Source organism: Catenulispora subtropica, assembly GCF_039531675.1.
In the GTDB taxonomy this organism is placed as follows: Bacteria; Actinomycetota; Actinomycetes; order Streptomycetales; family Catenulisporaceae; genus Catenulispora; species Catenulispora subtropica.
On record NZ_BAAAQM010000019.1, the window covers coordinates 1 to 57,209 of the forward strand.

General features: G+C 72.5%; 54 protein-coding genes. 28 read left to right on the plus strand and 26 right to left on the minus strand.

Translation table 11 applies throughout. The annotated features are described in order from the left end of the window. Positions 1 to 348, minus strand: a 348-nt coding sequence (locus ABD466_RS17815) for a biotin/lipoyl-containing protein (RefSeq protein ID WP_344658197.1), incomplete at its 3' end; no start/stop codon positions are given. Positions 349 to 440: 92 nt separating this feature from the next. Then, positions 441 to 1,823: a dihydrolipoyl dehydrogenase gene (gene lpdA / locus ABD466_RS17820; protein ID WP_344658198.1), complete on the minus strand. Its 1,383-nt coding sequence runs from the start codon at positions 1,821 to 1,823 to the stop codon at positions 441 to 443. Between the two features lie 398 nt (positions 1,824 to 2,221). Here lpdA and ABD466_RS17825 point away from each other — a divergent pair, with 398 nt between their 5' ends. After that, positions 2,222 to 2,425, plus strand: a complete 204-nt coding sequence (locus tag ABD466_RS17825; RefSeq protein ID WP_344658199.1) for a hypothetical protein — start codon at positions 2,222 to 2,224, stop codon at positions 2,423 to 2,425. 56 nt (positions 2,426 to 2,481) lie between these two features. Here the strand turns inward: ABD466_RS17825 and ABD466_RS17830 are convergent, their stop codons facing one another. Both ABD466_RS17830 and ABD466_RS17835 read right to left on the minus strand, forming a co-directional pair. Then, positions 2,482 to 3,213 (minus strand): VIT1/CCC1 transporter family protein, encoded by a 732-nt coding sequence (locus ABD466_RS17830; protein ID WP_344658200.1) that lies wholly within the window; start codon positions 3,211 to 3,213, stop codon positions 2,482 to 2,484. A gap of 81 nt (positions 3,214 to 3,294) precedes the next feature. Continuing rightward, positions 3,295 to 4,818: a leucyl aminopeptidase gene (locus tag ABD466_RS17835; protein ID WP_344658201.1), complete on the minus strand. Its 1,524-nt coding sequence runs from the start codon at positions 4,816 to 4,818 to the stop codon at positions 3,295 to 3,297. Between the two features lie 278 nt (positions 4,819 to 5,096). On the opposite strand from ABD466_RS17835, the gene gcvT reads away from it, so the two are divergent. Both gcvT and ABD466_RS17845 read left to right on the plus strand, forming a co-directional pair. After that, complete coding sequence (gcvT, locus tag ABD466_RS17840) at positions 5,097 to 6,206, plus strand: glycine cleavage system aminomethyltransferase GcvT (RefSeq protein WP_344658202.1); 1,110 nt, start codon at positions 5,097 to 5,099, stop codon at positions 6,204 to 6,206. 29 nt (positions 6,207 to 6,235) lie between these two features. After that, a complete protein-coding gene (locus ABD466_RS17845; protein ID WP_344658203.1) occupies positions 6,236 to 7,165 on the plus strand; it encodes an aldose 1-epimerase family protein in 930 nt (309 codons plus the stop codon). Positions 7,166 to 7,220: 55 nt separating this feature from the next. Here ABD466_RS17845 and ABD466_RS17850 read toward each other — a convergent pair whose 3' ends face one another. The 4 genes from ABD466_RS17850 to ABD466_RS17865 all read right to left on the minus strand — a co-directional run bounded on the left by ABD466_RS17850 (position 7,221) and on the right by ABD466_RS17865 (position 11,279). Beyond that, complete coding sequence (locus tag ABD466_RS17850; RefSeq protein ID WP_344658204.1) at positions 7,221 to 8,012, minus strand: adenosylcobinamide-GDP ribazoletransferase; 792 nt, start codon at positions 8,010 to 8,012, stop codon at positions 7,221 to 7,223. Then, positions 8,009 to 9,172: a nicotinate-nucleotide--dimethylbenzimidazole phosphoribosyltransferase gene (locus ABD466_RS17855; RefSeq protein ID WP_344658205.1), complete on the minus strand. Its 1,164-nt coding sequence runs from the start codon at positions 9,170 to 9,172 to the stop codon at positions 8,009 to 8,011. Before ABD466_RS17855 ends, ABD466_RS17850 begins: the two co-directional genes overlap by 4 nt. Before the next feature lie 12 nt (positions 9,173 to 9,184). After that, a complete protein-coding gene (locus ABD466_RS17860) occupies positions 9,185 to 10,591 on the minus strand; it encodes a serine/threonine-protein kinase (protein WP_344658206.1) in 1,407 nt (468 codons plus the stop codon). Positions 10,592 to 10,703: 112 nt separating this feature from the next. Next, the gene (locus tag ABD466_RS17865) at positions 10,704 to 11,279 is read right to left on the minus strand and encodes a bifunctional adenosylcobinamide kinase/adenosylcobinamide-phosphate guanylyltransferase (protein WP_344658207.1); all 576 of its coding nucleotides are present in this window, start codon (positions 11,277 to 11,279) and stop codon (positions 10,704 to 10,706) included. Between the two features lie 4 nt (positions 11,280 to 11,283). Here ABD466_RS17865 and ABD466_RS17870 point away from each other — a divergent pair, with 4 nt between their 5' ends. After that, positions 11,284 to 11,493: a hypothetical protein gene (locus tag ABD466_RS17870; protein WP_344658208.1), complete on the plus strand. Its 210-nt coding sequence runs from the start codon at positions 11,284 to 11,286 to the stop codon at positions 11,491 to 11,493. An 18-nt stretch (positions 11,494 to 11,511) separates the two neighbouring features. On the opposite strand, the gene ABD466_RS17875 is transcribed toward ABD466_RS17870, so the two are convergent. Beyond that, positions 11,512 to 12,000: an 8-oxo-dGTP diphosphatase gene (locus ABD466_RS17875; RefSeq protein WP_344658209.1), complete on the minus strand. Its 489-nt coding sequence runs from the start codon at positions 11,998 to 12,000 to the stop codon at positions 11,512 to 11,514. Positions 12,001 to 12,018: 18 nt separating this feature from the next. Between ABD466_RS17875 and ABD466_RS17880 the strand changes: the two genes are divergently transcribed. Continuing rightward, complete coding sequence (locus ABD466_RS17880) at positions 12,019 to 12,186, plus strand: hypothetical protein (protein WP_344658210.1); 168 nt, start codon at positions 12,019 to 12,021, stop codon at positions 12,184 to 12,186. Between the two features lie 46 nt (positions 12,187 to 12,232). After that, the gene (locus ABD466_RS17885; RefSeq protein WP_344658211.1) at positions 12,233 to 12,397 is read left to right on the plus strand and encodes a hypothetical protein; all 165 of its coding nucleotides are present in this window, start codon (positions 12,233 to 12,235) and stop codon (positions 12,395 to 12,397) included. On the opposite strand, the gene ABD466_RS17890 is transcribed toward ABD466_RS17885, so the two are convergent. Next, positions 12,394 to 12,996: a rhomboid-like protein gene (locus ABD466_RS17890; RefSeq protein WP_344658212.1), complete on the minus strand. Its 603-nt coding sequence runs from the start codon at positions 12,994 to 12,996 to the stop codon at positions 12,394 to 12,396. The two genes, ABD466_RS17885 and ABD466_RS17890, sit on opposite strands and share 4 nt — an antisense overlap. Positions 12,997 to 13,105: 109 nt before the next feature. On the opposite strand from ABD466_RS17890, the gene ABD466_RS17895 reads away from it, so the two are divergent. After that, positions 13,106 to 13,831 carry a hypothetical protein gene (locus ABD466_RS17895; RefSeq protein ID WP_344658213.1) on the plus strand — a complete coding sequence of 242 codons (726 nt, stop codon included), beginning with the start codon at positions 13,106 to 13,108 and terminating at the stop codon, positions 13,829 to 13,831. A gap of 27 nt (positions 13,832 to 13,858) precedes the next feature. Here the strand turns inward: ABD466_RS17895 and ABD466_RS17900 are convergent, their stop codons facing one another. Further along, positions 13,859 to 15,310, minus strand: a complete 1,452-nt coding sequence (locus tag ABD466_RS17900) for a threonine/serine exporter family protein (RefSeq protein WP_344658214.1) — start codon at positions 15,308 to 15,310, stop codon at positions 13,859 to 13,861. 81 nt (positions 15,311 to 15,391) lie between these two features. Next, positions 15,392 to 16,105, minus strand: a complete 714-nt coding sequence (locus ABD466_RS17905; RefSeq protein WP_344658215.1) for a M50 family metallopeptidase — start codon at positions 16,103 to 16,105, stop codon at positions 15,392 to 15,394. Positions 16,106 to 16,185: 80 nt separating this feature from the next. Here ABD466_RS17905 and ABD466_RS17910 point away from each other — a divergent pair, with 80 nt between their 5' ends. Continuing rightward, entirely contained in the window at positions 16,186 to 16,896 is a 711-nt protein-coding gene (locus tag ABD466_RS17910) for a rhomboid-like protein (protein ID WP_344658216.1), read from the plus strand. Here the strand turns inward: ABD466_RS17910 and ABD466_RS17915 are convergent. The 7 genes from ABD466_RS17915 to ABD466_RS17945 all read right to left on the minus strand — a co-directional run bounded on the left by ABD466_RS17915 (position 16,870) and on the right by ABD466_RS17945 (position 24,867). Next, complete coding sequence (locus ABD466_RS17915; protein WP_344658217.1) at positions 16,870 to 18,969, minus strand: serine/threonine-protein kinase; 2,100 nt, start codon at positions 18,967 to 18,969, stop codon at positions 16,870 to 16,872. The two genes, ABD466_RS17910 and ABD466_RS17915, sit on opposite strands and share 27 nt — an antisense overlap. Before the next feature lie 83 nt (positions 18,970 to 19,052). Then, positions 19,053 to 19,565 (minus strand): pyridoxamine 5'-phosphate oxidase family protein, encoded by a 513-nt coding sequence (locus tag ABD466_RS17920; protein ID WP_344658218.1) that lies wholly within the window; start codon positions 19,563 to 19,565, stop codon positions 19,053 to 19,055. A gap of 47 nt (positions 19,566 to 19,612) precedes the next feature. Then, a complete protein-coding gene (locus ABD466_RS17925; protein ID WP_344658219.1) occupies positions 19,613 to 20,272 on the minus strand; it encodes a 4'-phosphopantetheinyl transferase family protein in 660 nt (219 codons plus the stop codon). Positions 20,273 to 20,335: 63 nt separating this feature from the next. Then, positions 20,336 to 21,658, minus strand: coding sequence for a chymotrypsin family serine protease (locus ABD466_RS17930; protein ID WP_344658220.1), 1,323 nt, complete (start codon positions 21,656 to 21,658; stop codon positions 20,336 to 20,338). 153 nt (positions 21,659 to 21,811) lie between these two features. Then, positions 21,812 to 22,813, minus strand: coding sequence for an aldo/keto reductase family protein (locus ABD466_RS17935; protein ID WP_344658221.1), 1,002 nt, complete (start codon positions 22,811 to 22,813; stop codon positions 21,812 to 21,814). 30 nt (positions 22,814 to 22,843) lie between these two features. Continuing rightward, the gene (locus ABD466_RS17940; RefSeq protein ID WP_344658222.1) at positions 22,844 to 23,467 is read right to left on the minus strand and encodes a response regulator; all 624 of its coding nucleotides are present in this window, start codon (positions 23,465 to 23,467) and stop codon (positions 22,844 to 22,846) included. Beyond that, on the minus strand, positions 23,464 to 24,867 hold the full coding sequence (locus ABD466_RS17945; protein ID WP_344658223.1) for a sensor histidine kinase: 1,404 nt from the start codon (positions 24,865 to 24,867) through the stop codon (positions 23,464 to 23,466). The genes ABD466_RS17940 and ABD466_RS17945 overlap by 4 nt, the downstream gene beginning before the upstream one ends. 150 nt (positions 24,868 to 25,017) lie before the next feature. Here ABD466_RS17945 and ABD466_RS17950 point away from each other — a divergent pair, with 150 nt between their 5' ends. Next, a complete protein-coding gene (locus ABD466_RS17950; RefSeq protein WP_344658224.1) occupies positions 25,018 to 26,064 on the plus strand; it encodes an FtsX-like permease family protein in 1,047 nt (348 codons plus the stop codon). Next, the gene (locus tag ABD466_RS17955) at positions 26,061 to 26,735 is read left to right on the plus strand and encodes an ABC transporter ATP-binding protein (RefSeq protein WP_344658225.1); all 675 of its coding nucleotides are present in this window, start codon (positions 26,061 to 26,063) and stop codon (positions 26,733 to 26,735) included. The genes ABD466_RS17950 and ABD466_RS17955 overlap by 4 nt, the downstream gene beginning before the upstream one ends. A gap of 40 nt (positions 26,736 to 26,775) precedes the next feature. Here the strand turns inward: ABD466_RS17955 and ABD466_RS17960 are convergent, their stop codons facing one another. Further along, positions 26,776 to 27,327, minus strand: a complete 552-nt coding sequence (locus ABD466_RS17960; RefSeq protein ID WP_344658226.1) for a DUF3043 domain-containing protein — start codon at positions 27,325 to 27,327, stop codon at positions 26,776 to 26,778. 183 nt (positions 27,328 to 27,510) lie between these two features. On the opposite strand from ABD466_RS17960, the gene ABD466_RS17965 reads away from it, so the two are divergent. The 5 genes from ABD466_RS17965 (at position 27,511) to ABD466_RS17985 (ending at position 32,760) form a co-directional block, all read left to right on the plus strand. Next, positions 27,511 to 28,326 (plus strand): PspA/IM30 family protein, encoded by an 816-nt coding sequence (locus ABD466_RS17965; protein ID WP_344658227.1) that lies wholly within the window; start codon positions 27,511 to 27,513, stop codon positions 28,324 to 28,326. Next, positions 28,323 to 28,601, plus strand: a complete 279-nt coding sequence (gene pspAA / locus ABD466_RS17970) for a PspA-associated protein PspAA (RefSeq protein WP_344658228.1) — start codon at positions 28,323 to 28,325, stop codon at positions 28,599 to 28,601. Before ABD466_RS17965 ends, pspAA begins: the two co-directional genes overlap by 4 nt. 201 nt (positions 28,602 to 28,802) lie before the next feature. Continuing rightward, entirely contained in the window at positions 28,803 to 29,735 is a 933-nt protein-coding gene (htpX, locus tag ABD466_RS17975) for a zinc metalloprotease HtpX (protein WP_344658229.1), read from the plus strand. A 229-nt stretch (positions 29,736 to 29,964) separates the two neighbouring features. Then, positions 29,965 to 30,534, plus strand: coding sequence for a PspA-associated protein PspAB (gene pspAB, locus ABD466_RS17980; RefSeq protein WP_344658230.1), 570 nt, complete (start codon positions 29,965 to 29,967; stop codon positions 30,532 to 30,534). A gap of 165 nt (positions 30,535 to 30,699) precedes the next feature. Beyond that, entirely contained in the window at positions 30,700 to 32,760 is a 2,061-nt protein-coding gene (locus tag ABD466_RS17985; protein WP_344658231.1) for an endonuclease/exonuclease/phosphatase family protein, read from the plus strand. Positions 32,761 to 33,010: 250 nt separating this feature from the next. Here the strand turns inward: ABD466_RS17985 and mihF are convergent, their stop codons facing one another. From mihF to ABD466_RS18010, 5 genes are all read right to left on the minus strand, one after another. Beyond that, positions 33,011 to 33,325 (minus strand): integration host factor, actinobacterial type, encoded by a 315-nt coding sequence (gene mihF / locus ABD466_RS17990; protein ID WP_012786078.1) that lies wholly within the window; start codon positions 33,323 to 33,325, stop codon positions 33,011 to 33,013. 88 nt (positions 33,326 to 33,413) lie between these two features. After that, the gene (locus tag ABD466_RS17995; protein WP_344658232.1) at positions 33,414 to 35,630 is read right to left on the minus strand and encodes a beta-propeller domain-containing protein; all 2,217 of its coding nucleotides are present in this window, start codon (positions 35,628 to 35,630) and stop codon (positions 33,414 to 33,416) included. Positions 35,631 to 35,666: 36 nt separating this feature from the next. Next, positions 35,667 to 36,626 carry an AEC family transporter gene (locus ABD466_RS18000; protein WP_344658233.1) on the minus strand — a complete coding sequence of 320 codons (960 nt, stop codon included), beginning with the start codon at positions 36,624 to 36,626 and terminating at the stop codon, positions 35,667 to 35,669. 81 nt (positions 36,627 to 36,707) lie between these two features. After that, positions 36,708 to 38,162 (minus strand): YlbE family protein, encoded by a 1,455-nt coding sequence (locus ABD466_RS18005; protein WP_344658234.1) that lies wholly within the window; start codon positions 38,160 to 38,162, stop codon positions 36,708 to 36,710. After that, positions 38,149 to 39,936, minus strand: a complete 1,788-nt coding sequence (locus ABD466_RS18010; protein ID WP_344658235.1) for an AllF/FdrA family protein — start codon at positions 39,934 to 39,936, stop codon at positions 38,149 to 38,151. The genes ABD466_RS18005 and ABD466_RS18010 overlap by 14 nt, the downstream gene beginning before the upstream one ends. A 70-nt stretch (positions 39,937 to 40,006) precedes the next feature. Between ABD466_RS18010 and ABD466_RS18015 the strand changes: the two genes are divergently transcribed. The 13 genes from ABD466_RS18015 (at position 40,007) to ABD466_RS18075 (ending at position 56,545) form a co-directional block, all read left to right on the plus strand. Further along, a complete protein-coding gene (locus ABD466_RS18015; protein WP_344658236.1) occupies positions 40,007 to 41,857 on the plus strand; it encodes a PucR family transcriptional regulator in 1,851 nt (616 codons plus the stop codon). Positions 41,858 to 41,905: 48 nt separating this feature from the next. Further along, entirely contained in the window at positions 41,906 to 43,312 is a 1,407-nt protein-coding gene (locus tag ABD466_RS18020) for a uracil-xanthine permease family protein (protein WP_344658237.1), read from the plus strand. A 109-nt stretch (positions 43,313 to 43,421) separates the two neighbouring features. Then, the gene (locus tag ABD466_RS18025; RefSeq protein ID WP_344658238.1) at positions 43,422 to 44,276 is read left to right on the plus strand and encodes an FAD binding domain-containing protein; all 855 of its coding nucleotides are present in this window, start codon (positions 43,422 to 43,424) and stop codon (positions 44,274 to 44,276) included. Next, entirely contained in the window at positions 44,273 to 44,773 is a 501-nt protein-coding gene (locus ABD466_RS18030) for a (2Fe-2S)-binding protein (RefSeq protein WP_344658239.1), read from the plus strand. Before ABD466_RS18025 ends, ABD466_RS18030 begins: the two co-directional genes overlap by 4 nt. Further along, positions 44,766 to 47,144 (plus strand): aerobic carbon-monoxide dehydrogenase large subunit, encoded by a 2,379-nt coding sequence (gene cutA / locus ABD466_RS18035; RefSeq protein WP_344658240.1) that lies wholly within the window; start codon positions 44,766 to 44,768, stop codon positions 47,142 to 47,144. Before ABD466_RS18030 ends, cutA begins: the two co-directional genes overlap by 8 nt. Further along, positions 47,141 to 47,812 (plus strand): SRPBCC family protein, encoded by a 672-nt coding sequence (locus tag ABD466_RS18040; RefSeq protein WP_344658241.1) that lies wholly within the window; start codon positions 47,141 to 47,143, stop codon positions 47,810 to 47,812. The genes cutA and ABD466_RS18040 overlap by 4 nt, the downstream gene beginning before the upstream one ends. Then, the gene (locus ABD466_RS18045) at positions 47,813 to 48,709 is read left to right on the plus strand and encodes a carbon-nitrogen hydrolase family protein (RefSeq protein WP_344658242.1); all 897 of its coding nucleotides are present in this window, start codon (positions 47,813 to 47,815) and stop codon (positions 48,707 to 48,709) included. Next, a complete protein-coding gene (locus ABD466_RS18050; protein ID WP_344658243.1) occupies positions 48,706 to 50,769 on the plus strand; it encodes a hydantoinase/oxoprolinase family protein in 2,064 nt (687 codons plus the stop codon). Before ABD466_RS18045 ends, ABD466_RS18050 begins: the two co-directional genes overlap by 4 nt. Further along, positions 50,763 to 52,595: a hydantoinase B/oxoprolinase family protein gene (locus ABD466_RS18055; RefSeq protein ID WP_344658244.1), complete on the plus strand. Its 1,833-nt coding sequence runs from the start codon at positions 50,763 to 50,765 to the stop codon at positions 52,593 to 52,595. The genes ABD466_RS18050 and ABD466_RS18055 overlap by 7 nt, the downstream gene beginning before the upstream one ends. 7 nt (positions 52,596 to 52,602) lie before the next feature. Continuing rightward, on the plus strand, positions 52,603 to 53,565 hold the full coding sequence (locus ABD466_RS18060) for a carbamate kinase (protein ID WP_344658245.1): 963 nt from the start codon (positions 52,603 to 52,605) through the stop codon (positions 53,563 to 53,565). Then, positions 53,558 to 54,667 (plus strand): barbiturase, encoded by a 1,110-nt coding sequence (gene bar, locus ABD466_RS18065; RefSeq protein ID WP_344658246.1) that lies wholly within the window; start codon positions 53,558 to 53,560, stop codon positions 54,665 to 54,667. Before ABD466_RS18060 ends, bar begins: the two co-directional genes overlap by 8 nt. Further along, positions 54,660 to 55,964 carry an XdhC family protein gene (locus ABD466_RS18070; RefSeq protein ID WP_344658247.1) on the plus strand — a complete coding sequence of 435 codons (1,305 nt, stop codon included), beginning with the start codon at positions 54,660 to 54,662 and terminating at the stop codon, positions 55,962 to 55,964. Before bar ends, ABD466_RS18070 begins: the two co-directional genes overlap by 8 nt. Then, on the plus strand, positions 55,961 to 56,545 hold the full coding sequence (locus tag ABD466_RS18075) for a nucleotidyltransferase family protein (protein ID WP_344658248.1): 585 nt from the start codon (positions 55,961 to 55,963) through the stop codon (positions 56,543 to 56,545). The genes ABD466_RS18070 and ABD466_RS18075 overlap by 4 nt, the downstream gene beginning before the upstream one ends. Here the strand turns inward: ABD466_RS18075 and ABD466_RS18080 are convergent. Further along, the gene (locus ABD466_RS18080; protein ID WP_344658249.1) at positions 56,535 to 57,071 is read right to left on the minus strand and encodes a DUF1707 SHOCT-like domain-containing protein; all 537 of its coding nucleotides are present in this window, start codon (positions 57,069 to 57,071) and stop codon (positions 56,535 to 56,537) included. The two genes, ABD466_RS18075 and ABD466_RS18080, sit on opposite strands and share 11 nt — an antisense overlap. Positions 57,072 to 57,209 lie beyond the last annotated feature (138 nt).

Here is a 57,209-nt window from a genome sequence, read left to right on the forward strand (position 1 = left end):
CGGGGCGGGAGCCGGAGCCGGAGCCGGAGCCGGAGCCGGAGCCGGGGCCGGAGCCGCCGACTGCGCCGGAGCGGCGGCCGGGGCCGTCGGCGCGCCCGCGCCCGCGTCCGCGGTGTCGCCGATGACCGCCAGCTCCGCGCCGACCTCCACCGTCTCGTCCTCGCCGACCTTGATCGACACCAGGAAGCCCGCCGCCGGCGACGGGATCTCGGTGTCGACCTTGTCGGTGGAGACTTCGAGCAGCGGCTCGTCGACCTCGACCCGGTCGCCTTCCTTCTTCAGCCAGCGGGTGATGGTGGCCTCCGTGACCGACTCACCCATCGCGGGCAGAACTACTGAGACCGACATGAGCGCTCTCTATCTCCTTCGCAGAACATTCCGTGCAGAATTCTCAGGGGTTTCCGCAGGCGGTGTCCTGCGGTGTCCATACAGCGGGCTTATCAGTCGTGGACGTGGAGCGGCTTGCCGGCCAGGGCCATCATGGCCTCGCCCAGGGCCTCGGTCTGCGACGGGTGCGCGTGCACGAGCTGGGCGACCTCCTGCGGGAGCGCCTCCCAGTTGAAGATCAGCTGCGCCTCGCCGACGAGTTCACCCATCCGGTCGCCGACCATGTGGACGCCCACCACCGGGCCGTCGACCTGCTGGACCACCTTCACCTGGCCCGAGGTCTTCAGGATCTTGCTCTTGCCGTTGCCGGCCAGGTCGTAGTTGAAGGTCTTCACGCCGGCGTCGCCGTACCTGGCCTTGGCCTGGGCCTCGCTCAGACCCATCGAGGCGACCTCGGGGTGCGAGTAGGTCACCCGCGGCACGCCGTCGTAGTCGATCGGCGCCGGGTTCAGGCCGGCGATGTGCTCGGCGACCAGGATGCCCTCGGCGAAGCCGACGTGCGCCAGCTGCAGGGTCGGGATCAGGTCGCCGACCGCGTAGACGCCGGGGACCGAGGTGCGGCAGTACTGGTCGACCTTGACGTAGCCGCGGTCCATGGCGATGCCGGCCTCTTCGTAGCCCAGGCCGGCCGAGACCGGGCCGCGGCCGACGGCGACCAGCATCAGGTCCGCCTCGACGGTCTTGCCGTTGGCGATGGACGCGCGCACGCCGTTCTCGGTGTACTCCACACCGGAGAAGAAGTTGCCGAGCTCGTACTTGATGCCGCGGCGGCGGAAGGCGCGCTCCAGCAGCTTGGAGGAGTTCTCGTCCTCGGCCGGCACCAGGTGCGGCAGGCCCTCGATGATGGTGACGTCGGTGCCGAAGGACTTCCAGACCGAGGCGAACTCGCAGCCGATGACGCCGCCGCCGAGGATGATCGCCGAGGCCGGGACGTAGTCCAGCTTGAGCGCGTGGTCGCTGGAGATGATCCGGTCGCCGTCGATCTCCAGGCCGGGCAGCGACTTGGGCACCGAGCCGGTCGCCAGGACCACGTTGGCGCCGGTGATGTTCTCCCCGTTCACCTGGACCGTGTTCGAGGAGACCAGGCGGCCCTCGCCGGCGATGAACTCGATCTTGCGGGCCTTCACAATGCCCTGCAGGCCCTTGTAGAGCTGGCCGACGACGCCGTCCTTGTAGGCGTTGACGGCGGCCATGTCGATGCCGTTGAACGTGGCCGCGACGCCGAACTGCGCGGCCTCGCGGGTGTTGTCGGCGACCTCGCCGGCGTGCAGCAGGGCCTTGGTGGGGATGCAGCCGCGGTGCAGACAGGTCCCGCCCACCTCGGCCTTCTCGACCAGCGCCACGCGCATGCCGAGGTCCGCCGCCCGGAAGGCGCAGGCGTAGCCGCCCGAGCCGCCGCCGAGGATGACCAAGTCGAACTGGTTGTCGCCTGCCACGTGCGTTCCTCTTCTCGCTGCCTGTCGCGCTGTATCCAATTGAGGCGCAAAAGCCCGGTCCAGACCTGCCCACACTGACACACTGCTGTAGAAGGGTCAGTGAACGGACAGGCGCGTAGTCGCGGGTAGCGCATCCGCGACCGGAACGCCAGTCTAGTCCGGCGCCGGACCCTGTTCGTGCCGAGCCCTCCGGCCTGGCACGAGGGAGCAACGATCTTCCAGGAGGCGATATGCCCTTGTTCCGCCGCCGCCGGTCCGCCACACCGGTTCCGGCGCCGGGACTGTCTCCGACGCCCAGCAGGAGATCCACTGAGGAACTCGCCGCGGCTGAGGCGCACTTGAGCGAGTTCGCGCGCACGCGGCTTGGCGTCGAGGCCTTTATAGAGCCCCGCACCGCTGTGACCGACACCACAGTGGTCTTCGTGGCCGCGTCCGGAGAGTGGACTCGGCGTCGCGTCCGAAGCCCTCAACAGGCGCACGCGCTGGCTCGCGCGCTCGGGGTGCCTGCTTACGACGCGGGAGTGGTCGGCTACCCGACGCGGATGCGCGAGTGGACGCGCAAGCGGGTCGAGGAGGACAAGCGGCGGTTGGACGGGGTCTGAGGGGGGCGGCGGGGTGGCGGCGGTGACATCCGCCTCCTGAGCCCTCGTGTAACGACTCAGTCCACGGCGCCGATGAAGGTCCCCACCACATACGTGATCCCCATCGCCAGCGCCCCGCCGACGACGTTCCGCAGGATCGCCCGCCCCGGTGCCGCCCGGCCCAGGCGTGCGCTCACATACCCGGTCACCACCAGGGCGATCAGCACGCTGACGACCGTCACCGGCACCCGCCAGCCCTGCGGCGGCAGCACGATCGCCAGCAGCGGCAGCAGCGCGCCGACGCTGAACGCGATGAAGCTGGCGATCGCCGCGCTCCACGGGTTCGTGAGCTCGTTCGGGTTGATGCCCAGTTCGGTGCGCGCGTGGGCCGCCAGGGCGTCGTGGGCCGTCATCTCCTCGGCGACCTGCCGGGCGGTCTCTTCCGACATCCCGCGGCCCTTGTAGAGGCCGACCAGCTCCTCGAACTCCGCGTCCGGGGACTCGGCCAGTTCCCTGCGCTCCAGCGCCAGCGCCGCCTGCTCGGTGTCGCGCTGCGTGGACACCGACACGTACTCGCCGGACGCCATCGACAGCGATCCGGCCAGCAGCCCGGCGATGCCCGAGGCGAGCAGCGTCGACTTGGTGTCGGTGGCCCCGGCCACGCCGACCACCAGGCCGGCGGTCGACACGATCCCGTCGTTCGCGCCCAGCACGCCCGCGCGCAGCCAGTTCAGGCGCGCGCCCAGCCCCTCGTGCGGGTCGTGTACCGGGTGCGGCCGTTCGTCGGACGGCTCGGAGTCGGCGGTCATGCCGGAACGCTACCCGGCGACGCCGAAGCGGTCACCTCCCCGCGAGGGAGATGACCGCTTCGGATCAGTGCCGCTGGGCGCCTACTTCGCGGCGCCCATGTCCTCGGCCAGCTTCACCAGCGTCCGCACCGCGGCGCCGGTGCCGCCCTTCGGCGTGTCGCCGTACGCGCCCTTCTCGTTGTACGACGCACCCGCGATGTCCAGGTGCGCCCACGGGATGCCGGCGCCGACGAACTCGCGCAGGAACAGGCCGGCGACCAGCATGCCGCCCATCCGCGAGCCCATGTTCGACAGGTCGGCGGCCGGGGTGTCGATGGTCTCGCGCAGGTACTCCGGCAGCGGCATCGGCCACATCTCCTCGCCGGCCGCCTTCGCGGTCTCGACGACCCGGGTGCGCAGCGCGTCGTCGTTGCCCATGACCGCGGACAGCCGGTCCAGCGCCAGCACCTGCGCGCCGGTCAGGGTCGCCACGTCCAGCAGCACGTCCGGCTCGTCCTCGCTGGCCCGCGCCAGCGCGTCGGCCATCACCACGCGGCCCTCGGCGTCGGTGTTCATGATCTCGACGGTCTTGCCGCCGTAAATGGTCACCACGTCGGAGACCTTCACCGCGCCGCCGCCGGGCATGTTCTCGGCCAGCGACATGTAGGCGGTGACGTTCACCGGCACCTCCTGCCGGGCCACGGCCAGGGTGGCGGCGAACACCGCGGCCGCGCCGCTCATGTCCGACTTCATGGTGTCCATCGCGTTCGACGGCTTCAGCGAGATGCCGCCGGTGTCGAAGGTGATGCCCTTGCCGACCAGCGCCAGGTGCTGCTTCGCTTTCGGGTGCCGGTAGGCCAGGCGCACCAGGCGCGGCGGCTTGGCCGAGCCCTGCCCGATGCCCATGATGCCGCCGTATCCGCCCTTGGCCAGCGCCTTCTCGTCCAGCACCTCGACGGTGAGCGCGGGCAGCGCCGCGTCCTTCACCTCGGTCTGCACCCGGTCGGCGAAGGTCTTCGGGTACAGGTGCGACGGCGGGGTGTTGATCAGGTCGCGCGCCAGGTTCACGGCGCCGGCCACGGAGCCGGCCCGCTCCACGGCCTTCTTCACGGCGGCCTGCTTGGCGGCCGGCCCGGCGGCCAGCACGGCCTCGGCCAGCGCACCCTTGGCGTCCTTCTTCGGCGCCTTGAGGCCCTGGTACGCGTACGCGCCCAGGAGCACGCCCTCGGCGACCGCGCCGGCCTGCTCGGCGTCGGCGGCCGGCAGCGCGAACACGGCCTTGGCCTTGCCGGACAGCGAGCGGGCGGCGACGGCGGCGGACTTGCGCAGCGCGTCCAGGTCCACGCCGCCGTCCTTGCCGGGGGCCTTGCCGAGACCGACCGCGATGATCAGCGACGCCTTCACGTCGCCCTGCGCCGGCAGCTTGGTCAGCTCGCCCTCCGACCCGGCGGCGCCGAGCAGGTCGAGCGCCTTACGCAGGGAGCCGCCGTACGCGGCGTCCACGGCCTCGGCGCCGGGGGCCAGGGCGACGCCCTTGACCCCCTTCGCGGTCTCGGTCGCGTACACGCCGACTACGACGGCGTCCGCCTTGCCGGTCGCGGCGGCGGTCAGGGAGATCGAGGTCATCGTTGATCCAGTTCTCGCTAGCAGCTTGGGAGCGCAGGGAAAGGGGGTCGCCCTCGCCTTGCGCAGTCGGACGGCCGTTACCCGAACATCGTTACCTTAGGCGACTGTATTCCCCGCGGGCAGCCCCGTGACCACCGGCCGCCGCCCGCGACGGGCGGCCCGAGCCGGACCGGCGTCGCGCTGGAGCGGTTCTTGACCGACTCTTGGTGTGTTCTTGGCGAGGCACGACCCCCCACCTCGCGACGGTGTTCACCGAACCTCCGGTATCGTCTCGGCATGTGACCACGGACTTGTTGACCTCGCCCCTGCACGCCCGCCACGTCGCGCTGGGCGCGAAGATGGCCGACTTCGGCGGCTGGGACATGCCGATCGAATACAGCAAGACCGGCGGCGTGCTGAAGGAGCACGCCGCGGTCCGCGAGTCGGTCGGCGTCTTCGACGTCAGCCACCTGGGCAAGGCCTCGGTCACCGGTCCCGGGGCGGCGGCCTTCGTCAACTCGGTGCTGGCCAACGACCTCACCCGGATCGAGCCCGGCCAGGCCCAGTACACACTGTGCTGCGACGAGGCCACCGGCGGCGTGGTCGACGACCTCATCGCCTACCTCAACGGCCCGGACGACGTCTTCCTGATCCCGAACGCCGCCAACACCGCCGAGGTCGTGCGGCGGCTGCAGGCCGCGGCGCCCGAGGGCGTGACCGTCGAGAACCGGCACGCCGAGTTCGGCGTCCTGGCCGTCCAGGGCCCGCGCTCCGCCGAGGTCCTCGCCAAGCTGGGTCTCCCCACCGAGCACGACTACATGTCCTTCGCCGTGGCCACGTTCGAGGACTCCCCGGTCATCGTCTGCCGCACCGGCTACACCGGCGAGCACGGCTACGAGCTGGTGCCGCGGTGGGACAAGACCGAGGCGCTGTGGGACGCGCTGCTCGCCGCCGGCGAGGAGTTCGCCATCCGGCCCTGCGGCCTCGGCGCGCGCGACACCCTGCGCACCGAGATGGGCTACCCGCTGCACGGGCAGGACCTGTCGCTGGACATCACCCCGAACATGGCCCGCGCCGGCTGGGCCGTGGGCTGGAAGAAGCCCGCGTTCTGGGGCCGCGAGGCGCTGCTGGCCGAGCGCGAGGCCGGGGCGCGGCGGCTGCTGCGCGGCATCAAGGCGGTGGACCGGGCCATCCCCCGCGCGCACATGGTGGTGAACGACGCCGACGGGAAGCAGATCGGCGAGGTCACCTCCGGCACCTTCTCGCCGTCGCTGCGCGAGGGCATCGGCCTGGCGCTGCTCGACCGCGACTACACCGAGGGCGACACGGTGTATCTGGACGTGCGCGGCAAGGCGGCGGCCTTCACGGTCGTGAAGCCTCCGTTCGTGGACGTGCGCACGCGTAGCTGATTCCGCCGCCGCCATGGGAGCATGGCGGCATGATCGATGGCAGCGAGCGGCCGACCGGACGGCAGTACCCGATCCAGGCGGGACGGTACGCGGCGGTGGTGACCGAGGTCGGCGCCGGTCTCAGGTCCCTGCGACTGAAGGACCGCGAGCTGGTGATGGAGTTCCCCGAGCACGAGGTCCCGCCCGGCGCCAGCGGCCAGCTGCTGATCCCGTGGCCGAACCGCATCCGCGACGGCAGGTACACGTTCGAAGGCGTCGAGCGCCGGCTGGAGATCACCGAGCCGGCGCGCGACAACGCCATCCACGGTCTCACCCGCCGCCTGCCCTGGACCGTCGCCGCGCACACGGACTCCTCGGTGCGCCTGACCCTGAGCCTCGACCCCCAGCCGGGCTACCCGTTCCAGCTGGACCTCACGGCGCAGTACGACCTCGACGAGAACGACGGCCTGACGATCACCGTCACCGCCCGCAACGCGGGGGAGTCGAACGCGCCCTACGGCATCGGCTCACACGCCTACCTGAAGGTGGACGGCGGCCTCGACGGCCCGCAGGGCCTGCTCCGCGTCCCGGCCGGCGAGTGGGTGACGGTGGACGAGCGCCTGCTCCCGCTGTGCGACGTACCGGTGGCCGGAACCCCCTACGACTTCCGCGACGTGCGATCGCTGCGCGGGGTGACGCTCGACATCGCGTTCACCGAGATCTGGCGCGACGCCGACGGCCGTGCTCGGGTGACGCTGGGCCGCGGCGCGGAGGGCGCGACGCTGTGGTTCGGCGAAGGCTTGGAGTGGGTTCAGCTGTTCTCGGGCGATCCGCTGGAGCCGCCGTACCACCGGGCCGCGCTGGCGGTGGAGCCGATGAGCTGCCCCGCGAACGCTTTCGTGGAGGGCAAGGGTCTGATTGTGCTGGCGCCAGGGGAGACCGTGGCGCATACGTGGGGGATCGTGGCCGGCGGGGCTTAGGAGCTTTTGAAGGAGAACGCTCCTGGCCGACGTGAGCCGAGAGCCGGACGCCCGCTCACCGCGCCAGCACCAGAAGCGCGGCAGTGGCTCCGGTCTCGGCGAGCGCGCCCAGCACATCGCCGGTGATGCCGCCGAAGCGGCGGTTCGTGTGCCACAGCAGGGCCATGGCGGCGGCGACGCCGGCCGCAAGAGCGGCCGGCCACAGCAGCCAACGTGTCCCATCAGTGACGCAGAGTCCTGCAACGCCGGCCGCAGCCAGACCCGCAGCGGTCGCGGCGGCGACTGCCGATCGCGAGACGCTGCCGGCCACCCACGCACCGAGACCCTCGGGCCGCGCCGACGGAACGCCTGGACGGCACGCCCACGTCACCGCCAGGCGTCCGCTCACGCACGCGACCGCCAACGCGCACACGCCGTACCAGGCACCGTGGCGCCCCCAGGCGTTCGCGAGCAGCGACACCTGGCCGAGCAGTGTCAGAACAAGGGCGATGACCCCGAAGGGGCCGATGTCCGACGCCTTCATGATGCGCAGAGCGTCGGCGGCGGGCTTCCCGGAGCCGAGGCCGTCGGCGGTGTCGGCGAGCCCGTCGAGGTGCAGACCCCGCGTCACCGCCGCCACTGTCGCCACGCCCCCGGTCGCCGCGACCGCCGGGCCGCCGGTCCACCAGCCCAGCGCCGCCGCGACCGCGCCCGCGAGGGCCCCCAGCACCGCGCCGACCGCCGGTGCGCACGCCATCGCCCGGCCGGCGACCGTGCGGTCCACGCGGCTCGGCGGGCCGACCGGGAGGGCCGTCAGCGTTGAGAAGGCCAGGCGGAGCCCGGCCGGGGTCGCGGAGCGATGCCTCACACCCGCGACCGGAGCACCGGCTCCGGGATCCCCGCCTCTTCGAAGGTCTGGAGTTCGGCGGCGAGTGCGGCGGCGGCTTTCAGCACCGGCAGCGCCAGCAACCCGAGCGCGCCTTCCGCCTGGCGGACCGCGTAACCGTCGACCAGCGGGTCCAGCGACAGGCGGTCGAGCGCCGACTTGTGCGCCGGCTCCGGGGACAGCGCGCCGGCCAGCAGCCACTGCGGGGAGCGGTAGGCGATGCGCTGGACCAGCATCGCGGCGGCGGTGGTGGTGACGCCGTCCAGCAGCACCGGGACGCGGCGGACAACGGCCTGGAGCAGGAAGCCGGTCAGGGCCGCGTAGTCGCGCCCGCCGATCTTGGCCAGCAGCTCCAGCTGGTCGCCGAGGACCGGGCGGCCGCGGCGCATGGCGTCGCGGACGGCGGCGCACTTGCGCATCCAGGCGGCGTCGTCGACCCCGGAGCCGCGGCCGGTGACGGCGGCGGCGTCCTTGCCGGTCAGCACCCCGGACAGGGCGGAGGCCACGGTGCTGCCGCCGACCCCGACCATCGCCGGGATCAGCACGTCCGCGCCGGAGTCGGCCTCGGCGTCGGCGATCGCCATACCGGCCCGGAACGCCTCCTCGATCTCGGCGCGGGACGCCGCGTCCTCGCGGTCGATGCGGCCCGAGGGCTGCCCGACGGAGACGCCGACGACGCGGACCGTGGCGCCGTACAGCGCCGCCAGGACGCCGACCGCACCGCCGCCGTCCTCGATCTGCCGCAGGCGGGCGAGGGTCACGGCGGTCGCGTCCGCGGGGGCGGTGGCGGAGACGCCGAGGGACGCCACGCCGTGGTCGCCGGCGAAGACGACCACGCGGGCCCGCGAGATCGGGCGGAGGTCCGCGGTGCCGCGGGCGCCGGCCAGCCAGACGGCGAGCTCCTCGAGGCGGCCCAGGCCCGCCGCGGGGATCGCGAGGCCGGCGAGGCGGGTGCGGAGGAGCTCGCGGGCCGCTTCGTCGGGGCGGTCGGCCCGGTCCGCGAGCTTGTCGAGGTCGAGGGGGGCGAGCTCGGCTTCGGCTTCGGCCGCCGCGGAGGAGGCGGTCTTGGCGGCCACGGTCTCGAGCTCAGCGCTTTCGGGCTGCTCGACCGGCTCGGAGGAGGGGTTCTCGGACGCGTCCATGGTGCGAACAGCCTAGCGGCGGGCCGCCCTACGTGGGGAAGCCACCTCCATGCCCCGGCCGCGTCCGGCGGAGTCCAGGTTCCAGTAGACGATCAGGTAGATGATCGCGAACACCGGCAGGAGCCAGGCGACCGCTGCTGCATGGGCTTCAGTCCAGGGGCCGCGCGCCTCGCGAGCGAGCACCTGGTTGAAGTTGGCGGTTTTGCGGTCGTACGCGGCGGCCCCGACCACGCTGAGGAGGAGGGCCAGCGCGCCGAACGTGTAACTGGCGGCGCGGAACCGGGCCGCCGTCCCGGCTGCGAGAGCCCAGGAAGCCACCGTGGCGATGAGCATGCCGGGCAGGACGGTCGGCGCCTGTTTGTTCAGGGTCCTGAGAGGGTTGTGGTAGCTGTGGACGGTCTGGCGCGTGCACGCCGCTACGACGACCGCCACGATCAGGCCCGCCGCGGCCAGGATCCAGGGCATGGCTCTGCGCCACGGGTCGCCTGGCATTCGACGGGATCGGACGGAGGGGACGTGCTGGGTGGGAGCGGCGGCGACTGTCGAGGCCGAGCTGGGGATGGGCCCCGAGCCGGACGCCGTCCCGGGTGCGGCCGGCGGCGCGTCGAGCACGGCCAGGGCTTGGTCGATCCCGAGCCGCCGCCCCGGATCCTTCACGAGGAGACCGGCGATCAGTGGCGCCAACGGCCCGGCGTGACGGGGCGGCGGCGGCTCGTCCAGCAGTACCGCTTTCAACGTCGCGGTCGCCGTCTCGCGCCGGAACGGCGAGATCCCCTCGACCGCTTGATAAAGCGTCGCGCCGAGGGAGAACAGGTCGCTGGCGGGGAGACCGTCGCGCCCCTCGGCCCGTTCGGGGGCGAGGTACTCCATGGAGCCCATGACGCTGCCGGTCGCCGTGAGCGAGGTGTCGGCCTGCGCCACCGCGAGCCCGAAGTCGGTGAGGATCACTTCGCGCTTCGGCGTGAGCATCACGTTGCCCGGCTTCACGTCGCGGTGCACGATGCCCGCCGCGTGGGCCGCCTGGAGCGCCTTCAGCAGGGCGCGCGCGACCAGCGCCGCGTCGGACGGCGTCAGCGGACCGCGCTCGGCGAGGCGGGCTTCGAGGGAACGGCCGGGAATCAGCTGCATGACGGTCCACGGCACGCCGTCCTGGATGACGACGTCGTGGACCGCCACGACGTTCGGATGGCCGCGCAGCCGTGCGGCGTGGCGGGCTTCGCGTTCCGCGCGCTCGAGGCGCTCGGCGTGCTCGCGGCGGGTCAGGACCTGGGGGAGACGCACCTCCTTGACGGCGACGTCGATCCGCAGCGTCTCGTCGTGGGCCCGCCAGACGTGGCCGAAGCCGCCGGCTCCGAGGCGCTCCACGAGGCGGTAGCGGTCGCCGACCAGTCGGCCGATGCGGTCGTCAGCGTCGATCACGAGGTCCCCCCACGTGGTCCTGGGATGAGGCGAGCCGAGCATAGTGCAGGTGAGATCAGAGGGCTGTGAGGGCCTTCGGCGGCGGGGGCCGGGGCCGGGGTCGTGAGCGGGTTCAGCGCACCGTCATCGCGATCCCGGCCACCATCAGCACGACGGTGTCCGAGGCCGCCGCGACGCGCTGATTGAGGCGGCCCTGCTCGTCGCGGAACCGTCGCACCCCGGCCGCCTCCGGCACGATCCCGAGGCCCACCTCGTTGCTCACCGCCAGCACCGGCACGCGAGCACCCCGCCAGGCGTCCTCGAGTTCGTCGAAGCGCGCGGCCAACTCGTTCCGGCCGCGTTCCCGCCACAGCGCGTCGTCCCACGCTCCGACGTCGTCCATCATCGCGGTCAGCCAGAGTGTGAGGCAGTCGACGAGCACGGGCCGGGTGGCCGCGCGCAGCACCGCCGCGACGTCCGTGGTCTCGACCGTCTCCCAGGTCGAAGGCCGTCGTTCCCGGTGCCGCCGCACCCGGTCGGCCCAGTCCTCGTCCCCGTCGCGGCGACCGCCGGTGGCGACGTAGAGCGCGTCGTCAGCCAGGAGGGTGAGCCTGCGCTCCCCCTCGGAGGACTTCCCCGAACGCGCGCCGCCGAGGAGCAACGTCCGCGTTACGCTGGGCTGCGACGTCTGGGAAATGGGAAGGGTCAACACTGTGACTTTCGTGTGGCGTTACGAGGACACCGCTGGCGGCGAGAAGGATACCGGTGCCAAGCCGGAGGAGTTCAGCACCCAGGCCGACGCCGAGACCTGGATCGGTGAGAACTGGAAGGACCTGCTGGAGGCCGGGGTCGACCAGGTCACGCTCCTGGAGGACGGCGGTGTCGTCTACGGGCCGATGTCGCTGCACCCCGTGGAGCACTGAGCGCCCGAAACACTCAGCTCATGAGGCGCGCGGCGGGACCCGCGTGTACTCGGCGACCTTGTCGCGGCCGGCGTAGTCGACGTCCATGACGACGAATTCGCCGGCCAGCACATCCGGCAGCCAAAGACGGGTGTCGTCCCACATCAGGTCATAGGGGATGCCCGCTTCCGGGATCCAGTCGACGGCGATCTCGTCGGTCTCCCGCGGTTCACCGGCGAAGGTGGTCGCCGTGAAGAAGTGCAGCCGCAGGTCGTCCCACTCGGGGACGTCCGGGAACCGGAACACCACATCGGCGGCCGGTGTCAGGTCCGCGACCGCGACCGTCATACTGGTCTCTTCTTCGAGCTCCCGCGCGACTGCTTCTGCCGGCGTCTCCCCGGGCTCGACCTTTCCGCCGGGGCAGTTCACCAGCCCCGCGCCCAACCCGGTCTTCTTCACGCCCATGAGGACTTCGGGACGTCCTCCGGTACCTGCGCGTCGTAGGAGCACTGAGGTGGCGATCAACATATCGCGAGCCTAATAGGTGTGACCGACACGTCACTCATTGAGGTGATCAAGTCGAGCGCTCCGCGCGCCGATGCGATATTCAGGGGAACTCCCTTATGTGAGTGGATCGCAGGGTCTGGTGAAGCTACCGCGAAACTGGAACCGGCTGGTGCGCAGAGTGATGCGGCGCTGTGGCAGGCGCTGTGAATGGGAGCGCGCCGAGTTCAGGGTGCGGTGTTCGCGGGAGGCCACGATGGTGGTCCACGCGGGGAAGAAGGATGATCACTCCGTCGGGAACCTGCTCGGGCTGTGTACGTGGCATGCGGCGCAGAAGGCCCAGTTGGAGTGGGAGGCCAACCGGTTCGTGGCGATCAGGGTACGGCCGATGCGGCATGAGAGCGGGGAGCAGCAGAGCTAGGGGGCGATCCAGAAGCAGGCCAAGCCGATCGCGACCGCGCAGACGTGCCCCAGGGCGGTGAAGTCGCGCCGGTTCTTGGCCAAGCCGTAGAGGTAGAACCCGATCAGGACCACGAGATACGGGATCCGCCACGGCAACGGAATGTGCCACGCCAGCACTGCGGCCACTCCGGCCTGCGCATAGCTGACGCCGTAATCGGGTGTTTCACGCTCGGAGGCAGCCAGCCGCCCGCTTCGGATCCCCTGCGCGACATAGCCCTGGCTGATCAGCGTGGCGCCGACGTGCGCCATCGCCACCACCGCCAGCCAGCGCCACGTTCCGAGCCAATGCTCGGTGGGAGCGTGGAACAGGCTGTAGGTGACGAGATAGAACGACCAGCTCGTGCCGGCGGTGAAGAACGCGCTCGTCAGCAGCACTTTGAGGGGCGCGCGTCGCAGCCCGGCGAGGTTGGTGGAGTTCGCCACCAAGATCTTGGCGGACCGGTCGGCGGGCATCCGCGCCAGCCGGCGAGAGGTGGCGAGAAGGGCGAGGAACCAGAGATAGGTGCCGGGCGCATCGCGGACGAAGTGCCAGATGTCGGCGGGGAGGCGGCTCAGCACACTGTCACGGTAGGTGAAAATCGGACATCGGGCACGCCCCTACGCGTCCGGATCGGAGCCCTGCCGCGGCGCTCGGGGATCCGCACGGGTTAAAGCCCGGGGCGGTCCGATGCCGATGAACAGGGGCATGCGGACGATGATGCGCAGTGCGGCCACCGTGGGTGTGCTGGCCGCCGCGGCGGTGACGGTCGGGACCCTTTCCACGCTCGCGGCGAGGGCCGGCGCTCCGCCGGCCGGCACCTCCGAGGCCGGCTCCGGCGCCGGTGCCGGGGTGCGGGTGCAGATCAGCGACGACACCCGTTCGGCCCATTCCGGGGACGTCATCGACTACACGGTGCGGGTGGAGAACGACTCGGCGGTGGCGTATCCGCACCTCGAGGTGTTCCACCTGGTCCCGGCCGGCTTCCAGCTCGTCGACTCCACCCCGGCGGCCACTCAGGACGGCACGGACGTGCGCTGGACCGCGAACGTCCCGGCCGGGCACACGGTGGTGTTCACCGACCAGGTGATGGCCGGCACGGTCGAGGAGTCCGAGCACCTGGTGCCGCGCGCCCGGGACGCGAAGGCCGCGCTGGCCCCGGCTCCGGCCTCGGCCGCCGCCGCGGTGCGCCAGTTCACGTCCACCGCCTGCGCCCGCGGCTCGTCGGCCGGACCGGCGCTGGCCTGCGCCACGGTGCGCCAGCAGCTCACCGACGGCCCGGACGCGGCCTCCGGCACCGGTCCGGCCGCCAAGCGCTGGCAGCCGGGGCTGCTGGGGATCGGGCTCGTGGTGGCGCTGTTCGCGGCGTTCAGCGGGTTCTTCCGGAAGCGCAAGGACCGGGTCGAAGAGGACTGACGCCGCGGCCGCGCGCCCCGCGCCCGCTCATCCCGCACCCGCCTCCTGGTCGACCGGCAGCACTTCCAGCCGGGTCGTCCGGCGCAGCGACGCCCCGGCCAGCACGCCGAGGGCGATGGCGGCGACGGTGACCAGCACGTTGAACAGCGTCTGCCAGCCCGCGGGGCTGTGGCCGACCAGCAGCTGCTGCACGCCGGAGAGCCCGTGGGCGCCCGGGACCAGCATCCAGAAGGCGGGCAGGAAGACCACCTGGTCGGGGATGTCGGCGCGCTTGCCGATCCAGGACGCGGTCAGCGGCAGGCCCATGCCGGCGACGAAGGCGCCCAGCGCCTGGCCGCCGACCAGGGTGCCGAGCGTCTGCACCAGGCGGGTGAGCAGCAGGGCGGCGGTCAGCCAGGCGAGGGAACGGCGCGGGGCGTCGCTGTTCAGGGTGAAGCCGACCGCGAGGAGGGCCACCGCCGCCCAGCCGACCCACGCCCCGAGGGTGTCCGGCGCCGGCCTGCCGACCGCGCGGGCGTGCACGGTGTCGGTGGCGACCAGGATGCCGAGGCCCAGCATCAGCAGCACGTTCGCGGCGCCGGCCAGCCGGGCCAGCCCGGACAGCGTCGAGTCGGTGGCCAGCTCGATCGCGCCGAGGGTGAGGGCCGCGCCGGGCAGGAAGCCGATCAGCGGCGGGATGAACAGGGAGCCGGGGTCCTCGTGCAGGACCGGCCCGGAGAAGCGCAGCGCGATCGCGGTGACCAGGATCGCGGCCGCCACCGGCAGCAGCGTGAGCATCCGCGGCAGGTGGCGCCGGACCAGGTACTGGAGCACGCCGACCGTGGTGCCCGCCGCGACGTAGCCGAGGGCGGAGGGGAGCGTCGGGTGCTGCAGCATGCCGAGGGCCAAGGTGAGGGTGGCGTAGCCGACGATCACCGCGGCCGGCTGGAACCGGCGCGGCATGCTCTGTTCCCGCCGCAGCGCCTCGCGGACCTCGTCGAACGGCACCGCCTCGCCGCGCATCCGCGCGACCAGGTTCTGCAGCGCCTCGACCTGGCTCAGCTGCATCCCGGCGTCGCCGACCGGGGCGAAGTCCATCTCGCTGCCGGGATCGCCGGCCGCGGTCTCGACCCGGACGAAGATCCCACTGGGCAGCGCGAAGCAGCGGCCGTGCACGCCGTACCGGGCCGCGATGTCGGCGACCTGCTTCTCGGTGTCGACGGTGCTCTCGCCGGAGCGCAGGATCTCGGCGCCGACCTTGCTCAGCAGCGCGGCCAGCTGCCGCAGCCACTCGGCGGTGGGCTGGTCGGCGGCGCGCACCCCCACGCGCCGGGAATCCCGGAGGGCCTCGCCGACGCTCTTCAGGCCCTGCCATCCGGCGGCGACGCTCTCGCCGAAGGAGTCCAGGGAGTCGGAGAAGGCGCCGCTGATCTTCGTGTGGGCGGGCTCGTGGCCGCGGCCCCCGGCCTCTTCTTCCTTGCGTCTCCTGAAGAAGGGCACGGAGCTCCTCCCGCTCGCAGCTGACGCCGCCTCTAACGAGACGGCGTCGCGCCGATCACGCGCGGCTCACCCGTTCGGGCCCTACATGTGCAGCAGCCACCGGCCCCCGGCCACCGCGCATCCCAGCGCCACCAGGGCGAACAGCACGAGCCAGCCGCCGGCCGGGAACCCGGTCAACCGGTGCAGCTGGTCGGCGTCCGAGTCGCGCGCGCCGGTCCGGGCCCGCGTCCGGCTGAGCTCCACCACCGGCTTCACCCCGGCCAGCAGCAGGAACCACACCATCAGATAGGCGAAGCCGGCCTGCACGTCGGTGTTCTCGGTCCAGGACGCGGCGAACACGGCGCCGCCGGTGAGGACCACCGTGAGCATGCCGTAGAAGTTGCGGATGGACACCAGCAGCAGCGCCAGGAGCACGACGCTGGCCCACAGCAGCAGCGTTATGTGCTTGGCGGCCAGCAGCCACGCCCCGCCCAGGCCCACCAGGCTCGGCGTGATGTAACCGGCCAGCACGGTCAGCACCATGCCCGGGCCGCGCGGCTTGCCGTAGGAGACGGTGACGCCGGAGGTGTCGTGGTGCAGCCGCACTCCGGAGAGCCGGCGACCGCAGAGCAGGGCCACGGCGGCGTGCCCGCCCTCGTGGGCGATGGTGACCGTGTTGCGGGCGATCCGCCACACCGGCCGCCACAGCACGGTGACCAGGGCGGCCGCGCCCACCGCGAGCACGAGGTTCCGCGGCGGGTCGGGCTGGGTGCCGGTCACCCGGTGCCACACGTCGTCGAGACTGGAGATGTCCACGGCCACGCAGCCTCCCACGATTCCCCCGTTCGGCGGTACCCGCGCTGGCAGGTCTGTGACCAGCCGGTGACGCTGGACCCATGGTGAAGCGCGCCGCGCGAGGGGTGTGGACCTACGTCCACAGCGCGCCGGGCACCTTTATCTGGCTGCTGATCCTGCTGATCACCACCGCGGTCCTCCGCCACGTCGACGCCCACGCCGCGCACTGGATCCTGGAGCGCCGCAGCACGAACATCCACTACCTGACGCAGAACCCGCTCCGGGTGCTGGTGCAGTCGGCCCTGTGGATCGACGGGAGCAGTTGGCTGTCCTACGTCGTGCTGTACACGATCTTCCACGCGCAGGCCGAGCGCTGGCTCGGAACGGTGCGCTGGCTGGGTGTGGCGGTCCTCTGCCACGTCGTGGCGACGTACGTGAGCGAGGGGGTGCTGGCCCTGGCGATCCGGAAGGGCCTCGCCCCCGAGTCGAAGCGGTTCACGCTGGACTACGGCGTCAGCTACGCGCTCGCGGGGGTGGTGGCGGCACTGACGTACTGGTGGCCACGAGGGTGGATGAGGTGGGTGTACGGCGGGGCGGTGTTGCTGTTCTACGGGGCCGCGATGGTGCTGGGGAAGACGTTCACGGACGTCGGGCACTTCTCGGCGGCCCTGGTCGGCCTGGGGTGCTGGCCGATCGTGCGGGTGCGGGCGTCGCCGATGGCCTGGGGGTTCCGGTGGCGGGCGCTGGTGGGGGAGCCGTCGGCGGTGGGCGGCGGGTACTCCGGGTCAGTGGGTCGCGCTGTCGGTCGGTGAGGTGTGGGACCCGCCGGGTGACGTCGTGGTGTGGGTGGTCCCGGTGGACCCGGTGCCGCTCGGCGTCGAGGACGTCGCCCCGCTGGTGGTGGTGTCGGTCGGCGCCGTACTGGAGCTCGTGGCGCTGTGCGAGGCCGACGTGTCCTGACCGGACTCGTGCGTCGTCGGCGTGGTGCTCGAGCTCGGCGGTCTGCTCTTCGAGGTGGTGCGCGCGGTCGAGTGCCGCGAGGTCGGCACCCCGCCGGAGGACGTCTGCGCGGTGCTGGAGTCGTCGGTCCCGGTCGGCGTCCCCGGCGCCCCGGTCGCCGACGGCGTCTCCGGCCCGGCACCCCCGCTCGACGACTGCGCGGCCGGCGCCGGCCCGGAGTTCCCCGACCCGCCCAGCACCACCGCCGCCGCCCCGGCCACCAGCAGCACGGCGGCGGTGACGGCACCGACCAGCGTCTTGCGCCGCGGGCCGCCCGGGTCGGCGAGCTCTTCCGGCTCGGGGCTGTCGAACCCGTCGTCGTACCCGGCGGGCTCGACGACGGTGATCTCCTTGTCGGGATCGAGGAAAGCCGTCTGCCGCGCGGGCCGTGGTCCCCGGTCCACCGGCTCGGCCACGCCCGGCCGGAACCAGTCGTCCGGCGCACTCGTCGCCACCGGCTCGGCCGCCGCCTCCGGTTCCGCCGCCGGCGTGGGCCGCGGAAGACTCGGCAGGCTGTTGGCGTAGGCCGACAAGGACCGCGGCACCTGCGGACTCGGCTTGTCCGGAATGACCCAGTCATGGTCGATGTCCGCCTGCACGCTCGGCGACACCCGCGGCTCCTGCGGGGCTCGGACCGTGGCGAGCTCGGTGGTCGGCTCGGAGACGGAGTCGAGCAGGAGGGTGGTGGCAGGGGCAGGGGCAGGGGCCGTGGTCGGGGCGGGGGAAGGCTCGCCGGTGTCTTCGATGACCGACTCGCCATCCGACTCGTCGCCCGACTCGCTGTCGGGCTCGCTGTCGGGCTCGCTGTCGGGCTCGCTGTCGGGCTCGGCGTCCAGCGCGCTGGCCGTCTCGGCCTCGGGCTCGTCGGCTTCGAGAACCGGTTCCTCGGCGATCGGGTCGGGTTCGAGGTGCGGAGCGAGCTCATCGAAAGCGCTCAGCAGGTCATCAGCAGCGTCGGCGACCGCCTCGGTCTCGGTCTCGGTCTCCAGATCTGCCTCGGCGCCCGCCTCGGTCTCGGTTTCCAGGCTCGCCTCGGCGCCCGCCTCGGTCGCGTCCGCGAGCGCCTCCTCGGCAAGCGGCTCGTCGACGTCGGCTTCGAGCCCTTCCTCGGCTGCGACTACCTCAGCGTCCGCATCCGCCTCGACCGCTTCAGTTCCCTCCGTTCCCTCCGTTCCCTCCGTTCCCTCCGACCGCGGCTCGTCCTCAGCCGTCGAACCCTCCTCCGCCAACCCCAGCAGCCGCTCATCGATCGGCTCCCCGACCGGCGGCGGCTCGGGCATCGCGTCCGGGCCGGCGAGCTCCGTCCCGTCCGACATCGCGGCGGCGGTGGCCCACCTGCCGAGGAAGACCCGGCCGCGTGCCTGCCAGTCCGGGCCGTAGGCGGCCGTGGCGGTGGCGTCGACCTCGGACAGGAAGGTGTGCGGGGAGTCCGGGCGGTCGGCGGGTTCGCCGGCCAGGCCGCTCTGGATCAGGGGACGGAGTTCCTCGGGGGCGAACTCCGCGATGACCTGGGTGTACTCGTGGAGGGCGTGGAGGTCTTCGGGGGTGGCGGCGCGGAAGGGGGGTTCGGCGGTGAGGCATTCGAAGAAGACGGCGGTGGCGGCGAAGACGTCGGCGGCGGGGGAGGCCGGGCCGCCGGTCATGCGTTCGGGGGCCAGGTAGGTGGGTTCGTCCGGGGTGAACGCGGGGTCGGGGGCGCCGAACCCGGTCACGGTCAGGCCGCCGGTGGCGTCCACCAAGATGTTCTCCGGGCGCACGTCACCGTGGACGCCCGCCAGGGTCAGCAGCATCCCGGCCAGCACGGAGGCCGCCGCCTCAGGTGCCATCGGCCCCGACTCCCGCAGCACCGCACTCAGGGATACGCCCTCGACCAGCCCGTTCCTCACGCACGCCTGTTTACCCGATTGCGGGCCGGAACCACAACGCCACGCGGAAGCAGCACGTCACAGGCCTCGGTCCCGCGACCGCCCTACCTCCGGACGCTGAGCTCCAGATAGTTGCGGCGGCCGAGGTTCGGTTCGTCGACCAATCTCAAGTGCGCCACGCGGAACCGGTACAGGCTCGCGGCCGCGCTGCCGTCCAGGAACGCCGCCCGCACCGCCGGATCGGTCCCGAAGGTGGGGAACCTGCCCTGATACGCCTCGAACGCCGCCTCCGCGTCCGCGCCGCGCGCGACTCCGCACTCGCCGGTCACCTGCATGCCGCGCAGCCCTTCCCCGAACTCCGGCGGTGGCAGCCAGACCGCCGCGGAGGCCGCGGCGCGCAGCTCGCTGTTGCGGCCGTGCAGCGTGCTCGGCTCGCTGACGAAGAAGAGGTCGAACTCCCGCCCGAGGGCGAAGAACGCCATGTTGGCGTGCGGATTGCCGTCGGCGTCGGCGGTGGCCAGCGACAGGACCTGGGTCCCGGCGGCGATCGCCTCGACGCTGTGGCCGATTGCTGCGGTGGGGGTGTCTGTGCCGTCGAACTCCACGGTGAGCGCCACTGCTGGAGCCTGCCCGGCCCGGCGGCGGGGCAAACCGCCGCGGAACCTCACAACGTGATCGCTGTGAGCACGAACCCTGATTCCACACGCCAGCGCCCGGACATCCGCGTCACCGGCGCCCCGCTCTGGTGGATCCGCACCGTGTACCCGCCCGCCAGCGCGCCGCCCTCGACCTCCACCCCGGCCTCCACGTCCAGCGACGCGTCGCCGAAGCCCAGCCACCGCTCCGCCACCGGGAACCAGGCCTTGTAGACGGACTCCTTGGCGCTGAACACCAGCCGGTCCCACCACACCTCCGGCCGCGACGCCGCCAGGTGGGCCAGCATCGGCACCTCGTCCGGCCGCGCGATGGTGTCGAACACGCCTTCCGGCAGCGGCGCGTGCGGCTCGGCGTCGACGCCGACCCCCGGGACGACCCCGGACCGCGCCACCGCCGCGGCCCGGTACCCGTCGCAGTGCGTCATGCTCCCCACGACCCCTTCCGGCCACAGCGGCTCCCGGTTGCCGCCGCTGCCGATCGCCGCCGGCGGCACCCCGAGCCGGGCCAGCGCCAGCCGCGCGCAGTGCCGCGTCGTGGTGTACTCGCGGCGCCGCTTGGCCACCGCCCGCGCGATCGCCGCCTCCTCCCCGGGGAACAACACGGCGTCCTCGGGGTCGTCGAAGGCTTCCGCGACCGCGACTTCGGCGGGCAGCAGCGAGGACAGCACCGTGCGCTTCTCCGTTCGTGGGCCGGGATCCGTGCGGGCCGGGGTCGGCCTATGACCAGGGGATCAGGTCCGCGGATTCAAGGTCAAGCCGAAGTAGCCGAAGATGTCCGTGGCCTCGGTCCAGAACACCCCGGGCGTACCGTCACCAGGTGTTCCGTCGGACAGCAGCCCCCGCGCCTGCCGCACCCCGCCGGACTCCACCGCGAACATCGTCGCCCCGCTGTCGCCGCCGGCCGCGCCCCAGCCGTTGTTCACCGCGTCACCCCACACGCCGCGCGCGGTGTAGGACAACCCCGGGCAACCGGTGGTCGGCCCGCAGTACTTGTCCTGGTTGGTGACCTTGATGTTGCACGGGGTCGGGTGCCCCATGAAGAAGGAGCGCTGCCCGTCGTGGCACACGTAGTCGCCGTTGTACGAGTACGCGACGCTGGTCAGCGGCATCCACCCGGATGTGTCGGACTCGTCGGCGTTGTTGTCGGCGCCGTCGATCGTCTCCGCGTCCCACTGCTGCACCCGGGCGGTGACCGTCCCGACGTAGTTGCCCAGGAGGCCGTTGGAGTAGCTGCCCGGTGTCCCGGCGCGCGTGTAGACCTTGGTTCCGACGCCGAAGCAATGCGCGGCGGTGACCATGATCGGGTGGCCGTCCGACTTGCGCACCGCCGGGAGCCCGGCCGTGCAGCCGTGCCCGGAGCCGCTGCCCGTGATGGCGTCGCCGCCGATGAACGGCGCGCTGTCGTGCCACTTCACGTCGGACCAGGACTTCGCCTGAAGCGCATGGCCGGGACGGTAGACCAGCGGGACGCCGAGGGTGCGGGCCAGCGGCGCGCCGGTCGCCGGAGGAGCGGTCTGGAACGCCCTCGCGGCCGAAGCCTCGTCGTCCACATCCAGCTCCAGCCCGGAGGCGTCCGGCGCGGGCCCGACCATGTCCACGTGGACCGGGAGCTTCCCGGCGTCCGCCAACGCCACCACGCGCTGTGCGGCCTCGTCGAGCGCGGCGTGCGTGGCGGCGGCCGGCCGGAAGCGGATCAGGGAGCCGTCGATCCGCGGATCGACCGCCCGCGCCGCCGCCAGGACCCGCTTCGCCTGGGCCGGATCGGTGAGATACACGGTCACCAGGTCGTGGTTCGCGTCGATCACCAGGTTGCCGTAGACGTCCGCGACGGTGCTCCGGCCCGCGGCGCCGACCGCTTCGGCCACCGCGCGCAACGGCGCCAGCCGCAGGGCCTGCGCCTCCGGGGACAGGGCCGCGATCTGCGTGTCGGTCAGGACGGGGGCGGCGGTGGCCGCCGCCGCCCTGGCTTGGGCGCCGTCCGGCATCGCGGCGACGGCGGCGAGCAGCCCTGCGGCGAGCACGCCGCACCGCGCGACGAGGGACTTCCTCCTCATGAGAGAACTCCTGGCGTGATCGAGACGGTGGTCACGCCGGAGCATAGCCGCGTTGTCAGGCTTCTGACAGGGCCGTCGGGATCAACGTTCCGCGAACGCCGCGCGCCGGGCGCGGATCCGCCCGGCGCGCGGGAGCGTCCGCTCCGCGCGGTGCTACGGCCGGTTCGCCGGCGACACCGTCCGCGCCGGGTCGCGCTCGATGTGCGCCGCGAGGATCTCGTCGATCTGCTTGAGCACGTCCGCCGGAAGCTTCACGCCCGCCGCCTTGACGTTCTCGGCGACCTGCTCCGGCCGCGAGGCGCCGATGATCGCCGCGGACACGTTCGGGTTCTGCAGCACCCACGCCACGGCCAGCTGCGCCATCGACAGGTCCACCGACTCCGCCACCGGCTTCAGCCGCTGCACCGCCTCCAGCAGGTCCCGGTCGCCGACGTAGTCGCGGATGAAGTTGGCGCCCGAGTTCTCGTCGGTGGCGCGGGAGCCGGCCGGCAGCGGGGCGCCGGGCAGGTACTTGCCGGTCAGGATGCCCTGCGCGATCGGGGACCAGACGATCTGACCCAGGCCCAGCTCCTCGGAGGTGGGGATCACCTCGGCCTCGATCACCCGCCACAGCATCGAGTACTGCGGCTGGCTCGAGACCAGCGGGATCCGCAGCTCGTCGGCCAGCGCCTTGGCGGCCCGGATCTCCGAGGCCTTCCACTCCGACACGCCGATGTAGAGCGCCTTGCCCGAGCGCACGACGTCGGCGAACGCCGTCATCGTCTCCTCCAGCGGCGTCGCGTAGTCGTAGCGGTGCGCCTGGTAGAGGTCCACGTAGTCGGTCTGCAGCCGCTTCAGCGAACCGTTGATCGACTCCATGATGTGCTTGCGCGACAGGCCGCGGTCGTTGCGGCCGGGACCGGTCGGCCAGAACACCTTGGTGAAGATCTCCAGGCCCTCGCGCCGCTCCCCGGCCAGCGCCCGGCCCATCACGGCCTCGGCCCGGGTCCCGGCGTACACGTCGGCGGTGTCGAACGTGGTGATCCCGGCGTCCAGCGCGGCGCGCACGCACGCCAGCGCGGCGTCCTCCTCCACCTGAGACCCGTGGGTGATCCAGTTGCCGTAGGCGATCTCGCTGATGACCAGGCCGGAGCGGCCGAGATGACGGAATTCCATGCTGTCACCCTACGACCCGCCGAGCGGTGCTTACAGCCGGATGAGCCCCGCTTGCACCGCCGCCGCCACGGCCGCCGTCCGGCTGTCCACCCCGAGCTTGCCGAAGACGTGCACCAGGTGCGTCTTCACGGTCGCCTCGCTGATGAACAGCCGCCGCGAGATCTGCCGGTTGGCCAGGCCCTCGGCCACCAGCTCCAGGATCTCCACCTCGCGCTGCGACAGCGCCGGGCGGTCGGCCCGCACGCGGCCCAGCAGCCGGGCCGCGACCGGCGGAGCGAGGACCGTCTCGCCGCGCGCCGCGGCCCGCACGGCGGCGGCCAGGTCCTCCGGCGGCGCGTCCTTGAGCAGGTACCCGGCGGCCCCGGCCTCCACCGCGGCGAGGATGTCGGCGTCGGTGCTGTAGGTGGTGAGGATCAGGACGGCCGGCGGATCCGGGCGGGCGGCGATGCGGCGGGTGGCCTCCACACCGTGCATGCCGGAGCCCATCTGCAGGTCCATGAGGACGATGTCCGGGCGCTCGCGGTCGAGCACTTCGAGCGCCTCGGCGCCGTCCGCGGCCTCACCGACCAGCTCGATCTCCGGCAGGTCGGCGAGCACGGCCCGCAGGCCGCGGCGGACGACGGGGTGGTCGTCGACGAGCAGGACGCGGATCACGGGGCCGCCTCGCGCAGTCGGCCGTCGGCGGCCGAGCTCTGTGCGCCCGTGGCCGCGCCGATGACAGCGCCCTGGCCGGCAGCCGGAACCGGCCCGGTGACCGGCGCCGCGCCGGTGTCCGTGCCTTGGCCGGCAGCCGGAACCGGCCCGGTGACCGCCGCCGCGCCGGTGTCCGTGCCCTGGCCGGCAGCCGGAGCCGGCTCGCTGACCGGCGCCGCGTCGTGGGCCCGGCCCGCAGCCCGCCGCGTCGGCAGTGCCACCGCCACCGCGGTCCCCTCCCCGCGCGCCGACTCGATGGTCAACGTCCCCCCGAGCTCGCCGATGCGCTCCCGCATGCCGTGCAAGCCGAAGCGCGGGCGCCCGCCGGGGTCGCCGTCGAAGCCGACGCCGTCGTCGAACACGTCGAGCGTGACCTCGTCGTCGTGGTACCCGAGCGTCACCGCGGCGTGGTCGGCGCGCGCGTGCCGCTCGACGTTCGCCAGCGCCTCCTGCGTCGTGCGCAGCAGCGCCACCTCGGCCTCCATCGGCAGCGGGTAGGGGTCGCCGTCCATCCGGAACACCGCACGCGGGTAGCCGGCCGCGACCCGGCGCAGCGCCTCGCCGAGCGTCGCGTCCTCCAGCGCCGGCGGGGTCAGGGCGGCCACGAACCGGCGGGCCTCGGCCAGGTTGGCGCTCGCCGTGTCGCGGATCTCGCGGACCCGCGCCGCCGCGTCCTCCGGCAGCCCGCTCTCGGCGCCGCGCGCCAGCAGCACGATGCTCGACAGGCCCTGCGCCAGCGTGTCGTGGATCTCGCGGGCCAGCCGCTGGCGCTCGGCCAGCCGTCCGGCCTCGCGCTGGGAGGCGGCGAGTTCGGCCTGGGCGCGGACCAGGTCGTCGATGAGCTGCTGGCGGCGGCGGCCCTCGCGGTACATGCCGACGTACCCGTAGGCCGTCAGCACCGCGACCGCCGCCCCGGCGCACGGCCCGATCACCTTCGCGGCGGTCAGCCCGCCGCTGGTCGTGGCCTGCGTCGCCACCACGATCGCGGTGATCGCCGCCACCGCCGCCAGCGACCAGGCCCGCGGCAGCAGGTGCAGGACCATGAAATACAGCGGGAACGCCACGTAGGCGGCCGTCGGCGCGACCACGACCAGCGCCACCCACAGCGCGGCCACCGCCGCCAGCCACCACAGGGCGCGTGCCCGGGCCCGCGCCTGCGGCTGGTCCGCCGGGCGGCGGACCCCGAGCGCGTAGACCGCGCCCAGCACGGCGCCGAGCACCCAGGCCGCCGGTTGCCCGCTGCCGATCAGCCCGACCAGCAGCAAGCCGTAGAACAGCGCGTGCAGTCCGAGCAGCATCACCCGCACCGTCGGCACGCGCGTGCGGTGTCCGGTCCCGGGTATGCCTTCTGAACTGCTCATATGCCGACAGTTTACGGTCCGTCACGACCGGTCCCGGCCGCCGCGGCATCCATCCTTCGATGGATCCGCGACCAACCTTCTCCGCGATGGCAGGCGGGCGCGCGCCCACGAGGCTGGAAGGCGTCCCCATCTCCGACGGAAGGCACCACCGTGTTCGTCGCCCTGCGCGACATCCGCTTCGCCAAAGGCCGGTTCACCCTGATGGGTGGCGTAGTGGCCTTGCTCACCGGCCTGGTCATGTTCCTCTACGGCCTCACCGGCGGCCTGGCGTCCGACTCCTCGTCGGCGCTTTCCGGGCTGCCCGCCCGGGCCGTCGTGTTCGGCGGCTCGTCGGTGTCGTTCACCGACAGCGCCGTCGACGCCGGACAGCGCGCCGCCTGGCAGGCCGCGGCCGACGCGCGGCCGCTGGGGGTGTCGATGACGCGGCTGGGAGCCGGGGGAGCGGCGAGCGCGGTGAGCGTGGTCGGCGTGGACCCCGGCCTGATGCCGGCGCCCCGGTCGGGCCGCGTGCCGGGTCCGGGCGAGATCGCCGTCGGTGCGAAGCTCGCCGCCAAGCACCACCTGCACCCCGGCGACCGGATCACCTTGGGCCCGGCGCAGCTGACGGTGTCCGGGATCACCCCCGACCGCTCATGGGGCCACGCCCCGACGGTCTGGACCGACGAGCCGACCTGGGAACGCCTCGGCGGCGGCGCCCAGCCGTCGGCGCTGGCGCTGGTCGGCCCGGCCGACACCGGGGCCCTCGACGCGGCCTGGCACACGAAGACCGTCGGCCTCGGCGCCGCCAAGGCCGGCATCGACGGCTACTCGGCCGAACAGGGCAGCCTGACGCTGATCCAGGGCTTCCTGTTCGCGATCAGCGCGCTGGTCGCGGGCGCCTTCTTCACGGTCTGGACGGTCCAGCGCAAGGCCGACATCGCGGTCCTGAAAGCCATCGGCGCCAGCAGCGCCTACCTGGTCCGCGACGCCCTCGGGCAAGCCCTGGTGCTGCTGCTGGCCGGCGGCGCGCTCGGCGCCCTCGCCGGCACCCTCGGCGGCGCGGCGCTCCGGGCCGCCGGCACCCCGTTCACCCTCGACGTCGCGACCGTCGCCGTCCCGCTCGCCGCGATGGTCGGCCTCGGCCTGGCCGGCGCGGCGCTGGCCGTCCGCCGGATCGTCGTCGTGGACCCGCTGACCGCCCTGGGAGCGAACCGATGACTCTCACGCTCACCGACGTGACCCTCACCTACCCCGACGGCGACACCCGCCTCACGGCCCTGGACCACGTCACCCTCGACGTCGCCCCCGGCGAGTTCGCGGCCGTCGTCGGCCCGTCCGGCTCGGGCAAGTCCACGCTGCTCGCCGTCGCCGCGACCCTGCTCACGCCGGACTCCGGCACCGTGGCGATCGCCGGCCGCGACACCTCCGGACTCTCCCGCGGCGAGCGGGCGCACCTGCGGAGGGACCGGGTCGGCATCGTGTTCCAGCAAGCCAACCTGATCCCCGCCCTCACCGCCGCCGAGCAGCTCGAAGCGGTCGGCCACCTGCGGGGCGACCGGCCCCGCGCCGGCCGCGAGCGGGCCCGCGCGCTCCTGGACGCCGTCGGCCTCGACGCGGCCAAGCAGCGCCGCCGTCCGCACCAGCTGTCCGGCGGCGAGCGCCAGCGCGTGAACATCGCCCGGGCGCTGTTCGCCGAACCCGCGGTGCTGCTGGTCGACGAGCCCACCTCGGCCCTGGACCACGACCGCGGCGCCCGCGTGGTCGCGCTGCTGGCCGAGGTCACCGCGCGGCACGGCACGGCCACCGTCATGGTCACCCACGACACCGCCCTGCTGGGCCGGGCCGACCGGGTGCTGACGATGGCCGACGGCCGCCTGACAGCGGCCTAGAGCACGCCTGGAAGAAGGGGGACGCGCGGAACGGGGACGCTTAGAACGGCTCGCCGCGCTTGAGCCGCGGCTTGGGCAGCCGCCACTTGCGGAACTGCATCGAGCGCATGAGCGAATACCAGCCGATGCGGCCGAGGTCCTCGTTCGGGAAGCGCTTGCGCGCCTCCTTCTTCACCCCGCGGACCAGGAAGATGGAGTCGACCACGATCGCCACCAGCATCACCAGCCACAGCACCACCGACAGCAGCGCGATGGACGGCACCGAGGCCACCACGAACAGCAGGATCGCGAAGACGATGAAGAATTCCGCGATCCGGAAGCGCGAGTCGACGTAGTCGCGGGCGAGCTGCTTGACCGGCCCGCCGTGCTGGCGCTCGGTGGCCGCCTCGAAGTCGCGCTGCCGCGCCTCGCGCTTGGCCAGCTTGGGGTTCGCGTTGACCCCGCTCAGCCGCTGCTTGCGGGCGAGTTCGGCTTCCTTGCGGGTGGGCGTGGGACGGCCCTTGGCGGCCTGCGCGGCGTCCTGCGCGGCGACTTCGTCGCGCGCCTTGGCGGCCTCGTCGGGCTCGACGGTGGATTTCTGCTTCCGGAACACGGGAAGACTCTAAGGCCAGGACGGCGTGACGACGAAGCCATGACCTTCGGTAGATGCCGGGAGAGGGTCCCGAGCCGTATGGTAAGTCCTGACCAGGACACCATCGTTGGACGACATTCAGGGCGATTCGCAGTGCGGGTCGCGTCGGACACATGAGGACGTGAAGGGGGCGCGGCAGAGCCCATGAGTGGCGTCATGAAGCGCATGAAATTGATCTTCCAGGCCAAGGCCAACAAGGCGCTGGACAAGTACGAGGACCCGCGCGAGACGCTCGACCTGTCGTACCAGAAGCAGCTGGAGCTGCTGCAGAAGGTGCGGCGCGGCGTCGCCGACGTGGCCACCTCGCGCAAGCGTCTGGAACTGCAGATGAAGGGTCTGCAGGACCAGGCCGACAAGCACGAGACCCAGGCCCGCCGGGCCCTGGAGGTCGGCCGTGAGGACCTGGCCCGCGAGGCCCTGTCCCGGCGCGGCGGCATCCAGCAGCAGATCACCGACCTGCAGACCCAGTACACGGCGCTGCAGGCGGAGGAGGAGAAGCTCACCCGGGCCTCCCAGTCGCTGCAGGCCAAGGTCGACGCCTTCCGCACCAAGAAGGAGACCATCAAGGCCACCTACACCGCGGCCGAGGCCACCACCCGGATCGGCGAGGCCTTCTCCGGCATCTCCGAGGAGATGTCCGACGTCGGCATGGCGATCCAGCGGGCCGAGGACAAGACGCTGCAGCTGCAGGCCCGCGGCTCGGCCATCGACGAGCTGCTGGCCTCCGGCGCGCTCAACGACCCGACCGGCATGGCCAAGGACGACATCACCGCCGAGCTGGAGCGCCTGTCGTCCGGCTCGGACGTCGACAACCAGCTCGAGGCCATGAAGCGGGAGCTGGCCGGCGGCCCGTCCGCCACCGCCAACCGGCAGCTGGAGGCCGGCAACTCGGTGGGCAACGCGAGCAACGCCGGCGTGTCCGATGCCGAGGAGGTTCGCAAGGAGGGTGAGGCGCGATGATCGTCCGCATCCTCACCGAGGGCCAGCTGCGCGTGCCCGACACCGCGATCGACGAGCTGAACACGCTCGACGAGAAGGTCCTGGAGACCTGCCAGGCCAAGGACGAGGCGGCCTTCCGCACCGCCCTGGACACCCTGGTGACCCGGGTCCGGGAGATCGGCGAGCCGCTGCCGCTGGACGAGATCGTCGAGAGCGACTTCGTGCTCCCGATGGCCGACGCCACGCTGGAGGAGGTCGAGGCGATGATGTCCGACGAGGGCCTCATCCCCGGCTGATCCCGGCCACCCCGGCCGTCCCGCTCTCCCCGCTGGTCCCGACCGCCGCCGCACCGGACGCCCGTCCCACGGGCCCCGGTGTGGCGGCGGTCTCTTTCACCGGGTCGGTCCCGGGCACGGGAACCTCCGGGCCCCTTCCGGCGTTGCTGGAGGTAGCAAGACCCGAACTGAGATGATCGAGGGGACAGGGAGAGACCGCCAGTGGCAAGGACCCGTTTCGCGCCGGACCGGCAGCTGACGTCACGGATGGTGTTCGTGATGTTCCTGCTCGGTGCGGTCTACGTCGCCGCGATCGGCGTGGCGGTGGCCCTCGCCCCGAAGGGCCTGCTGCCGATCCTGATCATCGTGATCGCCGGCTTCTTCTTCGTGCAGTGGTTCCTCTCGGACAAGATCGCGCTGTTCTCGATGAACGCCAAGGTCGTACAGCCCACCGACTCCGCCGAGGCGCACCGGCTGCACGCGGTGCTGGACCGGCTGTGCGCGCTGGCCGACATGCCCAAGCCGCGGGTCGGCATGGTGGACACCGACGTCCCCAACGCCTTCGCCGCCGGCCGCAGCTCCAAGAACACCGTGGTGGTCGCCACCACCGGCCTGATGCGCCGGCTGCCGGACGACCGCGAACTGGAGGCCGTGCTGGCGCACGAGCTGTCGCACGTGGCGCACAAGGACGTCGCGGTGATGACCATCGCCTCGTTCCTCGGGGTGCTGGCCGGCCTGATCACCCGCATCTCCTTCGAGATCGGGCTGTGGGGCGGGTTCTCCGACCGGCGCTCGAACGACGACGAGGAGAGCCCGGCGGCGGTGCTGTTCCTGGTGATGATCGTCTCGATGATCACCTACGCGCTGTCCTTCCTGCTGATCCGCAGCCTGTCCCGGTACCGGGAGCTGGCCGCCGACCGTTCGGGGGCGATGCTCACCGGCAACCCGTCGGCGATGAGCAACGCGCTGTACCGGATCACCGACGCGATGGGCGAGATCCCGACGCAGGACCTGCGCAAGCAGGAGGCGTTCAACGCGTTCTTCTTCACCCCGGCGATCAAGGGGGCGAGTGTCGCGAACCTGTTCTCCACCCACCCGACGCTGAAGGTGCGGCAGGAGAAGCTGGCGCAGCTGGCCATCGACATGGGCCGCTGAGAGCCGGGTCCCGGACCGTTCCGCATCCCCGCACACGTTTCCACCACGACGCCTGCCGGACCCCCCGAGCTTCCACGATGCGAGCCGAATTCGTCCGACAGGCGTCGCGCGCGTCGGGGCCGGGAACAATCCCGGTTAGTCACGGGGATCTGCACAAGACGATCACGAATAGCGAACGGACCGCGGGACCTCCCGCGCCGTCCCCCCGAGACAAGGCAAGCTGGTAGCCATGGGATTCCTGGACACGCTGCTCGGTCGGACCAAGCCGGTGAAGCCGGACCTCGACCAGCTCTTCGGACTGCCGTCGGCGGCCCTGACCTTGCAGGCGGCGACCAACTTCCGTCCCACGGGCCTGGGCTCGGTCTGCTTCCGGCGGGCCGAGGGGCGGGCCTTCGACGACGTCGAGTCGGACATCACCACCCTGCTGGCGGCCGGCAACGGCCCCAAGGTCGAGGCCCGCGACGACTCCTACGGCTACACCTGGCTGGTGTCGCACCACGAGCCGGACGACACCGCCGGTCTGGTGACCGACCTGCACGCGGTGAACAGCTCGCTGCAGGACACCGGCTTCGGCCCGCAGCTGCTCTGCTCCCTGGTGTCCTTCACCGACGACAAGGACCGCCGTCTGGCCCTGGTCTACCTCTACAAGCGCGGCTCCTTCTACCCGTTCGCCCCACTGGCCGGCGAGCAGCGGGACAGCGCCCTGGAGCTGAAGATCAAGGCCTTGCTGGCCGACGACCTGCGCGTGGAGCAGGACCTGAGCCGCTGGTTCCCGGTCTGGGGCGCCCCCGGTCTCTAGCCCCGGTCTCCAGCCCCGGTCTCAGGAAGTTGTGACACGGTTGTTGCGATGGACATCGGACCGTGACCGAAACGCTCATCGGTTGGTAGTAACGTTTGCGCGTGCGCGGCCCACACGGCGCGCGCGAAGCGGACGGGTCCTGCCACGCGGAGCGGACGGGAAGACTTGCGTTTCGATCAACTTCAGCCCGGGTCGGACGACGACGGGCCGATAGCCCAGGGCACGGCGGGACCGGTCACCGGCCCGGAGGGCGGCGCCGAGACCGGCGGGGCGGGCACCGGCGGCGCGCTGGTGCGCGTCGAGCCGGCGGCGGCGCAGGCTCCGCGGATCGACGGGATCGAGTTGCCGCGGGCGGGTGCGGACGAGGCCGGGCCGCAGGAAGCTGCGATGGAGCTCGGGTGGTCGGCGGCCGGGGTCGGGCCTGAGGATGCTGGTTCGGCCACCGGCGGACGCGGTGACCACGGCGGCCACGGCGATCAGGACCGTTCGGGCACTGCGATGCTCGCCGAGTACCACGACCGCGGTGGTTCGCCTGCTCTGGTCGACCAAGGTTCGGCCTCCGGTTCGGTCTCCGGTTCAGCCTCCGTGGTGGTCCTGGGCGATCACGACGCTTCGGCCGCTGCGGCTTCGACCGAGCACAACGGCGCGGTCGCCACCCTGGCTCCGGCCGACCACGGCGATCACGGCAACCATGATGCTTCGGCCGCTGCGAATCCTGCCGAGCACAACGGCGCGGTCGCCACCGTGGTGGCCCCGTCCGACCACGACGCTTCCGCAGCCGCGAATGCCGCCGATCAGACCGGATCCGTCGCGGTCGCGGCCAAGCCGGCCGTCCCCGTCGGGCCGGCGGTCCTCGCCGTCAGCGAGATCATCCGCACCGCAGCCGACCAGGCCGCGGCCACGTGGCGGGTCGCCAGCGTCCCGGCCCAGCGCCGCGAGAGCCCGGTGGTCCCGTTCCAGTCCGCGACGGCCCCCACGCCGACCGCGCCGACGGCTCCGCCGCAGCCGCCGGCATCACCTCCGCCGCCCGCCGAACCGGCCTTCGTCCCAGAGCCCGAATCTCCGGAACCTGAGTCCGCGTCCTCCGAGGCCGCGTCCCCCGAATCCGCGTCCCCCGGTCCCCAGCCCGCGTCCCCCGAGCCGGCGCTTCACGACGACAGCCACCACTGGCCCAGCGCCCGCCGCCAGATATCCCTCCTGGTCCGCGTGGTCTGCGTCCTGGTCACGGCGGTCCTGCTCGGTCACCGCTTCCTGCCGGACGTGATGGGCTTCGGCTCGCTCATCGACACCTTCCTGCCGTGGACCTTCGTGCCGCTGGTGCTCGCGGTGCCGGCGGCGTTGCTGAGCCTCGACCGGTGGGCCATCGGCCTCACCGTGCTGGCGTGCGGGGTCTGGGGCGGCGACTTCGGGCCGCAGCTGGTGCGCTCCGGCGGTTCCGGTCCGGCCGATCTCAGGGTCCTCAGCCAGAACGTCTCCTCGCCGCCCGACCTGTCCGCCGTCGCGGACCTGGCGCTGCGGCAGCAGGCCGACATCGTCGTGCTGCAGGGCCTGACGTCCCGGGACGCGCAGCAGGCCGACCAGTCGGTCCCGGAGCGCTTCCCCTACCACCTGGCGATGTACGAGTTCGCCGTCTGGTCGCGGTTCCCGCTGGTCAACGGCAGCCTGCCGATGGACCTCGGGGCCGGCGCGGCCGATCCGGGCCAGGTCGGGCAGTTCTCCGGCTCGACCTCCGGGCAGTTCGGCGGCCTGCTGCGCTTCACCGTGCAGCTGGACCCGGTGCGGGCGGCCACGGTCTTCGCCGTCCACCTGCCCCAGCCGTCCCTGTCGCACGACGGTTTCGGGGTGGCCCGCGGCGACGCGCTGGAGCAGCTCGTGGCGGCGGTGAAGGACGAGAAGGAGCCGAACCTGGTCGTCGTCGGCGATCTGGACCTGGCGCAGACCGACCGCGGGATGGGTTCGCTGGTGAACTCCACGACGGGTCTGGTGTCGGTGCAGGCAGAGGCCGGGGAGGGGTTCGGCTTCACGTGGCCGTCCAAGTTCCCCATGGTGCGCCTGGACGACGTGCTGACCCGCGGTCTGACGCCGGTGCGCAGCGTGGTGCTCCCGGCCATCGGGCCGGAGCAGGCGCATCGGCCGATCGTGGCGGACCTGCGTTTCGCGGCGGGTGACCCGGGCGCCGCCAGCGCCCCTAGCACGCCGAGCGCGGTGAACACGGGGAAGCGGTAGAGCGCGAGCCGTACCGTCCGTAGCGGCTGTTCCTCAACGTGTTATGAGGATCCGCGCTGCTTCCGCGGGGTTGCCGCTCGGTGGGCCGCGACGGCCGCGGGGTCGAGCCGGCCCGGCGGCCACGGGCCCGGAGGGCCTCAGCGGCGCTGTGCCGGTCGTGGTGATCGTGCCGGCGGAGCCGGCCTCACCGTTCGTGCCGGCCGTCCCGAAGGACGGCCGGCGTGCGCCGTGGCGAGAGGGAGCGCCTCGATCAGGCGGTGGCGGCGAGCAGCGCCTGGCGCTGCCGGTCGCCGAGGCCGCCGATGCGGCGGTTCTCGTCGATCTCCGCGTCCGCCATCAGCTTGGCCGCCTTGGCCGGGCCGTAGCCCGGCAGCGCCTTGATGAGGGCGGTCACCTTCGTCTTCTTGACCATCTCCTCGCCCTTGGCCGCCCGGTCGAGCACCGCCTTCAGGGACAGCTTCCCGGCCTTGACGTCGGCCAGCATCTCCGAACGGGCACGGCGCACCTCCCCGGCCTTGGCCAGAGCGGCCGCGCGCTGCTCGGGGGTCAGTGTCGGAAGAGCCATGAAACTTCTCCTTGCCTAGTACGGTCACGGCCCGCGACGGCGCCGGAGCCGTGGCCCATCATGGCGGATCCGGGCGACAGATCACAGCTCAGGGGTAGGGGATCCACCCCATGTCTTCCAAGGTGAGGCCGTTCGAGGCCAGCAAACCGGCGCCCGAAACGGTCCAAAGCGTATCATTGGCGACCAACGACCGGGTGATCTGCTCCACACCGGGGATTGACCCGAACGTGGCGCCCCCGGTCCGTCCGGCGTGTTTCACGAAACCCTCCTCGGTGATCCGGCCGTCCCCGACACGCAGCACGAGCGCGCCGTTCGCAGATCCCGCGAAAGCCTCCGAGCCCTGTGAAACGGGCACAACGAGCATTCCGGTCGGCTTCCAGTAGAGGAACGCGTGCGGATCGCCCTCGGCTGAGGAGTACGCGTCGGGAAGCTCATAGCGGGCCGCCAGACGGGGCGCTGAGGGGTCTGAGACGTCGAAGAGGGACACCTGGGTCCCCAGGCGTCTTCCCGAGGCCGTGGAGGCCTGTCCGAGGCCGATGAGCGTCTTGTCGTCCACCGGGTGCAGATACGACGAATACCCGGTGAGCTCCACCTGTCCGGCGGCCTTCGGATGCGCCGGATCGCGCAGGTCGACGACGAACAGCGGATCCATCTGCCGGAAGGTCACGACATACCCGACGGGCCCGGCGAACCGGACGGAGTAGATCTTCTCGCCTTGGCCCAATCCGGTGACGGCCCCGATCCGCGCGAGCGTGTCGCCGTGCGGCGCGAGGACGTAGACGGCGCTGCTGGACGTGGCGTCGGCATGATCCTGATAGGCGCCGTCGGTGGTGGCTATGCGGAGGTTGCCCTGATATTCCGAGAGTGAGTACTGATTCAGCAGCCATCCCGGCACGCTCCCGGACGCGACCGGCCGCGGCGCACCGGTCCCGGAGACGTCGAACTTGTAGATCTCGGTCCGGGAGATCGGCAGCCGGTAGGGGTCCGCGGGGGTGGTGGCCGTCGCCGAGCCCAGGACCGGAAGCCCCGGCCGGATCAGCGGGACGGACTGCCACGCGTGCAGGTCGTTGGCGATGTAGAGACTGGACCCGGTCGCGTAGACGGTCTCGCCGTCGGCGACCACCGACACCGGGTTGCCGGTGCCGAGGCTGTAGCGGCCGGCGGGGGCGCCGAGGTCGAAGGTCTCCAGCGAGACCAGCGACGTGCCGCTGTAGACGTCGGGATGGCTGACGGCGGCGCAGTCGACGGTGCCGTCGGAGACGCTCTGCGCGCCGCCGGCGCCGGCGAGGTGGGACTGGAGCTCGTAGTGCGGGAGCCAGTCGGTGCCGGAGCCGGTCTGCGGCACGATCGGGTTGGTGCGGGTGACGGCGCGCACCGTGGTGCCCATCATGCGGGCGTCGACGAAGTCGCCGTCCTGACGCAAGGTGCTGACGACCTTCGGGTGCGCCGGGTCGCTGATGTCGATGAGGGTGAAGCGGGTCTGCGGCCCGCTGCCCAGAGCAGGGCTGCTTGGCGCGTAGGAGTCGCCCTCGCCGTAGTAGCGCTCGATACCGCCGTAGGCCACCCGGCTGATCGCCAGGACGCGGTCACCGGACAGCAGAAGCTGGTCCGAGCCGTCGGTGCCGGGGTAGTAGGCGCGGGGGCTCGACGGGGGACTGTCGTCGTTCGCGCCCGGGGAGGAGTTCGGATACAGGCTCGCGGGAAGCACGACGCTGCCCATGATGCGCTTGTCGGATGTGCCGACCACATAGACCGTGCCCTGGGCGACGGAGACGATCAGCTTCCCGTCGGTCTTGACGGTGTCGGGCTCGTCGACACCGGCCTCGGCGGTGTTGGTGGTGGAGTGGTCGGGGCTCTGCGTCGGGTCCGCGCCTCCGGGGGCGGTGGCGCCCGTGGCTGGGGCCGCGGCCTTCGGAGCGCTGTCCTCCGCTCCCGCGTTGGGCGCCGCGGACTGGTCACGTTCCTGTCCCGGAGCCAGCGGCGCGGTGATGGTGCCCGGAGGCGCGACGCCGCCCGTCGCCTTGCTGTGCGCCGTGGCGGCGTGCTGGGCGAGGCGGAGCGTGGCGAGGGCCTCGTCGCAGGACGCGTAGCGCTGGAGCGGGACGGCGGCGGACTCGATGTCGCCCTGGAGCTGAGTCGTGCCGCCTGTGCCGCCTGTGCTGCCCGTACCGCCTGTCGTGCCGGTGCTGTGCGTCGTCGGCGGAGTCCCGGGATGACCGGTGCTCGGTGAGCAGCCGGTGAGCGTGAGGCCTATTGCGAGAGCGGCTCCTGTGAGGCCGCGGCAGGTGCGTGCCCTGGTTCCCATGACGCTTCGACGCCGGCCGGTGCCACCCGGTTCCCGTCACTTCAACAGGGCGACGACCGTCCAGAGGCCCACCATCGAGGCGAGGGTGGAGAACACGACAGCGTTGCGGGCGAAGGCGGTGTCGAGGGCGTACTCGCGGGCGTAGATGTAGACGTTCTGCGCGGTCGGGAGGGCGGCGCAGAGGGTGACGGCGAGGACGTCGTGGCCGTGGAGGTGGAGGACGTAGCGGGCCAGGAGGTAGGCGAGGGCGGGCTGCAGGGCGGTCTTCAGGGCTATGGATATCGCGATCAGGAGCGGTTCGCGCGGGGCCCGGGCCCGCGCGGCGTCGGCGGCGTCCTTGGGCCCGGCGTGCAGCGACATGCCGAGTGTCACGAGCGCTATGGGGACCGCGGCCCCGCCGAGCAGGCTCAGGGCGTGGGCGACATCCACGGGGACGTGCCAATGTGTCCCGGCCGCCAGCGCGCCCAGGGCGGAGGCGATGATGATCGGATTGCGCACCGGCAGCAGCGCCACGCCGCGCACCCGCCGGCGCCACCCGAGACCGGGCCCGGACTCGTTGCCGAGGTCCATCAGCGCGAGCGCCACCGGCGTGACGAGGACGGTGTTGAACAGGATCACGGTCGACAGGAACCCGGCGTCACCGAGCACCTGCACCGCCACGGGGATCCCGAGATTGGCGGAGTTGACGTAACCGGAGGACATCCCGGTGACGGCGCCGTCCGCGACACCACGCCCGAACAGCCGCGTGCTGATCGCGAGCCCGAGCCCGCAGGCGATGAGCGAACTGAGCCCGAAGGCGACGATCGAGGTGTTCGCCAGCGCGTGGAGGTCGCTCTTGGCCAGCATGCCGAACAGCGCGGCCGGCATGGCGATGCGGAAGACGAAGCGCCCGAGGATCGCCTCGATCTCGGCGGGATTCGAGCCGACGAGCGAGAAACGTGCTGTCAGGTAGCCGAGAACGGTGAGCAGCCAGATCGGTATGAAGGCGCTGAGCACGCCGCCACGGTACAGAGGAGCGGGGGCGGTGGTGGCGGGGGTGTGAGGTAAGCCGCTTCGGTTCTCGTTGGCTCAGTTGGCTCAGTTGGCTTCGTTGGCTTCGTCGGCTCGGGCGAGTTCGGCGAGGGCGGCCAACGCCTGGGTGAAGCACTCGGCCGGCGGCGTCACCAGCCCGGCGCCGACCTGTCCGGTCCCGGCGACGCGGCCCGCCATCCCGGTGTTGATCTGCGGAAGGACGCCGGTGCGCACGACGCGGGTGACGTCGATGCCGGTCGGCGTGCCGCGGAAGTCGAGGGCCGGGACGGTGAACGCGGGGTTCTCGGCGAGGGCGATCTCGTACATCAGGCCGGTGGTGGCGACGGCGCCGGCGGCGGTGCCGCCCACCAGCCGGGCGATCGCGGGCGCCGCCGCCATCGCGAAGCCGCCGACCCCGGCCGTCTCGGTGATGGCCGAGTCGCCGATGTCCGGGTTCGCGTCCTCGGGACCGTACCCGGCGAGGAACAGGCCCTCGGGCGTGTGCGCCGGCGCGGTGAACCAGCGGTCGCCGGTGCCCGCGGTCTGGATCCCGAAGTCGGTCCCGTTGCGCGCCATCACCGTCACCACCGTGCTGCCCGGCACCCCCGCCGCCGCCCCGGCCGCCAGCTTGCAGGCGGGCATGACGAGGTTGAGGAAGAAGTGGTCGTTGCCGGACACGAACCGCACCGCGTCCGCCAGCGCCTTCGGGTCCTCACCGTCCCCGTCGCCGCCGCCCTCGATGAGCGCGGGCAGCAGCTCCCGCAGCAGCATCAGCGTTCCGGCCCGGTTCCGGTTGTGCCCCTCATCGCCCATGTGCAGCATCTGCGCGATGATCGCCTTGACGTCCACCGGCCCGGCCCGTCGCACCGCCCGTTGCAGCATCGGCCCGAGCACGTCGGCCATCCACCGCAGCCGCGTGATCACCTCCGGGCCGAACGCCCCGTACCGCAGCACCTTGCCGAGACCCTCGTTGAGGCTGCACCACGCCGTCCGCCCGCTGCCCGGATCCCGCACCTCGAAGAGCCACATGCTCGGCGAGACGACGCCGGCCATCGGGCCCACGCCGCCACGACTGTGACAGGGGGCGAGGTCGGGGCCCGTACCCCCGCTGTGGTCGTGTTTCCCCAGCCACGATTCCGCGCGCTCGGGCGAGTCGGCGAGCCCTTCGAACAGCGCGGCGCCGATCAGCGCACCCCGCATCGGCCCGGACGCGCGCTCCCACGCGATCGGCGGCCCGGCGTGCAGGAACTGCCCCGGCTCCAACCCCAACATCTCACGCGCCGGCCGCACGTCCACCAGCTCGGCACCCGCCGCGAGCATGCGCCGCACGGCGACCGCGTTCGCCTCGTCCCGCCGCGCGTCCAGCGCGACGTCGGCCAGGTCCGCCTCGGTCCCGGCCGGCGGCGGCCGCCAGTCGACGCGGGTCACCGGCACGCCCTGCGCGCCGAGATCGTCGGCGAACGCCGCGACCCCGGCGGTCACGACGTGGGACACCGGACTCAGGAGCTCAGACAGCGACATCGTCGCCCCCCAGGACGTAGCGCCCGGCAGCCACCGCCGCCTCGGCATTGGACAGATACACCCAGGCGCCGGCCTCGGCGAACGCCCGCGCCTGCCGCTCCAGGCCTTGCGGGTCCCCCTCGGTTCCGCACAGCGACACGACGACCGGCAGCCCCCGTTCGCCCGCGCCCGTCACCGCGGGCACCAACTCCGCGGCCGGGTCGCTGTGCGCACCGCGTCCGAGCACGACGTCGAGCAGCAGCACGCCGACGTGCGGATCCGCCACCGCCTCTTCGAGGGCGCGCAGACGCAGTGTGTTGTCGATCATGGGGTGGGGGCGGCCGCGGGTGTAGGCGTCGTCGCCGAAGTCGGTGAGGTCGATGTGCGGTTCTTTCCTTTCCCCCTCCCCCCGCCCACCCGATCGTTCGTCATGCACCCGCGCAGGCGCAGGCGTCGGAACCTGGCCGAGCGGCGACACCTGCGCGAGTGGCGACAGCTGCCCAGGCGCCGGCACCTGCGCGAGCGGCGACAGCTGCCCAGGCGCCGGCACCTGCGCAGGCGCCGGCACTTGCGCGAGTGGCGGCACCGGCGCGAGCGTCGGCACCTGCGCACGCAACTCAGCACTCATCCGCGTCAGCACGGCTTCCGCCTCGGCACAGAGCGTGCCGCCGCTGAACAGGCCGCGGATCGTCCAGCCTCGGTGCCGGCTCTGGCCGGGGTTTCGGCTCAGGTCCTGCTCCTGCTCCTGTTTCTGCTCCTGTTTCTGGTTCTGGTTCTGGTTCTGGTTCTGGTTCTGGTTCTGGTCCTGCGCCCCACTGTCGGTGCCGGCGCGCGCGCCGCCGGTCGGGGCCCAGTGGGGCCAGGGGCGTGGTGGTTGGTGGTCGAGGGTGGTGAGGATCCTTTCCGCGGTTTCGGTGAGGGTGGGGTGGTCGGGGCCGATGAAGGCGAACAGGACTGGTTTCGGGAGGCGGCGGGCGTGGTCTTCGATGGCTTCGGCTACTGAGGGGTGCGGTGGTTTGGAGACCACGGCGATGAGCTTCGTCTCGGGGTCCGCCGCCAGTGCGTCGAGGGCTGCGTGGGTGGAGCGGCCTGCTACTGCTGCGGTCAGGTCGCGGCCGCCCACGCCGAGGCAGTGGCGGATGCCGGTTCCCGCGGTGTCGAGGAGGGACATCAGGTGCTGGGCGCCGGTTCCGGAGGCGGCGACCAGGCTGACGGGGCCGGGGCGGGTGGTGTTGGAGAAGCCCAGGCCGGTTCCGTGGAGGACGACGGTGCCGCAGTCAGGGCCCATGACCAGCAGGTTGCGTCGTCGTGCTTCGTCTTTGAGGCGGATCTCGTGAGTGGTGGGGATGTTATCGCTGAAGATGACCACTGATGCGCCGTGTTGTAACGATTCCATGGCTTCGGGGACGGCGGCAAGGCCCGGGGTGGAAATCAGGGTGAGAAGTGCACCCGTTCGGCTTAGTGCGGTGCCGGTGGTGCGGGGGTGGTGCTGGTCGGGGGTGTGTCCGGGGGCTGTGATGGGGCCCGCGGGCGAGAGGGCGGTGGTCAGTGCGGCGAGGGCCGCGGTTTCCGTGGCCGGGTCGGGGCAGGTGAACGCGACGATCAGGTCGGAGGGGCCCGCCTCGGGGGTCGGGTGGCCGAGTGTTTCCAGGAGCGCGATGTTCAGCTCTGTTCCCATCGCCACCAGTGCGCGGGTGACGCCTGGGACCGCGGCCACCGCGCGGCCGGCCACCATCAGGGTGACAGAGTCGTGGTACTCGCCCGGCCTGACCTCGATGTGCTGCACCGCTGACACCGGCATCGGTCCTTCCCGTCTTTCTCCGAGGGCCTGTCGCGACGCTAGACCGCGGGGCTAGGGTCCCGGCATGGGCAATCTTGCCAATGACCACGCCGAAGCTTCGCAAAGGTCGCCATACGACGCCAGGGAACGCGCCGGGGACCCCGCCGAGGAATCCGCCAAGCGTGCCGCCAAGGAACCCGCCGAGGGCCGCCAGGCCACCGGCGCGATCGGCCTCACCGTCGACCAGACCCTGACCCTTCCGGCCCTGACCGGCGCCCGCATCGTCGCCGGGAGCGCCGGGCGGCATCGCGTGGTCGAGCGCGTCAACGTGATGGAGGTGCCGGACATCCTCCCCTGGGTCAAGCCCAAGGAGCTGCTCCTCACCACCGGCTACCCCCTGCGGCACTCGCCGACCCCGCTGGCCGGGCTGATCGCCGACCTGGACCGCGCCGGTCTGTCCGCCATCGCGATCAAGCCGCACCGCTACCTCGGCGACCTCCCGCCGGAGCTCCTGCGGGCCGCCGACGAGCTCGGGTTCCCGGTCATCGAGCTGCCCGAGCGCGTGGCCTTCGACGACATCCTCACCGAGGTCCTCTCCGACGTCCTCGACCGCCAGGCCGCCGTGCTGGCCCGCGCCGACCGCGTCCACCGCGCCCTGGCGCAGATCGCCCTGGAGGGCGGCGGCCTGGCCGAGCTGACCGCCGAGCTCGCCCGCATCCTCGGCGGCCCGGTCCTGGTCACCACGCCGGACGGCCGCGTCCTGGCCGAGCACGGTGCCGACGCCGTCCACGACGCCCCCTGCTTCGACACCGAGGCCGGTGCGCAGACCCCCGGGCACCCGGCTGATCGCATCGTCCAGAGCCCCGTCCAGCGCACCGCCCCCCACCGCCGCCTCCGCACCGAGTCCGAACCCGCCGGCCTCACCACCCACCACGGCCACCAGCACGCCCTGATCCCCATCGTCGCCGGACGCGTCGACCACGGCCGCCTCGTCGCCTTCGCCGGCCCGCGCCCCTTCGACGCGGCCGACGTCGCCGCCCTCGAACGCGCCGCCACGGTCGCCGCGCTGGCCGTGGTCAAGGAGCTGGCGGTGGCCGCCGTCGAGGACAAGTACCGCGCCGACTTCCTCAGGGACCTGCTGACCGGCCGGCTGGAGGATCCGCAGTCCGCCGTCGCGCACGCCGTCACCCTGGGCTGGGATCTCGAGCCCGTCCCGAACCCCGCCGACAAGCAGCACCGGCGCAAACTCGTCGTCCTCGTCGCCGAGCTCGACCCGGGCCAGTCCGTCCTCCCCGCCTCCCAGCACGCGCTCCGCCCGGCCCGCGAGCGCTTCGCCGCCGCCTGGCAGAACGTCGTCGCCGCCCGGGACCGCAGCGCCCCGGTGGCCGGCTTCAACCAGGAGGTGGTCGTCGTCCTGAAGTCCGGTGACGACCCCGATCCCCTGGTCAGAAGCCTGATCGCGGAGGTCTCCGGCACCGGCGGGGGCGGCCGCCGCACCTTCTCCACCGGTGTCTCGCGCCCCGTGAGCGCGGTCGACGACCTCCCCGCCGCCTACGAGGAGGCCCGCCGCGCCGTCCGCATGGGCCGCCGCCTCAACGGCCCCGGCTCCGTCGTCCACTTCGACGCCCTCGGTGTCTACCGCCTGCTCTCGCTGATCCCGGACCCGGCCGAGCTCCGCGACTTCGCCCGCCAGACCCTCCGGGGCCTGGCCAACGACGGCGACGCCGAAGCCGAGGACCTGCGCACCACCCTGGAGGTCCTCCTCGACACCAACCTGAACGTCGCCGAGGCCGCCCGCCGCCTCCACTTCCACTACAACACGCTGCGCTACCGCATCGGCAAGATCGAGCGTCTGGTCGGGCCCTTCATGGAGCGCCCCGATCTCCGCCTGGACCTGTCGGTCGCGCTCCGGATCCTTCATATGCGCGGGCTTTAATATCTGAGTACTTGTGACGCCCGTCACACCGTCGCTACAGTCCGGCCCATGATATTGGGCTGGCGGGTCGTATACGAAGGCAAGACTCCACCACCGGGCTCGGTCGTCCGCCCCGACGAGCGCCTGTCCTGGCCCCGCACCGTGGGCCTGGGCGCGCAGCACGTGGTCGCCATGTTCGGCGCCACTTTCGTGTTCCCCCTCGTCATGGGCCTGAACCCGCAGCTGGCCATCATGATGAGCGGCATCGCGACGATCTGCTTCCTGCTGATCGTCAAGAACAAGGTCCCGAGCTACCTGGGCACCTCGGCGAGCTTCGTCGGCGGCGTGGCCGCGATCCGCGCCCAGGGCGGCGACGACCAGCAGGTCACTGGCGCCATCCTGATCGCCGGCCTGGTGCTGCTGGCCGTCGGAGTCCTGATCCACTTCCTCGGCGCGCAGGTCATCCACGCCGTCCTGCCGCCGGTCGTGACCGGCGCCGTGGTCCTGCTCATCGGCTTCAACCTCGCGCCGGTCGTCGCGGACGTCTACTGGCCGCAGGACCAGTGGATCGCCCTGATCACCATGTTCACGGCCATCGGCATCATGGTCGGCGTCCGCGGCTTCGTCGGCCGGATCGCGATCTTCGTCGCGCTGGTGTCCGGCTACGCGCTGTCCTGGGCCGCCGACCGGATCTTCGGACAGATCACCTCCTACGATCCCGCCGCCGGTCACGACACCACGCACTGGCGCGTCGACTTCGACGCCGTGAAGTCGGCCAAGTGGCTCGGCTTCCCGGACAAGACCTCCGGCAGCGGCGCGCACCAGGTCGCCGGCTGGCACTTCCCGGAGTTCAAGTGGGCCTTCATCCTGCTGGTCCTGCCGGCCGTGATCGCCCTGGTCGCGGAGAACACCGGCCACGTCAAGGCGGTCGCCGAGATGACCGGCGACGACCTCGACCCGTCCATGGGCCGGGCGATCGCCGCCGACGGCTTCGGCACCGCCCTGGCCAGCACCTTCGGCGGCTCCCCGACGACCACCTACGCCGAGAACATCGGCGTGATGGCCGCCACCCGCGTCTACTCCACCGCGGCCTACTACGTCGCCGCGCTCGTCGCCATCCTGTTCGGCTTCTCACCCAAGTTCGGCGCGCTGGTCGCGGCCACCCCCGGCGGTGTCCTCGGCGGCATCACCGTCGTGCTCTACGGGATGATCGGCCTGCTCGGCGTGAAGATCTGGACCGAGAACCGGGTCGACTTCGGCAACCCGCTGAACCTGGTGCCGATCGCGGCCGGCGTCATCATCGGCATCGGCAACGTGAGCCTGAAGTTCACCGACGACTTCTCCCTGTCCGGGATCGCGCTGGGCACCATCGTCACCATCGTGGCCTACCACGGCGCCCGCCTGATCGCGCCCGAGTACCTGAAACGCCCGGCCCCGGCGGGCGAGTCGCCCGCCGCCGACGGGGTAGAGCCCTGAGACTGGGCTCATCAGAGACGGTGCTTGGGCAAAGTCAGCCAGTGATCGCGGCGGCGTTCGGCAGATGTCGACGTCGCCGCGACCCTTTGGGTGAGAAGAGGATTCGGACATGAAGCCCCCGCCGGTGGTGTATCACGGCCCGGACACGCTGGACGAGGCCGTCCGGCTGTTGGCGGAGCACGGCGCCGAGGCCAAGGTGCTGGCCGGCGGCCAGAGCCTGGTGCCGATGCTGAACATGCGGCTCACCGCCCCGGCGCGGCTGGTGGACGTCAACCGCCTGGACGAGCTCGCCTACGTGCACAGCGACCGCCACGGCGTCCGCGTCGGCGCCCTGGCCCGGCACGCCGACGTCGAGCGCGCCACCCACGCCTTCGAGACGATCCCGCTGCTGCGCCAGGCGGTACGCACCGTGGCGCACCCCACCATCCGCAACCGCGGCACCACCGTCGGCAGCCTGGTGCACGCCGACCCCTGCGGCGAGATGCCGGCGGTCCTGGCGCTGCTCGACGGCGAGGTGGTGCTGCGCTCCGAGCGCGACGGCGAGCGGACCGTGGCCGCGCCGGACTTCTTCGTCGGCCCGATGGAGTCGGCCTGCCGGGAGGACGAGATCGCGGTCGAGGCCTACTTCCCCCGGCCCCGCGGCCGCACCGGGAGCGACTGGCGCGAGATGTCGCGGCGCAACGGCGACTACGCGCTCTGCGGCGTCGGCACCCTGGTGCGCGTCGACGACGCCGGCGCGGTGGCCGCCGCGAAGGCCGCGTACATCGCCATGGGACCGGTGCCCCAGGTGGTCGACCTGACCGAAGCAGCGGCCGGCGCCGACTGGACGGCCGCCGCGGACTTCGCCGCGGACCGGCTGGAACCCGAAGACGACATCCACGCGAGCGCCGAGTACCGCCGGCACCTGGCCCGCATCCTGACCGCGCGCTCCCTGAAGGCCGCGTACGAGGCGGTGGCGCCATGAGCGAACAACGACACCAGGTCACGGTCACGGTCAACGGCGTCACCCGCCGCGGCGACGTCCCCGCCCGCCGGCTGCTGGCCGACTTCCTGCGCATGGACCTCGGCCTGACCGGCACCCACCTCGGCTGCGAACACGGCGTCTGCGGCGCCTGCACCGTGCTGCTCGACGGCGCGCCGGTCCGGTCGTGCCTGATCTTCGCGGTCTCGGCCGACGGCCACGAGATCACGACCGTCGAAGGCTGCGTCGAGGACGACGACCAGCTCGGCCCGGTCCAACAGGCCTTCCTCGAATGCCACGGCCTGCAGTGCGGCTTCTGCACCCCCGGCTTCATCACGACGATCACCGCCTACCTGGAGGAGAACCCGAAACCGACCGAGGAGGAGGCCCGCGAAGCCATCGGCGGCAACCTGTGCCGGTGCACCGGCTACCAGAACATCGTCAAGGCGGTGCTGCGGGCTGCGGAGATCAAGCGTGAAAGGGAGGCACCCCATGAGTGAGAAACATGTGGGCCAGCCGCTGTTGCGCAAAGAGGACCCGCGACTCCTGCGCGGCCAAGGCCGCTACCTCGACGACCTCGGACGCGGCGCGCTCGCCGCCGCCTTCGTCCGCAGCCCGGTCGCCCACGCGCGCATCACCGACATCGACGTCAGCGGAGCGCTCGACGTCGAAGGCCTCGTCGCCATTTATACCTACGAGGACCTCCCGGACCGCATCGCCGAACCGCTGCCGCTGCTGATCCCGCACCCCGACCTCACCCACCCCCGCACGCCGCACTGCCTGGCCGACGGCGAGGTCAACCACGTCGGCGAAGCCGTCGTCATGGTCGTCGCCACCGACCGCTACCTCGCCGAGGACGCCGCCGAGCGGATCGTGGTCTCCTACGACGAACTGCCGCCGGTGGTCGGCATCGACCAGGCACGCGCCGCCGAGCGCCTGGTCCACGCGGACATCCCCGGCAACGTCGCCGCCGTCAGCGTGCAGGAGAACGGCAAGGGCGACGTGCGCGAGGCGATCGCCGCGGCCCCGCACCGACTCACCCTCGACCTGGCGATCGAGCGCAGCGCCTCGATGCCGATGGAGGGCAAGGGCGTCCTGGCGCACTGGGACGCCGACGACCGGACCCTGCGCGTCCACTCCTCCACACAGACCTCGACCAGCGTCCGCCTGGCGGTGGCCGCGAAGCTCGGCCTGCCGCCGGACCGGGTCGAGGTCATAACGCCCGACGTCGGCGGCGGCTTCGGCGTGAAGATCGTGCACCCCTGGCCGGAGGAGATCCTGGTGCCCTGGGCGGCGATGAGGCTCGGCCGGGACGTGAAGTGGGTCGAGGATCGGCGCGAGCACTTCGTCTCCGCCGCGCACGAGCGGGGGCAGCAGCAGCGGATCGAGGTCGGGTTCGACGACTCCGGACGGCTGCGGGGCCTGAGCGTCGAGATCTGGCACGACAACGGCGCGTACGTGCCGTACGGGATCATCGTGCCGATCGTGACGTCGACGCAGCTGCTGGGGCCGTACAAGGTCGGCGCCTACCGGGTCGAGTTCACGTCGCTGTACACGAACACGGTGATCGTGACGCCGTACCGCGGCGCCGGGCGGCCGCAGGGCGTGTTCGCGATGGAGCGGACGATGGACGCGATCGCCGAGTACCTGGGCCTGGACCGGCTGGCGGTGCGCGAGGCCAACCTGATCCAGCCCGACGAGATGCCCTACGACCAGGGGCTGGTGTTCCAGGACGGCCGCCCCCTGATCTACGACACCGGCGACTATCCGACGATGCTGCGGATGATCCGCGAGCTGGTCGGCTGGGACGGCTTCGAGGCCGAGCGCGCGGCCGCCGCCGTCGAGGGCCGGCGGATCGGGATCGGCGTCGCCGCGTACGTCGAGGGCACCGGCATGGGACCGTACGAGGGTGCCCACGTGAAGGTGGAGACAACCGGCGAGATCGTGGTCTCCACCGGCCTGACCACGCAGGGCCAGGGCCACTACACGACCCTCGCGCAGATCGCCGCCGACGTGCTCGGGGTCGCGGTCGCCGACGTCACGGTCGTCACCGGCGACACCCGGCGGTTCAAGTACGCGGTCGGGACGTTCGCCTCCCGTGCCATCGTCACCAGCGGCAACGCGGTCGCGGTGGCCGCCGGGAAGGTCGCGGAGAAGGCCAAGCGGATCGCGGCGGCGGCCCTCGGCGAGGGGACCGCCGCGGAGGATCTGGAACTGGTCGAGGGGATGGTCCGGCGCCGCGACGACCCCACGACCGCGATCGATCTGCGCACCGTGGCGGTGCTGTCCAACCCGCTGCGCTACGCGTTCGACGAGGCGGCGAAGGCCGCGACCCAGTTCGCGTCCGCCGCCGGCACCGGCGACGAGCCCGGCCTGGAGGCGACCGGCTTCTACATGCCGGAGCGGTCGACGTTCGCGGCCGGGGCGCACGGAGTCGTCGTCGAGACCGACCCGGACACCGCCGACATCCGGATCCTGAGGTACTGCGTCGTGCACGACTGCGGCGTGGTGGTGAACCCGCGCATCGTGGAGGGGCAGGTGCACGGCGGTGTCGCCCAGGGCGTCGGCGGAGCGCTGTACGAGCGCATCGTCTACGACGACGCCGGGCAGTTGGTGAACGCCTCCTATATGGACTTCCTGATCCCGTTCTCCACAGAGGTGCCGCAGATCGAGACGGCGCACATGGTCACGGCATCGGGGCTGAATCCCCTGGGACTGAAGGGCGCCGGCGAGGCGGGCGTCATCCCCACCTCGGCGGCGGTCGCCTCGGCGATCGAGGACGCCGAGCGGGACCGAGGAGTGGCGATCCGGCGGATGCCGATCTCGCCAAGCGAGTTGTACGAGTTGCGGAAAGGTCGGGTACACGCGTGAAGGTCTCCGGCAACGCGGTTCTGCGCGCCGAGGTGGGACGGGTCTTCGAGGCCCTGACGGATCCGGCGACGCTCGCCGCCGCGATCCCCGGCTGCGAGCGGCTGGAACTGGTCGCACCGGACGTGTACGACATGGTCGTCACGGTCGGCGTCGGCTCGATCAAGGGCACCTACAAGGGACGCGTCGAGCTGGCCGACCGCGTGGCCCCGCGGTCGTTCACGCTGCGGGCGTCGGGCGCGGGGGCCCCGGGGACGGTGTCGGCCGAGTGCCGCATGCTGCTAGTCGACGAGGTCGACGGACGCACCCGGGTCGAGTACGACGCCGACGCGGTGGTCGGCGGCGTGGTCGGCGGCGTCGGGCAGCGGATGCTCGGCGGGGTGGCGCGGAAACTGGCCGGACAGTTCTTCACGGGGATGGACGGCGTCCTGGCCCGCGAGGGCGCGCCGGCGCCGGTGGCCATGGTGGCGGCCGGCTCCGCCGAGGCGGTCACGGCCACGGCGGAAGGCACGCGCTACGCCGTCGCTCCGATCCCCGGAACCCCTGTCTCCACCGGGACCGCAGGAGCCGCCGCGATCATGGCGGCCGCTCTGGCCGGCGCGGCCGCGGCGCTGAGCGGCGTGGTGATCGGCTGGGCGATGGGCCGCTCGCGCGTTCGGCGGGGGCGCTGAATGCGCACGCTGACCGCCGCGGCCCTCCAACTCGCGCCCCACCCCGGCCCCCTGACCGTCAACAGCGTCGCCGAGAACCTCAACCGCGCGGTCGAGCTCATCGAGCGCTGCGTCAGCGCGACCGGTGCCGACCTGCTGGTCCTGCCGGAGGCGGTGACCACCGGTTTCACACCGGGCATCGCCGCCGACGACCTCTGGGACCTGATGAGCCCCATCCCCGGCCCCACCACCGAACCGGTGCAGGAGGCGGCCCGCCGCCTCGGCGTCCACGTCGTCCACTGCACCTATGAGCGCGGCGGGGAACGCGGCGTCGTCCACAACTCGGCCATGCTCATCGGCCCCGACGGCGCCGTCCTCGGCGTCTATCGCAAGACCCACCTCTTCCCCGGCGAGATGCAGTGGGTGACCCCGGGCGAGGCCGTGACCGTCGTCGAGACCGAGCTCGGCCGCATCGGCCTCTCCGTCTGCTTCGACGGCGACTTCCCCGAGCTCTTCCGCATCCAGGCCGTCCTCGGCGCCGAGATCGTCTGCCGGCCCTCGGCGCTGCTCCGCTCCGCCGACATCTGGGAGCTGACCACGCGTGCCCGGGCCTACGACAACCACGTCTACGTCATCGGCGCCAACGCCACCGGCACCGACCCCGCCGGGGTGCACTACTTCGGCAACTCGCTCATCGTCACGCCGACCGCCGAGGTCGTGGCCCGGGCCGCGTCGCACGAGGGCTGGGCCGCCGCCCGCCTGGATCCCGCCGACGCCATGCGGACCCTGACCCCCGGCTCGGACCGCCCGCAGACGTTCGACCACCTCGCGATCCGCAACCTGCGCCTGCTCACCGCGTACCAGAAGGAACTGCTCAGCGAGGCCGAGACCCCGTTCCCGCTCGGGGGCGGCGCATGATCCGGATCGGCATCGACACCGGCGGCACCTTCACCGACGTCGTGGCCGTCGACGAGACCTCCGGCCGGTTCGCGGCGACCAAGGTCCCCTCGACCCCCGCCGACCCGTCGGAGGGCTTCCTCGCCGCCGTCCGCAAAGCCCTGACGCTGCTCGACGCCGTCCCGGACGACCTCGCGGTCGTCAGCCACGGCACCACCGTCGCCACCAACCAGCTGCTGCAGGGTAAGGTCTCGGACCTCGGCTTCGTCACCACCGCGGGCTTCGAACACCTCCTGGAGATCGCCCGCCAGTCCGTCCCGGACGGCTACGGCAACAGCTACTTCTGGGTCAAGCCGCCCCGCATCGTCCCCGCCGACCTGGTCCACGGCGTCGGGGGGCGCCTCGACGCGGACGGCGCCGAGGTCCGCCCCTTCGACGAGGCCGACGCCAAGAAGGCGGCCCGCCGCCTGAAGGCCGCGGGCGTGCGCTCGATCGGAGTCTCGTTCCTGCACTCCTACACCAACCCCGACCACGAACGGGCGATGCGCGCCGTCCTCGAAGCGGAGTTCCCCGAGGCCGCCGTGTCGCTGTCCTCCGACGTGCTTCCCGAATACCGCGAGTACGAGCGGTCGATGACCACGCTCGTCGACGCGGCCGTGAAGCCCACCGTCGCGAGCTACGTGGGCCGCATCCGCGAGCGCCTCGACGATCTCGCCGACCATCGCCGCCGCATCCCCTTCTACGTCATGAAGTCCAACGGCGGCGTGCTCTCCGCCGAGGAAGTCGTCCGTCAGCCGGTCACGACCGTTCTCTCCGGCCCGGCCGCCGGCGCCCTCGGCGCCGCCCTGATCTGCTCCCACGCCGGTTTCGACCGCATCCTGACGCTCGACGGCGGCGGCACCTCCACCGACGTGGCCGTCGTCCTGCACGGCGAACCGGCGGTCACCACCGAGGGCGGCGTCGGCGGCTACCCCTCGAAGATCCCCATGATCGACGTCGTGACCGTCGGCGCCGGCGGCGGCTCGGTGGCGTGGCTGGCGCCCGAGGGCACGCTCAAGGTCGGTCCGCGCTCGGCCGGCGCCGACCCCGGGCCGGTCTGCTACGGCCGCGGGGGCACCGAGCCCACCGTCACCGACGCCCACCTGGTCCTGGGCCGCATCCCCGACGGGCTGCTCGGCGGCGAGGTGCCCCTGGACCGCGACGCGGCGCGGGCCGGGCTGGCGGCCCTCGGGGACAAGCTCGGCCTGACCGAGGAGGCGACGGCCGCCGGGATCCTGGAGATCTCGGCGTGGAACCAGGCCAACGCCCTGCGGCAAGTCACCGTGAAGCGCGGCCTCGACGTGCGCGACTTCCTGCTGACCGCCTTCGGCGGCTCCGGCGCATTGTTAGCTTGTCGGCTTGTCGACATTCTCGGCCTGCGCGGGGTGCTGGTGCCGCCGAACCCCGGGAACGTGTCGGCGTTCGGGCTCCTGACCGTCGACGTCCGCAACGACTACGTCCAGACCCACGTGCGGCGCCACGACCGGATCGACGCCGACCAGGTGCGGAGCTTGTACGCGGAGCTCGAGACGGCGGCCGCGGAAGCCCTCGCGACCGAAGGCTTCGCGGCGTCGGAGCGGGTCTTCAAGCGCAGCGCCGACCTCCGGTACTTCGGCCAGGCCTACGAGGTGCGGGTCCCCGTGCCCGACGGTGACCCGGGCGAGCTCGACGGCGTCGTGGAAGCCTTCCACACGGCCCACGAGAACATGTACGGCTACTCGTTCCGCGGCGACGAGCGCCAGACCGTGGAGTGGGTGAACCTGCGGGTGACCGGCATCGGGCCGATCCGGCGACCGGACATCGCCGAGGTGCCCACCCGGACCGGCGGAAAACCGGAACCGCTGGACGTCCGAGCCGTCTGGTTCGACGACCAGCCGGTGCAGACCCCGGTCCACGACCGCGCCACCCTGAGGGACGGCGACCACCTCACCGGCCCGGCCGTCATCCAGGAGTACGGCTCGACCGTCCCGGTCCACCCGGGCTTCGTCTGCACCATGGACCGGTGGGGCAACCTGCTGCTCACCCAGGAGGCCCCGTGCTGAACCCCGTCCTCCTGGAGATCGTCGAGGGCACCCTCACCTCCGTCGAGCGGGAGGTCGAGACCGCCATCGCCCGCACCTCGCGCTCCCCGATGATCCGCGACGCCCACGACTTCCGCGTCGGCATCCACGACGCCAAGCTGCGCAAGCTCACCGGCCGCAGCTACTCGGCCCTCGTGCACCCGGTCGTCCGCGACTACCCGATCTCCGGGATGCGCCCCGGCGACGTCTTCTTCCACAACGACGTCTACCTCTCCGAGGGCGGCATCGGCCACCTGCCCGACCTGTGCGTCACCGTCCCGGTCTTCCACGACGGCGCGGTCGTCGCCTTCGTGCAGGCCTTCGGCCACCACGACGACATCGGGGGCGCCTGTCCCGGCTCGATGCCCTCCGGCGCGCGCAGCGTGTTCGAGGAGGGCCTGATGGTGCCGCCGATCCGGCTCTGGGACGCCGGGGTGCCGAACGAGGCCGCGCTGAAGATCATGACACGCAACTCGCGGATGCCGGACTCGCTGGCCGCCGACCTGGACGCCGAGTGCTCGGCGTGCCTGATGGGCGCGCGACGGCTCGGCGAGCTGTTCGACCGCTACGGCCGCGAGGCGGTCGAGGAGTGCTTCGACGGCATCATCGACCTGACCACCGAGACGTTCCGGCGCGAGGTGCTGGCGAAGATCCCGGACGGCACCTACACCTGGGAGGACTACGCCGAGCACGACGGCGTCGACGAGCCCAAGCTGCACCGGCAGCGGATCACCCTCACCAAGGTGCCGGACGACGGCGGCCGCCTGATCGTCGACTTCGCCGGAACCGGTCCGCAGGCCAAGGGGCCGATCAACCACTGCGGCGACTTCGCCGACGGCAACTTCCTCAAGAAGTGGCTGGCCCCGGTGCTGCGGAACCTGGCCGACAGTCCGGAACGGATGGCGGAGCTCGACGTCAACGAGGGCGTGGTGCCGCTGATCGAGATGCGCTTCCCGCCGCCGGGCACGCTGCTGACCCCGGTCTTCCCGGCGCCGACGAACGCGCGCACGTTCGTGATCCTGCGGCTGCTGGGCGTGCTGGCCGGTGCGCTGGCGAAGGCCGTCGACGGCCGGATGCCCGCCGACCAGGAGACGATCCGCTACACCGGCGTCCACGGCGTGGACGCCTCCGGCCTGCCCTATCTGATGCGCGAGGTGCTCGGCGGCGGATCCGGCGGCCGCTACTACGCTGACGGCGAGGACACGATCCACGTGGTGCCGGACTCGCGGAACATCCCGGTGGAGTTCGCCGAGGCCCGGTGGCCGTTCCGGGTGGAGAAGCTGGGGCTGGCCGTGGACTCCGGCGGACCGGGGCGGTTCCGCGGCGGGCTCGGCTACGAGAAGCACATCAGGATGCTGCGGGACGCCGAGTTCATGAGCATCGCCGACCGGTCGATCCTGGCCTGCTGGGGCGTGAACGGCGGCCGGGCCGGCCGGCCCTTCGAGGTCGTGGTCGACCCGGGCGGCCCGCGCGAGCGGATCGTCGACGCGCTCGCCGACGCCGAGCCGGTGCGGGCCGGGGAGGTCATCCGGATCCGGACCACCGGGGGCGGCGGCTGGGGCGACCCGCTGGAGCGGCCGGTCGAGGACGTCGCCCGGGACCTGCGCTGGGGCAAGGTCTCGCGGTTCGGGGCGAAGCGGGACTACGGCGTCGTGCTGAACGCCGACGGCGAGGTGAACCTCGCGATCACGAAGACGCTGCGGCAGGAGATGCGCTCGGTGCGCGGGCCGGAACCGTTCTTCGACCGCGGACCGGGCTACGCGCGGCTGGCGGGCGGGGCGACGTCGGCCGACTGCGACTGGCGGTGACGGCCGTATGCGCACCCTGATCGCCTTGGGCGGCAACGCCATGACGGCCCCCGACGGCCGGGCCCGGCCCGAGGACCAGATCGCCGCCGTCGGCCAGGCCATGGAGGCGGTGGCGGACCTGGTGGCCGGCGGCGTCGAGGTGGTGCTGACGCACGGCAACGGCCCCCAGGTCGGCAACCTGCTGGTGAAGAACGAACTGGCCGCGCACGTCGTCCCGCCGGTGCCGCTGGACTGGTGCGGGGCGCAGACGCAGGGAACGCTCGGGTTCGTGATCGTCAGCGCGCTCGAAGCCGCCCTGGCGGCGCGCGGTGTCGCCAAGCCGGTGGCGGCGGTGGTCACCCGGACCCTGGTCGACCCCGGCGACCCCGGGTTCGCGCGCCCGACCAAACCGGTCGGCCGCTTCCTGCCCGCGGATCAGGCCGCTGCGATGGTCGCCCACGGCCAGGTCTGGGAGGACCGCGGCGAGCGCGGCTGGCGCCGGGTCGTCGCCTCGCCGGAACCGCTGGAGGTGCTGGACACGCCCGCCGTCACGGCGCTGGCCGACGCCGGGTTCGTCGTCGTCGCCTGCGGCGGCGGCGGGATCCCGATGGTCCGCGAGACGCCGTCGTCGGCGGTCCGGGGGGTGGAGGCCGTCGTCGACAAGGACCTCTCGGCCGTGCTCCTGGCCCGCGCGGTCGGCGCCGAGCAGCTCGTCATCGCCACCGACGTGGACCACATGTTCCTGCACTTCGGCCGCGCCGACGCCAGGGCCCTGCGGCGCCTCGGGGTCGCCGAGCTGCGCGGCCACCTGGCGGCCGGTGAGTTCGGCGGCGGGAGCATGGCGCCCAAGGCCGAGGCGGCGTGCCGGTTCGTCGAGCGCGGCGGGCGGCGGGCGGTGATCACCGCGCTGGGACGCATCCGGGAAGCCGTTCTCGGCGAAGCCGGAACCGTGGTGGAAAGATACAGTGAGAAGGAGAACGACCGTGCCTGAGGCCATCGAGGTCCGGAAGGTGCCGCTGCACCACGTCAGCGACGCGTCGGGGCTGGCCGACCTGATCACCGCCGGCGTGCTGGACGCCGACCGGGTGGTCGCCGTCGTCGGCAAGACCGAGGGGAACGGCGGCGTCAACGACTACACGCGCATCATCGCCGACCGGGCCTTCCGCGAGGTGCTGGTCCGGCTCGGCACGCGCGGCGAGTCCGAGGTGGCGCAGGTCCCCATCGTCTGGTCCGGCGGCACCGACGGCGTGCTGTCGCCGCACGCGACCATCTTCGCCACCACCGCCGACGCGGAGCCCTGCGACGAGCCGCGGCTCACCGTCGGCTTCGCGATGAGCGAGCCGCTGCTGCCCGAGGAGATCGGCCGCTCGGCCATGGTCACGAAGGTGGCCGACGCCGTGCACGAGGCGATGAAGCGGGCCGGCATCGACGACCCGGCGGACGTGCACTACGTGCAGACCAAGACGCCGCTGCTGACGATCCAGACCATCCGCGAGGCCAAGGCCCGCGGCCGGTCGGTGTGGACCGAGCACACGCACGAGTCGATGGACCTGTCCAACGGCTGCACCGCGCTGGGCGTCGCGGTGGCGCTCGGCGAGATCGCGATGCCGTCCGACGAGGCGGTGCTGCATGACAGGTCCCTGTATTCCTCGGTGGCGTCCTGCTCCTCGGGGGTGGAACTGGATCGCGCGCAGGTCGTCGTGGTCGGCAACGCGCGCGGCGTCGGCGGCCGCTACCGCATCGGCCACGCGGTGATGACCGACGCGCTGGACGCCGACGGGATCTGGGACGCGATCCGCGCGGCCGGCCTGGACCTGCCGGAGCGGCCGCGGTCCTCGGACCTGGACGGCCGCCTGGTCAACGTGTTCCTCAAGTGCGAGGCCAGTACCGACGGGATGGTGCGCGGCCGCCGCAACGCGATGCTGGACGACTCCGACGTGCACTGGCACCGCCAGATCAAGGCCTGCGTCGGCGGCGTCGCGGCCTCGGTGACCGGCGACCCGGCGGTGTTCGTCTCGGTCTCGGCGGCCCACCAGGGCCCGGACGGCGGCGGCCCGGTGGCGGCCATCGTGGATGTGGGCCCGGGTGCGTGATCTGCTCCCCGTCCTGCTCGCCTGGCGCGCCGCCGGGGACCCGTTCGTGCTCGCCACCGTCGTCGCCGCCGGCGGCGGCCCGCGCGAGCTCGGCGCGGCCATGGCGGTGCGCATGGTCGACGGCGTTCCGGGCGAGGTGGTCGGGAGCGTGTCGGGAGGCTGTGTCGAGGCGGGGGTGTTCGAAGCCGCGACCGAGGTGCTGGCCAGTGGCCGGCCCCGCCTGGAGACCTACGGCCTGAGCGACGCCGAAGCCGTCGGCCTGACCTGCGGCGGCACCCTGACGGTGTTCATCGAGCCGTCGACGACCGGGACCTCGCACCTGGAGCGGGTCGGCGAGGCCGTGGCCCGCGACGCGGGCGCGGCGGTGGTGACCGTGGTCGAGGGGCCGCCGGAACTGGTCGGGCTGCACCGCGGCGACGGGCTGCGGGCCAACGGCTTCGCGGCGCTGGCGGACGCGGTGGCGCGGGACGCGGACGCGTTGGTCGAGGTGGGGGAGCCGGCGCTGCGGCGGTATCGGCTGGACGGATGTCCGGTGCCGGGGAAGGGGCCGGGACGCGGGGCGGGGTGGGAGGCCGGGCCGACCGGGCCGACTGGATCTGCCGGGCCGATCGAACCCGCCGGCTCGACCGGCTCGACCGAACCCGCCGGACGACCGACCGAACTTGCCGGACCGACCGGGCCGACCGAACCCGCCGAACCCGCCGGCTCGATCGGCTCGACCGGCTCGACCGAGCCGAGACACGCGGCGGCCTCCACCGACCTCGTGACAGTGTTCTTCAACGTCCTGTCCTCCCCGCCGCGTCTGATCATCCTCGGCGCGCTGGACCACGCGGCGTCGTTGGCCGGCGTCGGCCGGTTCCTCGGCTACCACGTCACGGTCTGCGACGCGCGCGCGGTGTTCGCGACGTCCGAGCGCTTCCCGGACGCGCACGAGGTGGTGGTCGCGTGGCCGCACCGGTACCTCGCCGAGACGCCGATCGACGCCCGCACCGCGATCTGCGTGCTCACCCACGATCCGAAGTTCGACGTCCCGGCCCTGGAGGTCGCGCTGCGCTCGCCGGCCGGCTACATCGGCGCCATGGGCTCGCGCCGCACCTGCGCCGACCGGATCGAGCGGCTGCGCGCCGCCGGCGTCGCCGAGCACGAACTCGCGCGCCTCGTCTCGCCGATCGGCCTCGACCTCGGCGCCGTGACGCCGTCCGAGACCGCCGTGTCGATCGCCGCGGAGCTGATCGCGGTCCGGCGGCGGGGGAGCGGGGAACACCTGCGGGACACGGAAGGGCGGATCCACCGGTGAGCCGAGGCGAGGTCGAGACCGCGGGCGTCGTCGGCGTCGTGCTTGCGGCCGGCGCGGGGACGCGGTTCGGCGGCGGCAAGGCCGTCGCGCGGTTCCAGGGCGAGCGGCTGGTCGACCGCGCGGTCGGCACGCTCGTCGCAGGGGGCTGCGACCGGGTGCTGGTCGTGGTCGGGGCTTTGGACGTCGGCGCGGTACGGCACGCGATCCTCGTGCTCAACCCGGAGTGGCGCAGCGGGATGGCCGGTTCGCTGCGGGCCGGCCTGCTGGCCGCGGGCGAGGCCGAGGCGGTCGTCGTCACGCTCGTCGACCAGCCGCTGATCGGCTCCGAGGCGGTACGGCGCCTGGTCGACGCCTGGCGCGACGGCGCCCGGGTCGCCGTCGCGACGTACGACGGTCAGCGCGCCCACCCGGTGCTGTTCAGCCGCACAGCGGTGGCCGATCTGCTGCCCACGCTGAGCGGCGACGCGGGCGCCCGGGAATTCCTCGCCTCACGCGCCGATCTCGTGTCCGTCGACTGCACCGGCACAGGCCGTCCTGACGACGTGGACACCGTGGAAGCCCTGCGCCGCCTCAGTTCTTAGGCGGCAGTCCCCTGCGCTTGGCCTGCCGCGCTCGCTTCGCCTGCAACGTCGGCGCCGATATACCGAACAACGCCGCCCCCGCCGGCCCGGCGACCCACAACGGCCACGGGTACGGGATGCTCATGCTGGTCAGCCCCAGCAGCACCCACACCACGACGTTGATGGAAACCGCCGCGAACCAGATCGTCCACAGCACTTTCAACCCGGCCGGCAACTCCGAGTACGCCCCACGAATGCCCGTCGCGGGCACCGGCGGTGGTCCGACCGGCGCCGGCGCGACGAAAGGCGCAGCACCCACCGGAGCCCCCTCCGCCGCGGCCGGCCGCTTCACCGGCACCACGACACCCGGCAGATCGTCATGCAGCAACGCCAGATCCCCGACCGTCGTCGCCTCGTACGCCTTCTCCATGCGCTCGACGTACTCATCCATCTTCAGCCGCCCGTCATCGAGCGCCACCTTGAGCACCTCGACCACCGCCTGCCGCTCCGAATCCGAGGCGCGCATTCGCAGTTTCTTGTCGTCCACGGACTCCCCCAACGGGTCCGGCCCCTGTAAGGCACAGCGATTAAGGCTCAGCGATTCGTGTGGGGCAGAGCCTAGTACTGGAGGGGCCGGTCGGAAGTATCGGCGCTCCACGCGCGGGACATGCCGGCTACCTGCCGA

Bases quoted from the DNA above. Each gene is read 5' to 3' on its own strand.
- ABD466_RS17845 (WP_344658203.1), top strand. From the start codon at position 6,236: ATGATCGATGGCAGCGAGCGGCCGACCGGACGGCAGTACCCGATCCAG.
- pspAA (WP_344658228.1), top strand. From the start codon at position 28,323: ATGATCGTCCGCATCCTCACCGAGGGCCAGCTGCGCGTGCCCGACACC.
- ABD466_RS18020 (WP_344658237.1), top strand. From the start codon at position 41,906: ATGATATTGGGCTGGCGGGTCGTATACGAAGGCAAGACTCCACCACCG.
- ABD466_RS17930 (WP_344658220.1), bottom strand. From the start codon at position 21,658: ATGAGGAGGAAGTCCCTCGTCGCGCGGTGCGGCGTGCTCGCCGCAGGG.
- ABD466_RS17855 (WP_344658205.1), bottom strand. From the start codon at position 9,172: ATGGACGCGTCCGAGAACCCCTCCTCCGAGCCGGTCGAGCAGCCCGAA.
- ABD466_RS18060 (WP_344658245.1), top strand. From the start codon at position 52,603: ATGCGCACCCTGATCGCCTTGGGCGGCAACGCCATGACGGCCCCCGAC.
- ABD466_RS17910 (WP_344658216.1), top strand. From the start codon at position 16,186: ATGGTGAAGCGCGCCGCGCGAGGGGTGTGGACCTACGTCCACAGCGCG.
- ABD466_RS17955 (WP_344658225.1), top strand. From the start codon at position 26,061: ATGACTCTCACGCTCACCGACGTGACCCTCACCTACCCCGACGGCGAC.
- ABD466_RS18015 (WP_344658236.1), top strand. From the start codon at position 40,007: ATGGGCAATCTTGCCAATGACCACGCCGAAGCTTCGCAAAGGTCGCCA.
- ABD466_RS17885 (WP_344658211.1), top strand. From the start codon at position 12,233: ATGGTGGTCCACGCGGGGAAGAAGGATGATCACTCCGTCGGGAACCTG.
- ABD466_RS17965 (WP_344658227.1), top strand. From the start codon at position 27,511: ATGAGTGGCGTCATGAAGCGCATGAAATTGATCTTCCAGGCCAAGGCC.
- ABD466_RS17835 (WP_344658201.1), bottom strand. From the start codon at position 4,818: ATGACCTCGATCTCCCTGACCGCCGCCGCGACCGGCAAGGCGGACGCC.
- ABD466_RS18045 (WP_344658242.1), top strand. From the start codon at position 47,813: ATGCGCACGCTGACCGCCGCGGCCCTCCAACTCGCGCCCCACCCCGGC.
- ABD466_RS17995 (WP_344658232.1), bottom strand. From the start codon at position 35,630: ATGGGAACCAGGGCACGCACCTGCCGCGGCCTCACAGGAGCCGCTCTC.
- ABD466_RS18050 (WP_344658243.1), top strand. From the start codon at position 48,706: ATGATCCGGATCGGCATCGACACCGGCGGCACCTTCACCGACGTCGTG.
- ABD466_RS17935 (WP_344658221.1), bottom strand. From the start codon at position 22,813: ATGGAATTCCGTCATCTCGGCCGCTCCGGCCTGGTCATCAGCGAGATC.
- ABD466_RS18030 (WP_344658239.1), top strand. From the start codon at position 44,273: ATGAGCGAACAACGACACCAGGTCACGGTCACGGTCAACGGCGTCACC.
- cutA (WP_344658240.1), top strand. From the start codon at position 44,766: ATGAGTGAGAAACATGTGGGCCAGCCGCTGTTGCGCAAAGAGGACCCG.
- ABD466_RS17830 (WP_344658200.1), bottom strand. From the start codon at position 3,213: ATGACCGCCGACTCCGAGCCGTCCGACGAACGGCCGCACCCGGTACAC.
- ABD466_RS18005 (WP_344658234.1), bottom strand. From the start codon at position 38,162: ATGTCGCTGTCTGAGCTCCTGAGTCCGGTGTCCCACGTCGTGACCGCC.
- mihF (WP_012786078.1), bottom strand. From the start codon at position 33,325: ATGGCTCTTCCGACACTGACCCCCGAGCAGCGCGCGGCCGCTCTGGCC.
- ABD466_RS17875 (WP_344658209.1), bottom strand. From the start codon at position 12,000: ATGTTGATCGCCACCTCAGTGCTCCTACGACGCGCAGGTACCGGAGGA.
- ABD466_RS18025 (WP_344658238.1), top strand. From the start codon at position 43,422: ATGAAGCCCCCGCCGGTGGTGTATCACGGCCCGGACACGCTGGACGAG.
- pspAB (WP_344658230.1), top strand. From the start codon at position 29,965: ATGGGATTCCTGGACACGCTGCTCGGTCGGACCAAGCCGGTGAAGCCG.
- ABD466_RS17945 (WP_344658223.1), bottom strand. From the start codon at position 24,867: ATGAGCAGTTCAGAAGGCATACCCGGGACCGGACACCGCACGCGCGTG.
- ABD466_RS17895 (WP_344658213.1), top strand. From the start codon at position 13,106: ATGCCGATGAACAGGGGCATGCGGACGATGATGCGCAGTGCGGCCACC.